At 56.8% G+C, this 44,304-nt stretch carries 40 protein-coding genes, 1 tRNA gene and 4 pseudogenes; 18 read left to right on the top strand and 27 right to left on the bottom strand.

What is annotated here, in order from left to right; genetic code table 11:
- Positions 1 to 306: 306 nt before the first annotated feature.
- The 8 genes from GOX53_RS23405 to GOX53_RS23370 all read right to left on the bottom strand — a co-directional run bounded on the left by GOX53_RS23405 (position 307) and on the right by GOX53_RS23370 (position 7,889).
- Positions 307 to 1,404 carry a M56 family metallopeptidase gene (locus tag GOX53_RS23405; protein ID WP_171180702.1) on the bottom strand — a complete coding sequence of 366 codons (1,098 nt, stop codon included), beginning with the start codon at positions 1,402 to 1,404 and terminating at the stop codon, positions 307 to 309.
- Positions 1,391 to 1,786, bottom strand: coding sequence for a BlaI/MecI/CopY family transcriptional regulator (locus tag GOX53_RS23400; RefSeq protein WP_171180700.1), 396 nt, complete (start codon positions 1,784 to 1,786; stop codon positions 1,391 to 1,393). The genes GOX53_RS23405 and GOX53_RS23400 overlap by 14 nt, the downstream gene beginning before the upstream one ends.
- Positions 1,787 to 1,853: 67 nt before the next feature.
- Complete coding sequence (locus GOX53_RS23395) at positions 1,854 to 2,123, bottom strand: DUF2160 domain-containing protein (protein WP_371810418.1); 270 nt, start codon at positions 2,121 to 2,123, stop codon at positions 1,854 to 1,856.
- A 143-nt stretch (positions 2,124 to 2,266) separates the two neighbouring features.
- Positions 2,267 to 3,064 carry a carbohydrate ABC transporter permease gene (locus tag GOX53_RS23390; RefSeq protein WP_171180696.1) on the bottom strand — a complete coding sequence of 266 codons (798 nt, stop codon included), beginning with the start codon at positions 3,062 to 3,064 and terminating at the stop codon, positions 2,267 to 2,269.
- Complete coding sequence (locus tag GOX53_RS23385) at positions 3,061 to 3,924, bottom strand: carbohydrate ABC transporter permease (protein WP_171180694.1); 864 nt, start codon at positions 3,922 to 3,924, stop codon at positions 3,061 to 3,063. Before GOX53_RS23385 ends, GOX53_RS23390 begins: the two co-directional genes overlap by 4 nt.
- Positions 3,921 to 4,997, bottom strand: a complete 1,077-nt coding sequence (locus GOX53_RS23380) for an ABC transporter ATP-binding protein (RefSeq protein WP_171180692.1) — start codon at positions 4,995 to 4,997, stop codon at positions 3,921 to 3,923. The genes GOX53_RS23385 and GOX53_RS23380 overlap by 4 nt, the downstream gene beginning before the upstream one ends.
- A gap of 1 nt (position 4,998) precedes the next feature.
- A complete protein-coding gene (locus GOX53_RS23375) occupies positions 4,999 to 6,057 on the bottom strand; it encodes an ABC transporter ATP-binding protein (protein WP_171180690.1) in 1,059 nt (352 codons plus the stop codon).
- 92 nt (positions 6,058 to 6,149) lie between these two features.
- A complete protein-coding gene (locus tag GOX53_RS23370; RefSeq protein ID WP_171180689.1) occupies positions 6,150 to 7,889 on the bottom strand; it encodes an ABC transporter substrate-binding protein in 1,740 nt (579 codons plus the stop codon).
- A 453-nt stretch (positions 7,890 to 8,342) separates the two neighbouring features.
- On the opposite strand from GOX53_RS23370, the gene GOX53_RS23365 reads away from it, so the two are divergent.
- The 7 genes from GOX53_RS23365 (at position 8,343) to GOX53_RS23340 (ending at position 15,297) form a co-directional block, all read left to right on the top strand.
- On the top strand, positions 8,343 to 8,861 hold the full coding sequence (locus GOX53_RS23365) for a hypothetical protein (RefSeq protein ID WP_171180687.1): 519 nt from the start codon (positions 8,343 to 8,345) through the stop codon (positions 8,859 to 8,861).
- A gap of 347 nt (positions 8,862 to 9,208) precedes the next feature.
- Positions 9,209 to 10,399, top strand: coding sequence for a site-specific integrase (locus tag GOX53_RS23360; RefSeq protein WP_171180685.1), 1,191 nt, complete (start codon positions 9,209 to 9,211; stop codon positions 10,397 to 10,399).
- The gene (locus GOX53_RS23355; RefSeq protein WP_171180683.1) at positions 10,392 to 11,033 is read left to right on the top strand and encodes a hypothetical protein; all 642 of its coding nucleotides are present in this window, start codon (positions 10,392 to 10,394) and stop codon (positions 11,031 to 11,033) included. The genes GOX53_RS23360 and GOX53_RS23355 overlap by 8 nt, the downstream gene beginning before the upstream one ends.
- Positions 11,034 to 11,077: 44 nt before the next feature.
- On the top strand, positions 11,078 to 11,254 hold the full coding sequence (locus GOX53_RS23350; protein ID WP_371810417.1) for a helix-turn-helix transcriptional regulator: 177 nt from the start codon (positions 11,078 to 11,080) through the stop codon (positions 11,252 to 11,254).
- Positions 11,255 to 11,370: 116 nt separating this feature from the next.
- Entirely contained in the window at positions 11,371 to 11,556 is a 186-nt protein-coding gene (locus GOX53_RS29590; protein ID WP_217351894.1) for a hypothetical protein, read from the top strand.
- A gap of 712 nt (positions 11,557 to 12,268) precedes the next feature.
- Positions 12,269 to 13,300 (top strand): serine protease, encoded by a 1,032-nt coding sequence (locus GOX53_RS23345; protein WP_171180679.1) that lies wholly within the window; start codon positions 12,269 to 12,271, stop codon positions 13,298 to 13,300.
- A 14-nt stretch (positions 13,301 to 13,314) separates the two neighbouring features.
- Positions 13,315 to 15,297, top strand: coding sequence for a protein-arginine deiminase family protein (locus GOX53_RS23340; RefSeq protein WP_171180677.1), 1,983 nt, complete (start codon positions 13,315 to 13,317; stop codon positions 15,295 to 15,297).
- Positions 15,298 to 15,435: 138 nt separating this feature from the next.
- Here the strand turns inward: GOX53_RS23340 and GOX53_RS23335 are convergent.
- The 8 genes and pseudogenes from GOX53_RS23335 to GOX53_RS23300 all read right to left on the bottom strand — a co-directional run.
- Positions 15,436 to 15,684: pseudogene (locus GOX53_RS23335) on the bottom strand (transposase domain-containing protein); the annotation flags it as partial.
- An 18-nt stretch (positions 15,685 to 15,702) separates the two neighbouring features.
- The gene (locus tag GOX53_RS23330; RefSeq protein ID WP_171180675.1) at positions 15,703 to 16,800 is read right to left on the bottom strand and encodes a M14 family metallopeptidase; all 1,098 of its coding nucleotides are present in this window, start codon (positions 16,798 to 16,800) and stop codon (positions 15,703 to 15,705) included.
- A 4-nt stretch (positions 16,801 to 16,804) separates the two neighbouring features.
- Positions 16,805 to 17,098: a hypothetical protein gene (locus GOX53_RS23325; RefSeq protein WP_171180673.1), complete on the bottom strand. Its 294-nt coding sequence runs from the start codon at positions 17,096 to 17,098 to the stop codon at positions 16,805 to 16,807.
- Between the two features lie 12 nt (positions 17,099 to 17,110).
- Positions 17,111 to 18,292 (bottom strand): serine protease, encoded by a 1,182-nt coding sequence (locus GOX53_RS23320; protein ID WP_171180671.1) that lies wholly within the window; start codon positions 18,290 to 18,292, stop codon positions 17,111 to 17,113.
- A gap of 88 nt (positions 18,293 to 18,380) precedes the next feature.
- Entirely contained in the window at positions 18,381 to 19,193 is an 813-nt protein-coding gene (locus GOX53_RS23315) for a serine protease (RefSeq protein WP_171180669.1), read from the bottom strand.
- A gap of 52 nt (positions 19,194 to 19,245) precedes the next feature.
- On the bottom strand, positions 19,246 to 20,787 hold the full coding sequence (locus GOX53_RS23310; RefSeq protein WP_171180668.1) for a S8 family serine peptidase: 1,542 nt from the start codon (positions 20,785 to 20,787) through the stop codon (positions 19,246 to 19,248).
- Between the two features lie 456 nt (positions 20,788 to 21,243).
- A complete protein-coding gene (locus GOX53_RS23305) occupies positions 21,244 to 21,852 on the bottom strand; it encodes a DJ-1/PfpI family protein (protein ID WP_171180666.1) in 609 nt (202 codons plus the stop codon).
- 264 nt (positions 21,853 to 22,116) lie between these two features.
- The gene (locus tag GOX53_RS23300) at positions 22,117 to 22,341 is read right to left on the bottom strand and encodes a hypothetical protein (protein WP_254446717.1); all 225 of its coding nucleotides are present in this window, start codon (positions 22,339 to 22,341) and stop codon (positions 22,117 to 22,119) included.
- A 336-nt stretch (positions 22,342 to 22,677) separates the two neighbouring features.
- On the opposite strand from GOX53_RS23300, the gene GOX53_RS23295 reads away from it, so the two are divergent.
- Both GOX53_RS23295 and GOX53_RS23290 read left to right on the top strand, forming a co-directional pair.
- Positions 22,678 to 23,394 (top strand): hypothetical protein, encoded by a 717-nt coding sequence (locus GOX53_RS23295; RefSeq protein WP_171180664.1) that lies wholly within the window; start codon positions 22,678 to 22,680, stop codon positions 23,392 to 23,394.
- A 16-nt stretch (positions 23,395 to 23,410) separates the two neighbouring features.
- Positions 23,411 to 23,770, top strand: coding sequence for a hypothetical protein (locus GOX53_RS23290; RefSeq protein WP_171180662.1), 360 nt, complete (start codon positions 23,411 to 23,413; stop codon positions 23,768 to 23,770).
- A gap of 570 nt (positions 23,771 to 24,340) precedes the next feature.
- Here GOX53_RS23290 and GOX53_RS23285 read toward each other — a convergent pair.
- Together GOX53_RS23285 and GOX53_RS23280 are read right to left on the bottom strand one after the other, a co-directional pair.
- Positions 24,341 to 24,586, bottom strand: a complete 246-nt coding sequence (locus GOX53_RS23285) for a hypothetical protein (protein ID WP_171180660.1) — start codon at positions 24,584 to 24,586, stop codon at positions 24,341 to 24,343.
- Positions 24,587 to 24,907: 321 nt separating this feature from the next.
- Positions 24,908 to 25,138 carry a helix-turn-helix transcriptional regulator gene (locus tag GOX53_RS23280; protein ID WP_171180658.1) on the bottom strand — a complete coding sequence of 77 codons (231 nt, stop codon included), beginning with the start codon at positions 25,136 to 25,138 and terminating at the stop codon, positions 24,908 to 24,910.
- A gap of 106 nt (positions 25,139 to 25,244) precedes the next feature.
- Here GOX53_RS23280 and GOX53_RS23275 point away from each other — a divergent pair, with 106 nt between their 5' ends.
- Both GOX53_RS23275 and GOX53_RS23270 read left to right on the top strand, forming a co-directional pair.
- Positions 25,245 to 25,736, top strand: a complete 492-nt coding sequence (locus GOX53_RS23275) for a hypothetical protein (protein WP_171180656.1) — start codon at positions 25,245 to 25,247, stop codon at positions 25,734 to 25,736.
- Positions 25,737 to 26,464: 728 nt separating this feature from the next.
- On the top strand, positions 26,465 to 27,079 hold the full coding sequence (locus tag GOX53_RS23270; protein WP_171180655.1) for an isochorismatase family protein: 615 nt from the start codon (positions 26,465 to 26,467) through the stop codon (positions 27,077 to 27,079).
- A gap of 645 nt (positions 27,080 to 27,724) precedes the next feature.
- Here GOX53_RS23270 and GOX53_RS23265 read toward each other — a convergent pair.
- Positions 27,725 to 27,800: transfer RNA gene (locus tag GOX53_RS23265), tRNA-Thr, on the bottom strand.
- Positions 27,801 to 28,320: 520 nt separating this feature from the next.
- Here GOX53_RS23265 and GOX53_RS23260 point away from each other — a divergent pair.
- A complete protein-coding gene (locus GOX53_RS23260; RefSeq protein WP_171180653.1) occupies positions 28,321 to 30,342 on the top strand; it encodes a Hint domain-containing protein in 2,022 nt (673 codons plus the stop codon).
- A gap of 150 nt (positions 30,343 to 30,492) precedes the next feature.
- Here GOX53_RS23260 and GOX53_RS23255 read toward each other — a convergent pair whose 3' ends face one another.
- From GOX53_RS23255 to GOX53_RS23220, 8 genes and pseudogenes are all read right to left on the bottom strand, one after another.
- Positions 30,493 to 31,599 (bottom strand): TIGR03032 family protein, encoded by a 1,107-nt coding sequence (locus GOX53_RS23255; RefSeq protein ID WP_171180652.1) that lies wholly within the window; start codon positions 31,597 to 31,599, stop codon positions 30,493 to 30,495.
- Between the two features lie 16 nt (positions 31,600 to 31,615).
- Entirely contained in the window at positions 31,616 to 32,113 is a 498-nt protein-coding gene (locus GOX53_RS23250) for an invasion associated locus B family protein (protein ID WP_171180651.1), read from the bottom strand.
- Positions 32,114 to 35,176 (bottom strand): autotransporter outer membrane beta-barrel domain-containing protein, encoded by a 3,063-nt coding sequence (locus GOX53_RS23245; RefSeq protein WP_171180650.1) that lies wholly within the window; start codon positions 35,174 to 35,176, stop codon positions 32,114 to 32,116.
- A 462-nt stretch (positions 35,177 to 35,638) separates the two neighbouring features.
- A pseudogene (locus tag GOX53_RS23240) lies at positions 35,639 to 35,800 on the bottom strand (FAD-linked oxidase C-terminal domain-containing protein); the annotation flags it as partial.
- Positions 35,788 to 36,117: pseudogene (locus GOX53_RS29910) on the bottom strand (DDE-type integrase/transposase/recombinase); the annotation flags it as partial. The pseudogenes GOX53_RS29910 and GOX53_RS23240, both read right to left, overlap by 13 nt.
- A gap of 15 nt (positions 36,118 to 36,132) precedes the next feature.
- Positions 36,133 to 36,408, bottom strand: coding sequence for a hypothetical protein (locus tag GOX53_RS23235; protein ID WP_254446715.1), 276 nt, complete (start codon positions 36,406 to 36,408; stop codon positions 36,133 to 36,135).
- Positions 36,405 to 37,155, bottom strand: a pseudogene (locus tag GOX53_RS23230) (IS6 family transposase). Before GOX53_RS23230 ends, GOX53_RS23235 begins: the two are co-directional and overlap by 4 nt.
- A 475-nt stretch (positions 37,156 to 37,630) precedes the next feature.
- Positions 37,631 to 38,554, bottom strand: a complete 924-nt coding sequence (locus GOX53_RS23220) for a LysR substrate-binding domain-containing protein (protein ID WP_171180648.1) — start codon at positions 38,552 to 38,554, stop codon at positions 37,631 to 37,633.
- A 96-nt stretch (positions 38,555 to 38,650) separates the two neighbouring features.
- Between GOX53_RS23220 and GOX53_RS23215 the strand changes: the two genes are divergently transcribed.
- The 6 genes from GOX53_RS23215 to GOX53_RS23190 all read left to right on the top strand — a co-directional run bounded on the left by GOX53_RS23215 (position 38,651) and on the right by GOX53_RS23190 (position 44,049).
- Positions 38,651 to 39,844 (top strand): Xaa-Pro peptidase family protein, encoded by a 1,194-nt coding sequence (locus GOX53_RS23215; RefSeq protein WP_171180647.1) that lies wholly within the window; start codon positions 38,651 to 38,653, stop codon positions 39,842 to 39,844.
- Positions 39,845 to 39,873: 29 nt separating this feature from the next.
- Complete coding sequence (locus tag GOX53_RS23210) at positions 39,874 to 40,857, top strand: TRAP transporter substrate-binding protein (protein WP_171180646.1); 984 nt, start codon at positions 39,874 to 39,876, stop codon at positions 40,855 to 40,857.
- A gap of 66 nt (positions 40,858 to 40,923) precedes the next feature.
- Positions 40,924 to 41,451, top strand: coding sequence for a TRAP transporter small permease (locus tag GOX53_RS23205; protein WP_171180644.1), 528 nt, complete (start codon positions 40,924 to 40,926; stop codon positions 41,449 to 41,451).
- A 3-nt stretch (positions 41,452 to 41,454) separates the two neighbouring features.
- Positions 41,455 to 42,762, top strand: a complete 1,308-nt coding sequence (locus GOX53_RS23200; RefSeq protein WP_171180642.1) for a TRAP transporter large permease — start codon at positions 41,455 to 41,457, stop codon at positions 42,760 to 42,762.
- A 4-nt stretch (positions 42,763 to 42,766) separates the two neighbouring features.
- Complete coding sequence (locus GOX53_RS23195; protein ID WP_171180640.1) at positions 42,767 to 43,198, top strand: universal stress protein; 432 nt, start codon at positions 42,767 to 42,769, stop codon at positions 43,196 to 43,198.
- Positions 43,199 to 43,236: 38 nt separating this feature from the next.
- Positions 43,237 to 44,049, top strand: coding sequence for a sulfite exporter TauE/SafE family protein (locus GOX53_RS23190; RefSeq protein ID WP_171180638.1), 813 nt, complete (start codon positions 43,237 to 43,239; stop codon positions 44,047 to 44,049).
- Positions 44,050 to 44,304 lie beyond the last annotated feature (255 nt).

Here is a 44,304-nt window from a genome sequence, read left to right as displayed (position 1 = left end):
GTCACAACCGTCTCTCCGGCCCGTCACCAGCAACCCTCAAGCGCCGGTGAAGGGCTATTTACGGAACACCTCAAATACCCGCAACCCCCATTTCACATAAAAAAACGAAATCACACAAAGAAAATGAACAAATGATATGATTTCAAACGCTTACAGGGCGTGATTATCTCGATAATGACCCGACGCACAACGCAAACCTTCAAACAAACGCAAAATCCAGCCGACTCACAGTAAGAAAATCCAGTTTCGCACAAGAACCCGGCACACCCGACCGCAGACTCAGCGATTGGTGAGGGTCAGAATCTCTCAGTTGCCTTGATTGATTTTAGCCAGCCGCTCCAGGTTCACCACCGCCGACAGCATGAGACGATCATGACTCCAGTCGTCCGTTTTGCGTATGGTGACCGACCCCGCCGACAGCACGGTGACAAAGGTCAGGGCAAGCGCCAAAAACAGCACAGGTGCGGAATGCTGCACCGCCGGCCCATCGGCCAGCGCCAGCACGCGCTGCCGCAACACGCGCTTGGCTTTGCTGCCATTGACCAGGGCCACGTTCAGAACACCCGGTTGACCAGCCGATGCAGTGCGCGAGCAATAATCCAGCAGGCAGGTCGTATAGTCCCTGACATCGAACACGTTCCGGGCCACCACCGACTGATCACAGCCCAGCTCACGGAGTCGGTCGAACTGGTATTTCAGAATCAGATAGGCCGGGTTCCAGAAAAACAGGGGGCGCATGAACTCAAGCGCCAGTTCCCACTCGATATCGCCTGCGCGCACATGCTGGAACTCATGTGCTATGGCAAAGCGCATGTCGCGCGGCTTATCCAACAGATGGCTGGGCAGGATGACGTGCCGGCGAAACAGGCCACGGACGGCAAAGGGAACCGAGATAGTGTCGGACAGGCGCACATCGACTGTTGCCGAACGCCGCCAAAGAAAGCTCGACCGCACCATGTTGCGAATGGCCAAGGCCGCCAGAACGGTACGCAGGGCAAGCAGCAATGCCATGGCGGCGAGCCCGGACACGACCAGGGTCAGCAAGGTACTCTCGCCCGACAGGATCACGTCGACCCAGCGCTGGCGTGTATTCAGCAGAACCTCGAACTGGATTGCGGGAATCGCAATGTCGCCCCGCAGATAGGCTGCGACGGCAATATCGCCAAACGTGACAGCGCGGCCCGGCCAGACCGCCTGAACCAAAGTCGCGGCTCCGATCGCCAACAACGGGCTGAGCATCACACAGACAAAGAGAACCTTGAGAGCGCGGAGCTGCGCGACATAGGCAAAACGCAGAGGCGTACGGGCAAGAACAACCCCGGCGGCAAGCCAGACCAGCGCCGACAAAGCCAAAATCACATTCAGTTCGAGATACGCATCGAGAACCGGTCTAACCGCTGTCATTTTGCAGTCTCCTCTCCACCAGTGCCCGAATTTCCTCGAGATCCGCTTCGGTCAATCCGGCATCATCGACAAGACGCGCCACCAAAATGGCGGGCGTGTCGTCGAAAAGTGTCCGGGACAGATTCTGAAGCGAACGCGCCTGATATTTGTTCTTTTCCAGAAGCGGCGTGTAAATGAGGGTCTTTCCCTCCTTGCGGCTTTCCACAAACCCTTTTTCATCCAGAATACGCAGGATCGTCGCCCCCGACGTATAGGCCAGGTTGCGCTCTGACGGCAGGCGGTCCAGAACGTCGCGCACCGACCCCTCGCCCAGCGCCCAGAGCTCGTTCATGAACTCCAGTTCGACTTCGGTCAGGAGGTTTCCCGTTTTTCTTTTTCGCATGGGTTTCGGTGTCGCCATTTTCTGAATGTGTCTGCTAGACAACCATCCTTTCGCCGTTCGGCAAAGCCTAAACTTTCCAGAATACGAAAATGCCCCAGCCAATCGACAGGAACAGGGGCGCCCAGACCGGCTGACCCACCAGGCCAAGCCAGGCCAGAAAGATGTAGGCCGAGCCCAACAGGGTGATGAACAACCTGTCGCCCAGAGTTGTGGTCAGGCCCAATACTCCGCGCCGCTCGATGCCGTCGCGAAATTTAGTGACCTCCAGGATGCCGATCAACGCGATTGCCGAGAAGATACCCACGAACACAGCCAGCGTTGCCGGGGTCCAGGCCATCCAGAAGTCGGGCCATAATGGATCGGTCCAGGAGAAGCCCTTTTCCTCTTGCTGGCCAACATTGCCCCATCCCGCCTGAGCCTGAGCAAAGGCCGTTGAAGGGAGCGCGGAAAGGATGAGCACAAGTTTACGCATATCGAACCTCACACACGTCCCATCGCGAAACCGCGCGCGATGTAGTTGCGGACAAACCAGATGACGATGGCGCCAGGGATGATGGTCAGTGTACCGGCTGCGGCCAGAAGGCCCAGCTCGTACCCCGCGCTGGATGCCGTGCGGGTCATTACGGCGGCGATGGGTTTGGCTTCGACCGCGGTCAGGGTTTTCGCCAGCAGCATTTCGACCCACGAGAACATGAAGCAGAAGAACGCGGCCACGCCGACGCCCGCTTTGATGTTGGGCAGGAAGATCTTCACGAAGAACCGTGGAAAGGAATACCCGTCCACATAGGCCGTTTCGTCCAGCTCCTTTGGTATGCTGCGCATGAACCCTTCCAAGATCCACACCGCCAGCGGGACGTTGAACAACGTGTGTGCCAACGCCACGGCCAGATAGGTGTCGAACAATTGCATTGAGGAGTAGAGCTGAAAGAACGGCAAAGCGAACACCGCAGCGGGGGCCATCCGGTTGGTCAGCAGCCAAAAGAACAGTTGCTTGTCACCGAGGAACCGGTAACGCGAGAAGGCGTAGGCCGCCGGTAGCGCAACGCAGACCGAAAGGACGGTGTTCATCGTCACGTAGATGATCGAGTTGATATAGCCCCAATACCAGGTCGGATCGGTGAAGATCGCAACGTAGTTGGCCAGCGTGAAGGTCTGCGGGAACAGAGAGAAGCCCGACAGAATCTCGTTCGTGGTTTTGAAACTCATCGCGACCAGCCAGTAGATCGGTAGCATTAGGAACGCGATATAGAGGATCGGGATGATGGACCGCTTTTTCATTGCGCGTCGTCCTTTGTCATCAGCGTGTAGAAGACCCATGAAACCAGCAGCGTGATGGCGAAATAGATCAGGCTCATCGCGGCCGCAGGGCCGAGGTCGAACTGTCCAAGCGCGATCTTCACAAGGTCGATCGAAAGCAGGGTGGTTGAGTTTCCGGGGCCGCCGCCGGTCAGAACGAAGGGCTCGGTATAGATGTTGAAACTGTCCATAAAGCGCAGAAGCACCGCAATGGTCAGAACCGTCTTCATCTTGGGCAACTGGATGTAGCGGAACACCGACCAGTTCGACGCACCGTCGATCTTGGCGGCCTGATAATAAGCGTCGGGGATCGAGACCAATCCGGCGTAGCACAGCAGCACGACCAGCGAGGTCCAGTGCCAGACATCCATGACGATGATGGTAATCCACGCCGAAATCGGCTGTTGAGTCATGTCATAGTTGACGCCCAGCACGTCATTCAGGAAATACCCCAGCAAGCCGACTTTGGGCAGCGTGAAGATGTTCCACATGGATCCCACCACGTTCCACGGGATCAGCATGGGCAAGGCCATCAGGACCAGGCAGACCGGCACCCACAGGCCCTTGCGCGGCATGGACAGGGCCACGATGATCCCCAGCGGCACCTCGATCAGCAGGATCAGAGCGGTGAACAGGAACTGCCGCCCCAGTGCGGCCTGGAACCGTTCAGACCGCAGAATCTGTTCGAACCAGCCCAGCCCTTCCCAGAAGAACTGGTTGTTGCCGAAGGTTTCCTGCACCGAGTAGTTGACCACCGTCATCATCGGCACTAGCGCGTTGAAGGCCACCAGTGCCAGAACCGGCAAGACAAAGAACCATGCCTTTTGGTTTTCGGTTCTCATTGCGCCCGCTCCTCGGTTGCGATCCAGCCGTCGCGGTAGACGCGGGATTGTTCTGGTTTGAATTGCAGGTGAACCTGCGTTCCGGGCTCGGGCACTTCGTCTTCCGTCACCGCTTTCAGCGCCGTGTTGCCGACCATGGCGCTGACGACATAATGCCGCCCGATATCGGATACCTTGGTCACATGCGCCGGGATGCCAGTATCGCCAAAGCCGACATATTCGGGACGGATGCCCAGATTCGTGTCGCCGCCGCTGCCGCTGATCGGCCCTTCGACGGTGACGTCGTGCCCTTCGAACACCGCGCGATCGCCGCGAACTTCGCAGGGCAGCACATTCATCCCCGGCGAGCCGATGAAGTGCCCCACGAATGTGTGTTGAGGACGTTCGAACAGCTCGACCGGCGTGCCGATCTGCACAACCTCACCATCCTGCATCACCACAACCTCGTCGGCAAAGGTCAGCGCCTCGGTCTGGTCATGGGTCACATAGATCATCGTGGCCTTCACCCGCTGATGAAGTTCCTTCAGCTTGGACCGCAGTTTCCATTTCAGATGCGGGTCGATCACGGTGAGAGGTTCGTCGAACATCACTGCATTTACGTCATCGCGCACCAGACCCCGGCCCATCGAGATCTTTTGCTTGTTGTCGGGGCTGAGGCCCGAGGCGCGCGTATGCAGCATCTCGGTCACATCCAGCATTTCGGCGATCTCATCCACACGACGTTTGATCGTCGCAGCATCGACGCCCCGGTTTTTCAAGGGGAAGGCCAGGTTTTCGCCCACGGTCATCGTGTCGTAGATCACCGGAAACTGGAACACCTGCGCGATGTTGCGTTGATCCGGGGGCAGGCTGGTGACGTCCTGATCGCCGAACAGAACCTGCCCCTCGGACGGGGTCAGCAGGCCGGAAATGATGTTGAGCAACGTGGATTTCCCGCAACCGGACGGCCCCAGCAGCGCATAGGCCCCACCATCGCGCCACGTCACGTCGATTTCCTTGAGCGCATAGTCCTGCGGACCCTGCGGCGCGGGCATATAGCTGTGTTTGAGGTTCGAAAGTCTGATCTGTGCCATCTTACACCACCCGCTTTCCGTCCTGGCCGAAATACCGGCAATGGGCCGGGTTCATGTAGAAACTATGATCCTCACCCACCTGATAGGGATGCACCCCGGTCGCCAGCGACACCCAGGCGTCATCACCATGCTGGAAATGCGCGCTGGAATCCGAACCCGAAAGCTCGGTCACGATCACCCGGCCTGTCAGTTCCACATCGGCCTCCGAGGTCCGAAACGGTGTCACGCGGTGCGGGCGCACGGCGACGGTGTATTCTCCATCGGGCAGATGTGTGGCATCAAAAACGGCCCAACTGCCTCCACCTGCCAGCTGCGCCTGCGCCGACGAGATGGTGATTTTCGCCAGATTGATCGGCGGGTCCGAAAACACCCGTGCCGCGGCGATGTTCTCGGGATTGCGGTAGATGTCTGCCGTGGGACCGAACTGGGTCACGCGGCCGTCCTCCATCAGCGCGGTATGGCCACCCAGCAGCAGCGCCTCTTCGGGTTCCGAGGTGGCGTAGACCACAACCGCACCGCGCCCTGCGAACAGATCGGGCAACTGCTCGCGCAGTTCCTCGCGCAGCTTGTAATCCAGGTTGGCCAGCGGTTCGTCGAGGAACACAGCACGGCTTTCCTTGGCAATGGCGCGCGCCAGCGCGGTACGCTGTTGCTGACCACCGGACAACTCATGCGGGCGGCGGCCAAGCATCGGGCGCAACTGCAACAGATCAGCGGCCTCTTCCACCCGGCCCTGAACCTCGCTTTCGACCATGCCCGCGACCCGAAGGGGTGAGGCGATGTTCTCGAAAACCGACATGTGCGGGTAGTTGACGAAAAATTGGTGCACCAGACTGATGTTGCGTTTCTGCGTGTTCAGCCGGGTCACGTCCTGCCCGTCCATCAGCACCCTGCCCTGCGCGATCGGGTCCAGCCCGGCCATCAGCTTGATCAACGAGGTCTTGCCGGATCCGGTTGCCCCCAACAGCACGTTGAAATGGCCGGCTTGCAGGGTGAGTGTGGTTGGTTTGATGTGGGTGACGTTGCCCACTTGTTTGACTGCGTCTTGAAGTTCGATCATGTCCGTGGGTCCGGTCCCGCAATGCCCGAAATGCAGGCGTCTTTCTTGGTTGGTGGGGGCCGCCTGATGCGGCGACCCCGGGTTTCATCGGCTTACTGGGACTGCCAGCGCGCAACCAGTTCGTCGTAGTTGACGGTCTGGCCCTGCGGCTTTTCGTTCTCCAGCTTGGCCTTTGGCGAACCCGCCTTCTCCAGCCAGACGGACGGATCCTGCGGTTCGTTCAGGCGCGGACCGCAGCCACCGTAGACACCGGCGCTTTCATCCGCGGCCTGCATACGGCCCATGGTAATGTCCATCTCTTCGGCCAGTCGGTCCATCGCCTCTTGTGGGGTGAAGGCGCCCGAGTTCACGTCACCGATCTGCTGCCACCAGATCTGGGCCAGCTTCGGATAGTCCGGCACGTTGATGCCCGTCGGCGACCATGCCACACGGTCGGGCGAGCGGTAGAACTCGACCAGACCACCCAGCTTGGGGGCGCGCTCGGTGAAACTCTCGTGGTTGACCGAGCTGTCGCGGATAAAGGTCAGACCCACGTGGGACTTCTTCACATCGACAGTCTTGGAAGTCACGAACTGGGCGTAGAGCCATGCGGCCTGAGCACGATCCGAGGGGGTCGATTTCAGGAAGGTCCACGACCCCACGTCCTGATAGCCAACCTTCTGGCCTTCTTCCCAGTAGGGGCCGTGCGGGCTGGGCGCCATCCGCCACAGCGGCGTGCCCTCGTCATCCACGGTGTTGTTGCCTTCGGACTTCGGCTTCACCATGTCGGCGGTGAAGGCGGTGTACCAGAAGATCTGCTGGGCCACGTTGCCCTGGCTGAGCGCCGGCAGCGACTGGTAGAAGTCGTAAGACGCCGCACCTGGAGGCGCATAGGCTCGCAGCCATTCATCCCATTTGCGGATCGCATAGACCGCAGCCGGACCGTTTGCAGCACCACCGCGCGACACCGAAGCGCCGACCGGGTTACAGGTGCCCGCTTCCATGCGGATGCCCCATTCATCGACCGGAACACCGTTGGGCTCGCCCACGTCACCAGCACCGGCCATCGACAGCCAGGCGTCGGTCATGCGCCAGCCCAGGTCAGGCGCGCGCTTGCCGTAATCCATGTGGCCATAGATCGCGACGCCGTCGACTTCCTTCACATCGTTGGTGAAGAACTCGGCAATGTCTTCGTAGGCAGACCAATTGACCGGAACGCCCAAATCATAGCCATACTTTTCCTTGAACGCAGCCTTGTTGGCTTCGTCATCGAACCAGTCCTTGCGGAACCAGTAGAGGTTCGCGAATTGCTGATCCGGCAGCTGATACAGCTTGCCGTCCGGGCCGGTAGTGAACTGAATGCCCATGAAGTCATCCAGATCCAGCGTTGGCGAGGTCGTGCCTGCCCAGTCGCCGCCCATCATGTCGGTCAGCGGGTAAGCCAACTGCAGACGCGAATGCGTGCCGATCAGGTCGCTGTCGTTGACATAGCCGTCATAGAGGTTCCGGCCCGTCTGAAGCTGAGTCTGAACGGCCTGAACCACTTCGCCCTCACCGAGGATCTGGTGGTTGACCTTGATGCCGGTGATTTCCTCAAACGCCTTAGTCAGGACCTCGGACTCGTAGGAGTGGGTCGGAATGCCTTCGGACAGGACGTTGATTTCCATGCCAGCATAGGGCTGTGCAGCCTCGATGAACCACTGCATCTCGGCCATCTGTTCGTCTTTCGACAGGGTCGATGGCTGGAATTCGTCGTCGATCCAACGTTGCGCCGCGGCTTCGTCGGCCCAAACGGGGCCGTGTCCCGCAATGACGGCAGCCGCCGCCACTGCGGAAAGCAGATGTTTCCGCATCTGTCTCCTCCCAAATTTGTTGTTCTTCCGGGTATTACCGGATGGCAGTCAGCATCGGCGAATTCTCGCTTTGATGTCAAACTAAATTTTTAGTAAATGGTTGAGGTAAGCATCTTACGCTGATTTTATGATTTGAAATCAACATGTTTTCAAAAAAACCCGATGACCGCATCCCACACGACTCCATGCTGCGAAGCCGGTTCGATGGCATCGGGAACAGCGCAATAAGTGGATCACCACGGTTCTCTTGTTCCTACACGAACGGAGACAGATGATGGCAATTATTGAAAGAAGGATGCCGTCTGATGTCCTTACTTCGGACGATTTTTGGCCGATGACCGGAAGGTATGGCATAATGACATCGGTGCCCGAATAACTGTTGCCGCAAGGCACCGGCTCAGCATTGAGGTCAGGAAAACGCAAATTCTCGCAGGCCAAATGGAGCGACCCACCATGACCGCCTTTTCCAGAATTTCCTTCGTTGCAGCACTCCTGACTGCCGCAATGCTACCCATGGTGACCAACGCGCAAGATGACCAAACCAAGGTGCTTCCGCTTGCCCAAATCTCCCTGCCTGCTGATGCCAATCTGCGCGTCCACATGCGCCTGGATCCACCCAAATGCGAACTCTCGGGCCACGTCGAATTTCGCGATATACGCGGGGATATTGTCAGACGTTCAAAAGATATCGAACTATCGGAGTTGCGCCAGTTTTCGGTCGTAGACTTTGTGTCAGAGGCTTATGATCAGCCTGAACCCGTGTTCGCCGAATTTGTCGTCGGCAGACTTGAGGTGGCCAGCGGCAAGTCATGCTCGTTCAGCGCATCCGTCCAGGTATTGGGGACTCGCGGTGCCGAGCCTCAAGCGGATATCGAGGACGTCGCCGTCGGACTGGCGACGGCGGTATGCTTCGGTTTATCCGCGGTCACCGGCGGCACGTCTACGGCGCAGTTCGGCGGTTGCGAATTTTAGGTCAAGTCGGACCTTGCCGACGAGACATTGACGTTTTCAACAAGCCGTTTGAAATCGCTCAAGGGAAGTCAGGTGTCTCGCGAAGACGGCGCAAGCTGTCGGCGACACTCACCCATTCCCAAAACTGCCAAACCGGTGGATTGGATTATGTGCCAATCCACCAACATGTTGTTTTTATACAGGATGAATGGTGCCGGTGATAGGCATCCAATCGCTATATCTTGGTAAGCCATCGCGTTCCACATTTTGCATCTCTTATTGAAATTACATAGTTTTATTGTTCCAAGACACTTCACTGTACCCCACCTGATACCATATGTTGAGGGTGGATAGAGAGGTGGATTGAAATGAGCCGCCAGCTGAACAAGCTCAGCGCAGCAACCTTGAGAGCAACCGGCTCCGGCAAGATTGCCGACGGCGGCGGCCTCTGGTTCCACAAGCGCGAGGATGGCGGCGCTCAATGGTTTCTGCGTGTGACCGTACATGGCCGCAGGCGCGAAATGGGTCTAGGGCGGTTCCCCGACGTATCGCTTCGTGAAGCACGCTTAGAGGCGGACAAGTGGCGTGCGGTTGTTCGACAGGGGTTGGACCCCATCAAAGAACGAGAGCGCATCAAGCGCGAAGAAGCCAGTAAGCTTCATATGCTGAAAGATGTGGCCCTTGATGCCTTCGAAAGCCGGAAAGCAGAACTGAAAGGCGATGGGAAAGCTGGTCGCTGGTACTCACCTTTGGAACTGCATGTACTGCCGAAACTCGGCAAGGTTCCAATCGCTGACATAGACCAGAAGGACATTCGGGATACGCTAACACCCATCTGGCATGAGAAAGCAGACACAGCGCGAAAAGCCATGAACCGGTTAAGTATCGTCTTTCGTCAAGCCGCTGCGCTGGGTCTCGATGTGGACCTTCAAGCGACTGACAAGGCCCGTGCGCTGTTGGGCAAACAACGCCACAAGCCGAAGAACATCCCGGCAATGCCTTGGCAGCACGTCCCGGAGTTCTATCGGTCGCTGGATGGCGGCACTTTGGCAGAGCTGGCATTGCGACTGCTGATCCTGACAGTTGTAAGGTCCTACCCTCTTCGAAATATAAATCTGGATCAGATTGACGATGACGTTTGGATAATTCCGGCACAATCAATGAAGGGCCGCCGGGACGCGACCAGCGACTTTCGTGTACCGTTGTCGAGTGAAGCGCTGACTGTCATTGACCAGGCGAAGCCATTTGCAAGAGACGGGTTTCTATTTCCAGGTGTTCGCAAGGGCGTGATATCCGATATGACCATGTCCGGCTTGATGAAACGCCGGGGCTTGATTGAGCGCCCGCATGGATTTCGGAGTTCATTCCGGGACTGGGTCGCTGAAACGCAGGGCGCGCCTCACGATGTAGCTGAAACCTGCTTAGGCCACATTGTAGGTGGGTCCGTCGAACGGGCTTACAAGCGAACCGATTTTTTGGAGCAGAGGCGGGTGCTGATGGAAGCGTGGGGTTCGAATTTAGTTGTTAAAATGACGAAGGCAATTGAAAGCAATGGCTAGGCCCAAACCACCAAAAATAGCGCCCGAGGACATACCGAATCGTCCAGAGGATGAAATCGACCTGTTCTTGAATAGGTTATTGTTTCGAATTCGGAACAATAACTTAGAGGTTGAGAATGGAAAGCTCAATGAAGCTTGGGTCGCGTTTGAAGTTCTCGGTGCTGTATTCCCACTTCTCGAAGCGGGGTTGTCTCATGATGATGCGAAACTGGCATACCCAACTGAGGATTGGAGACAGCAAACGGTCGAGGTTCCAACGGCGCTGATTAAGACTATCGTTGAGGGTTGGAATACTTACCGGGATTCCGCCACTTTGACACTTGGGCAAGGTTTTGGCTTTGAGGCGCTTAACCGGCAAGGCCAGAGTTCGATGAAGAGAATCTCGGAAAAAATCGACCACGACAGAAATTTGGCTGCTCAAGTTGAAATTCGATACCGCCAAATCGGTGACGAGCAGGCTAGCAGTCTGGAAGCGGTCTTAGCCGAAGTCGCAAAAGAATTTAGTGTTTCGCCCAAGACCGTCGAGAGAGCATATAAGCATCACCGCCGTCAGCTTGACGAGAACGTTCGGCTCTTGCAGGCCAATCGCACGATTGCCGACAAAACATCGAGAAGTGCTGAAGTGGATGAGTAACGTCTAGACGCCGAATGTTGTTCCATTCGTGACCATGGAGCAGCATGATGACTTATCTGAACTTAAACCAACTCTCCAGTAAACTTGGCGACCGCTCGAGGTCGTCAATATACCGGGACGTCGAGTCTGGCCGCTTACCCAAACCGGTAAAACTCGGATCTCGCCTTTACTGGAATGAAGCTGATGTAGACGCTGCAATCGAACAGCGCGCCGCAGCATAACGAAAAACCCGCGCCAATGGGGCACATTGGACACGGGCAATTCGTTTTTCAGTCACAGCACAGACTTTGCGAAATGTAGCGTGTTCAGCCCCTCAGCGCAAGACTGAGGACAGAGCATGGAATTGAAATCTCACGAAAAAGAAGGCTTTGAGGCCCTGACAGCGCTAATGGCGTCGGGGCCTGAGGCCATTCTCAATAACGACAACTCGCCACCGTGTGAATTGCTACGTAGCCATCCGATTTTGGCGCGCCACTGGCCCGACTTGGAGCTATTGGCACACGAACTCAACGCGGGGGGGTGAGGCATGATCGCGCAAGACCTGACCCACAACTTAGGCGGCGTTTGGCGCAATGGGCGGGGCTCCGCGCCTTGCCCATGCTGCCAGCCAGAGCGGCGCCGTGACCAGACTGCACTATCGGTTACGGAATCCGGCGGGCGCCTGCTGTTGCATTGCTTCAAGTCCAGCTGTGACTTTCGCGATATCGCTGCGGCGGCCAACGTACCGGCCAGCGCAACCCGCGTAGACCCGGTAGCCCAGCGAGAGGCGGATCAGAAGCGTGCCGAGTATGAGGCCCAGATGCTCAAGCAAGCCCGGGGCATCATGGCGGGTCGTGCGGCGTCAACGACGGCTGAGCGGACAAACCGCTCTTTCGCTGCATCTGCGCCAATGGCCGCTTGGTGTCAGCCATGTTGTGAGGCTGCGACACCCACAAATAGGTTCATTATGTTAATTATAGTCATACTACGAAAGCTGAAGGCGATTTGCGAGAGCCCGAATGGTACGCACAGAAAGTGTCGCGGATGGCGCACCCAAACCGAGGTCTTCAGAGATGAGATGATGAAACTGAAAAGCGGAAGACGTCGCAACGACGCTTGAGCCCTCAACCAAAAGCCGACTTAATTTTGTACAGTCAGCACCTTTTCGCCTCTGACTCCATTTCTAAGTGGCGCTTGACTTAGCGTAAGCCGCTATGGTTGCATTTTCAAATTAGTGAATCGTTTGGATTGCGTTTATGGAAGATCTCACAACCGTTCCGCTAGACGTATTAAGGTCAGTCTTGCAATCACGCGGACGATTAGGTCCCGAAAGTACATTTAGCCTACAATCCATCGAGCATGCAGGCGACGGTTATGTTTACCCTAACTTGGTACCTGGTGGCGGTTCAAAAAAGTCAAATGTTTTTGAAGGAATATCGAGCGGAAGGATCTTTGAAGAGATACAAGCCCGGCAAAAAGCACTGTACGGCGAGGATGATCGCCAAGAAATATATCAGTTGCAGGATGCGCGGGCGAAGGAAAATGCGCGATCCGTTGCAGCTTTAGTTCATGTCAATCATGTCTTTCCCAGCGGCTCAGATGCAGCCGAAGTCTCATCTAAGACGATGGCTGAGAAATTTCAGGAGGCGGGGACACCTCTTTGCGAGAGGGAACCCTTTCAGAACCAACCAGCACCCGCGCTTGGTACTGCATTCCTGATTTCGCGAACCTTACTTGCAACTGCAGGGCACAACTTGGACAGATCCAACTATCATACCCGAAGAGTGATTTTCGATTTTGTTTTGTCGAGTGGTGGTTCAACGAGAACCATGTTTGACAGTTCTGAGATATATGGAATTAAGAACTACATCGACGGGCAAGTTACATCAAATGGCGCAGACTGGGCAATTGTAGAATTAGATCGCCCAGTATTGGATCGTGACCCACTCAAGTTTCGCATGTCCGGCCGTGTGGAGAATGGGGCCGGTCTTTATGTCGTAGGTTGTCCGAGCGGGCTCCCAAAGAAGTTTGCTGGCAATGCGCAAGTTCGCGAAAACACTAAAAACGACTACTTTGTAGCAAACCTTGACACGTATGGAGGTAATTCGGGTTCTCCAGTGTTTAACGCAGGCTCACACGAAGTCGAGGGCATTCTAGTGAGGGGCCAGACTGATTTTGCTCCTTTGGGAGATTGCGTTGCCTCGCTTGTCTGTCCGCTTACTGGTTGTCGAGGTGAAGACTGCAATCGAATGGAGCCTATTGCAGAACACTTTTCAAAAATGAGTTAGCCTGGAGTAAGAACATGGACCAAGTAGCTTACCTTCGCCCTATTGCTGGAGACTTTACCCGCTTTTCGCTTAGCATTACCGACGGAACTTTATCTCTTGATGATGCCGGCGGATTGGAGATCTATGCGCGCAGAAGATCGGATAGCGGTATCTTTCCTGTCTCCGCTGGCGAATCCTTGCAGGTCGACGACATTTTCGCGACTGAGATGTACGTCCTCAATCCGAATGACAGCGGTGGTGTTGCCGAGACTAGGTTCACACATGCCACCTCGGCGGGTTCCGAAGAGTTTAGCCTCACCACAGTTGTAGCAAAGGTCCAAGTCGACTGCGATGCTGACAGAGATGGTAATGTTGGCGACAACGAGGAAGGCAAAGCAAATTGGGTTTGGGGGCCCGAAGGGCGCGGGGCAATCGTACTTGTAGACAATGATCGAGATCCGGCCGGCGGAGCCACAGGCGTGCTAGAAGAAAGAGAACCTCTGGTCATACGCGATACCGGTTTGGAAAGTTTGCCCGATGGGGTTTCGTTGCGGCTGAGGTCCGCACCTGAAGGGGCAATGAAGTTCTCCATTTTTCGCGAAGCCGGTTCGGCTTCCCAAAAGATCATGGGAAAAGACCCTCGTGAGTCGATTCAGTACACCATTGCTGAAACTGCGGACCTGGCTCTGTCAGGTGAGACACTGCTAGTAGCCGCTCATGAATACCCTGGCCCATTTTTCGAGGGTTTGTTAATCATCAATCTCGAGCTGGTACATGCATTCAATGGTGGCGAAAGAGTTTTGGCATCTGATCGCGTCATGTATCGAGTTGCGCCGTGGGTAATGACGCCAAACACACAAGCTGCAGAGCACATTTACACCTGTAAGATTACAAATGGTCCGGACAACAACACGCTCTTCCTAGAGGGCTTACAAAAAGCAACGGCTGCGGAAGGCTTACCATTAGAGATCATTCCGGAGTCGATCAGTCGAGGAGATCGTTGGATTCAAGATGAGATAGAAATTGGTTACAGCCGCAGTCATCGGGGAACTTTACCAGTAGTATTTGATAGTCCTCGCGACCGTGGACTTGACGAGTTTCCCGAGATCAGGCTGCTAGGAACCGACTTTGGTCATTTTGTAATCGGCGGTGGCGTTCCAAACTCCTTAGACTCATTTGGAAACCTTGAAGTGTCTCCTCCCGTCGTTGTTGATGGACAGTCTTATCCATTAGGTCGAGTAGTCGTCGGCGGCAGAAGGAGCGGCGACTATCAGCACTCTTCACGGCAAATGATGGCGGAAATCCGTCAGTTTCTTTATGCTCAAAAGGTCCAGTTCCCATTCGAGATATACACCGATTGGCTTTCTGTAGCACATGTCGACGAAATAGTCTGCTTTGTTCCAAGTAGCAGTGGACAAGGTTTCAAGGTGCTTGTGGCAGACACCGATAGAGTCAAAGAGATCTTGGAAGAATTGTCAGATAAGGGTCATGGATCTGTACTGCTGTTCGAAGGAAAGACTCGACTGGATGGCAGTAGCGCTGAGATTACGGTCGATGACCTTCTTGGAGATACTACGTTCTGGGAAGGAAATGCTGTTTATCAAGACTATATGCGGGCAAACATTGAGATATTAAAGTCTGAACTAGCGGTAACCGATGCCGACATTGTAAGGGTGCCGACTTGTTTCCAAGTTAGTTATGTAAACGGCCAGCTTGAACGAACGCTTGCGTTCTTCCCCGATATGGTAAATCACGTTGTACACAATGACCTGAGTATTGTGCCTAAACCGTACGGCCCGATCGTTGATGGGAAATGCGCGTTCGAAAAGGCCTTTGAGGACTCTCTTCCCGATCGAAGAGTTGTTTTCATCGATGATTGGTATTCATATCATGAGCTGTCAGGTGAGGTACATTGTGGAACCAACGCGAAACGAAAACCCTTCGGGGTCTCGCGCTGGTGGAACGTACTTCCCGAAGGAGGCTTCGACATCAAGACGACCGGATTTCTTGACGATTGACATCAGGCGACGGTTGAACTGTGTTGTCGGAGTTCACCAGCATTGTGTCGGACAAGTGGCCCCTATCGGTTCGTTGAGTAGGTATTGGCAAAAGCCAGTTCCAAAATCTTTTGTGAGATTTTCTGGCCGTTAGCAACTTCACAAGTAACAAAAGTTGGAGCTGGGCCACTCGCCCGCTGCAGGCGTCCAGTTCCAGGGCAGCAAATCATCAAGCCGGTTCATCCTGTGATCTTGGATGCGGCTGAGGACGTCCGTCAGGTATGCTTGTGGGTCCAATCCGTTCATTTTGGCGGTTTCGATGAGGGTCATGGCGCGGGCGAGTGTTTCGCCGCCGGTGTCTGACCCTGCGAATAACCAATTGCGGCGCCCAACGCCGATGGGACGCATAAGCTCAATGCAACCAGATCAGACTGAGGTCGCTTCCTGAACAAGATCAGAAGCCTCAGCACGGTCCTTGGCAAATCCAACCAAAGCCGCGGCCACTTCACGCATGACCTCCGATCCTTCGTCATAGTTTGGCTGGAATTCATGCCCGCACTCCATCGTGAAGCCAAGGACTTTGCTTTTTGTCGGATCGGTATGATGGCGGCTGAGTGCATAATCGTCGCTGGCCCCGGAGGTGGCGTATAGCGAGTAGGCTTGGCCGACGGCGTATCGGTCGCCTCGAACCTTCTCGATCTCGCGTGCCATCAAGGTTGAAAGCCGCTCAAGCTCAACCGCGTCATCCGCTTCAATGAACTCGCCATAAGTGTCGCCCGGAAGGCCCCGCGCCCCGTCATGGTCTGCGTTCAAGAAGTTGAGACCCGGCTCAGCCGATTGATTCTCGTCCAGACCCCAGCCATGAAAAACCGCAGGGATCGCGCTATGGATGTCCAAATACCATTGTGTCTGTGCAAAGTGATCCAATAGCCAGACGATGTTGCGCGTCTCCGGCTCTGACGCGGGCGACGGACCGACGTAGATTTGTGGATCGCAAGGGTTGTCAGACGCGCTGACGGAGTTTGGCGCAAACTTCGTGCGAAAGTCCCAGGCGACATCGAAGTTGCGGTTCAGGTCCACGCCGCGGCAAACCCCACCGCCCGCAAGCGGGTTGACTGAACGGTTCTTGCGCCACAAGGGTTCGGTCGTTTGGCTATAGGCACGACCGTCCGGGTTGGCACAAGGCAAGAAAACTAGCTGCAAGTTGCGGAAGATGGTCTCGATATCGTCGGTGGTGAAGCTTGCTCCGCCATACCGCAGCCCGGTGCCGGTCTTACGCGCCTCCAGCAGATCAGCGGCGCAGTAGAGGACCGCATCTGGCGGGATCCATTCGCGCGCATGGACGCCGCCAATGAAAATCGCAGTTGGTCTTTCGTCGCCGCGCGTGTTCCCGATGCTCAATCCGACAATCTCGCGGTTTTCGACGCTGCGTTCAGGAAGACGGATCAAGTCGCAAAAGTCAGGGTAAGTCTGCGCCAAGGCTTCGACACCGGTCGCCAGCTCATCGACATTCAAATACGTCATCGTCCTACTCCTTGATCCCGAACCCGCTGGGGACTGCGTTGATGAACCGGTTGCCCGCTTTAAAAAGACTAAGACGCGTGTCCGCAGAGGGCAGCGCACCCAGGTCTTCCACAGTGATACCTCCGAAACGCCACGCCATAATGCGGGGCATTTCACTGTCCTCAGAAAGCACTACCGTCTCGTAGCGCCCTTCCCGCAGCACCGCAGCGGGACGGCACCCCAAATCCACCTCGAACTCTTCGAGAAACGCGCGCAGTTCTGGAATCGAGGATCCACTTACCTTCAATCTATGTGTCATATGCTTTTCCAATCACTTGATAGTTATCGTCTCGTCAATCCAGTCGCGCACGGCTGAAATACGAGAAAAAATGTTGTGCTTGTTTGGTCGGCCACACCCATGTCCCCAGGACGATAGACCGATTAGGATCGGCTCTCTGCTATTTTCGTTTACCGCGGTAGCGCCACCGCCCGAAGAGACGTGACAGGGGGCAAAACCTTCTGGACTATGATCGGCGCAAACCATCGCTTCCGTGACACTTCCGTCATAGCTTTCAGATTTGTTGCACTCTTGATTGGACACCAAAGGCAACGACAATTTTTGCATGACGCTGGGGACAGATCCACCTTCCGTCAAAGCGGTCCATCCGGTGAACGTGATTGGTGACTGCGCGGATACGGTCCAGTCAGAAGGTGCTAAGCTTATTGGCTTAGCATTCGACAATGGCTGTTGAAGGCGCAAAAGCGCAACATCGTAGTCAAACGTCGCTGTGTCATTCTTCGGGTGGACAATGACATCATCTACCTTGGATACTTGACCACTTCTAATCGTATCAATTGCTCCTGCTATTACCCTTATCTTGCTTCCATCTAGATTAGGAGAGAAGTTATTAACGCAATGTGCGGCCGTTATCACCCAATTCTCAGCGATGAGGACTCCGTTGCAGTACGGAACACGTTCACCATTCTGAGCCAATGCTACGGCCCAAGGAGCTTCCAATATACTTTGAACCGGCCGCAAGCCTTGATCAATCGGCTGTACTCCCAATAATCTTGGAACGATGACTTTGTCAGGGTTCTCTCTTTGCTCGTTGGCGATCTTACTCAATTCATCTGTGTTCAATGATGTCAGCACCCCTGCTTGAGCGAGAAAGAGTAGCGTCGTCGCACGGTCCAACGGCTCGGGCCGGTTGGAAAGCTCCCGGTCAAGTATCTCATATTGAAAGGCGCGCTCCGCGGCCTCGGCTGAAATCTGAGCGTCTGTTTCCTTGCGTCCGACATCAAAGATAAAACCGGCACTCAGCGTGATCACCGTAGCAAGCGCTGCATAGATCGGGCCGCGAAAGGCTTTCCTTCGCTCGACGTCCAGCTGCCCCATTGCCAGTTCGTGCGCCCGTTTGGCGTTCTCTTCTTCCAAGAGCCCCTTGGCGAACGCCTCTCGAATGGACTCTGGTATGTCTTTGTTCTTCAGCAGTTTCTCTTGGCTCTCGTCCATCACTTTTGCCTCCGTGATGCAAGCCGTTGCAAGGGCCGATGCCCCGCCGCCTTGGCAGGGCACCGCAATCCCTTGATCGCGGAGTGCATCAATTGGACAGCGTTTCGTCGACCCAATCGCTGATTTCGGTTGCGCGGGTATAGACGCCGTATTTCAATCGGCGGGCGCAGCCGTGGCCCCAACTCACAACTCCCACAAGCGTGATCACGCCGCCCACATCGCCCACCACGGGGCCACCGCTATCGCCTTGGCAGGCGTCTCGCCCACCATCACGAAAGCCCGCGCAGAACATCGCTTGGGTAATGGCTCCATCATAGCTTTCCGGCTGGTTGCAGGTCGGCGTGTCCACAACGGGCACATCAACCATCAACAGAGTATCGGAACCGGGTCCTCCTTCCGACGTTGCGCCCCAACCGCTGACCCGTACATTCACGCCCGTCGCAAGGTCGCCGTCCGTCGCGATCACCGGAACGATGTCGCCCATAGTGGCCGCAGTCTCCAACCGCAGCAGTGACGCGTCAAAGTCCAGATTGCTGCCAGCCCAGTCAGGGTGGTTGATGATCTCGACAACGCCGATCTGCTCGCCGCCGCTGGCGTATTCCAGCGTTCCCAAGACAACATCGACCTTGCCTGGATCATTGCCGACAAAGAAGTTGTCAACGCAATGCGCTGCTGTAAGTACCCATTCCGGTGCGATTAACGAGCCACCACAGAACTGAGAGCGCGTGCCGTCGTCGACCAAGGCCACTTGATACGGCGTCACGTCGATGCTCGGCACCGGGGTGCCGCCAACGATAAGCGGGCTGGCGCCGGGCCCGGCTCCGTCCTCGGCCCAGCCCGACCCTGCGCATGCAAGGCCCAGCGCCGCGGCAATCGTGGAACATTTTGAAATAAACTTCATAACTTTACTCCCTTGGTGTGCGCCTTGGGGCTCCTCCCCTCGGCTAAAATCCTTAAGCTGTGCGGCTCAGGCCTGCAGTCTCCAGCGCTGCAATAAGCGCATCTGCGTTTTCACCCATCTCCAATGCCAGGTTGACCGCGGCGCCGGCATCCACACAGCCATAGCCAAATTTTGGCGAGTGCCCGTTTTCGTAATCGCTGTCTTGGCCGATCTGCCGCGCAGTGACGCGTAGTACATCGCGGACCTCCACGGCGCGAAGATCGGGGTTTGCATCCAACACCAGCGCCACCACGCCCGAGACAAGCGGGCAGGAGGCAGAGGTGCCACTTGGCCCGTTCACGACGTAGTCCCCCGGCGCATAGCCTAGGCTGTGTACGATGCCATTTGCATCCGTGAACGTGCCTCCGGCATCCGAGGACGTGATGTTTCGCGCCCCAAGACCACCGCCGGACGGGGCACATAGCGCAATCTCGCGACCGCGGTCGGAGCTTCGCCAAAACGTGTCCTTGCTGGTCGACCCAGAAATCGCCATGACATCGGGGTGGGTCGCGTAGCCGTTCAGTGTTGAACCATCAGTTGCGTTGATATCATGGCCCAAATTCCCTGCGGCGAAGACGATCACCGAACCTTTTCCGTCGCGTCCGTTGTTAGCACAATCCGAGATTGCAGCTTCGACTTCAGGAGGAAGCGGATAGACAAGAGGTGTTGCTTTCCAACTGCAGCTGACGACCCACGCCCCGTTTTCCTTCATATGGGTAAAGCAACGTACAACGCTGTTTGGGCTAAGATCCGCGGCCATTCGAACTGGCATAAGTCGCGCATTTGGCGCGATTCCAACAATGTCGCCACCATCGACGCGTCCAAGGGCAAGCCCGGTGCAAAACGTACCGTGCCAGTCACCGTCTTCTGGATGTACGGGGTCGAAGTGCGGCTGGACATTGCTTGAGTTGCTATTGACGTCCCAAGGCGCCACCGCTTTAGCGGACAAGTCCGGGTGGTTCAGGTCAAACCCATCATCAATCACTCCGATGATCGGTGCGTCACTACCAAATCCGCCCAATGCCTCCCATGCCTTAACCGCACGGATATCAGCCCCCGCTTTCAAACCGAAGGTCGAACCAGTGTTTCTTAAATGCCACTGCTGCACAAAAAGGTCGTCAAGAGGAGTAGACGCCAACAGTTCCCGATAAGTGACAAAGTCTGGAACCGCTGTCTCAACGATCTCCTCCTCTTGCAGCACAACTGACAGCTCTACGGGGTCTGGCAGGCCCTCTCGGGCTACCTTCACTCCACCGCCTAACGCATCCCTAAGTACCGTCAGGTTGTGCCGCTCAAGCACAGCGTTTATTTCCCGATCCGGCACGTGCGGATGAAACCGAAGATATAGCGGGCCTTCTGGTATGAAGGGCACCTCGTCATCTGACGTATGATAGGCTGGCACAGTTCGCTGGACCGCATTCTGGGCCTGCAGCCTCGGCTGCTCCTTGGCGATCGAAGTTTCCTCGCCGTTAATCTGCACAAGCTCAAACCTGCCAAGACGTCCGCGTCGTTGTCCTAGTGATTGCCGCTCAAGACCTGAAATGGCAAAGCCCATGGCGCGCGATTGGCCCGGAGCGGCGCTTACTCCCAAAAAGGTATCACTTCGGCGGAACCTATAGGATCTTTCTCTAAAGCCTATTGAGTATTCAGACATCTATTATCTCGAGCACAAATTTGGATATCAAAACACAGACAAACTCACGTATCGAAATCCATAAATCAATCTCGCCAATCGTAAGGCCAAAAATCATAGCTGGTCAAAGAAAAAACTCGGACAAAGCTTAACGGCGCGCCTCGGCACTAACTCAAGACCAGAGTAAACGGACGTTAGCTGCTCCGCATCCGAAGAGAAATTTGGGCTCATCGGTCATCTGACGATTTCGCTCAGACCTTCCCTACGCTGGCAAGGTCGGAAGTGCCGGACAGTGGCCGACTCAGCCGTGCTTGCCCCGAAGTCGGCTTTCGGAAAATCCGGCCAAAACGGTCGATACTGGTGAAAAACTCGGCCAAATTAGGCGAGGCCGTGGGTCTCCGCAAAAGGGTCCCAGTCTTTGTTCTGATGCCAATCGTATTCGCTCCACATCGCGACCATTTCGGCAGTCTCGCGGCCATGCATCAGCGCAATAGCTCCCAGAGCCATATCCATCCCGGCAGAGACGCCGGACGAGGTGATGAACTTGCCGTCTTCGACCCACCGGGCTTGCTTTATCCAATCTACCTTCGGGTATTGATCAGCGATCCTGGTGAATGCCGCCTTGTTCGTCGTTGCGCGTCGTCCATCCAAAACACCCGCGCCCGCGAGAAGCAGGCTGCCGGTGCAAACGCTCAAGACGTACTCCGCCGGTTCCGACACGGTTTTGATCCAGTCCAAAAGAGCCGTATTGCTCACTTCGCGGCGCGTTCCCATGCCTCCGGGAACAAACAGGACTTCAAAGTGATTGGCGTCTTGCATCGTTGCGTCCGGATTGGCGCGTACCTGCTGGTTGCTTTCGACGGGAACTGAAGTCTCAGCAACAAGTTGGAGGTCAAAGTCATCTTTGAGTAGCCCGAACATCTCAAGTGGCCCAAACAGGTCAAGCAACTCGAAACCTGGAAAGATAAGCGCCCCGACACGTCGCATGGCTTAGCCCCTTCGATCAGTTCAATTCGACCGCAACGTAGCGCTGCTCAGATGCTTGCTCCACCTGTAAATGGCTGATTCACTTGCCCTACCTAAGCAGCAAAAGTGGACATTTATCATTGCGGTAAAAGTACAGATTTGATTAGTCAGCTTAGCTAACCAATCACCTGCAATACACGGCCCTTCTGAGCCGAGACTTTACAGCCGATGTCTCAAGGTGCCGAAATCTGCTGTCTGGACACCGCGCACTACCCAGGGCGTTGCTTACTGGTCTTCTTTGTCAACCGGATTGAAAACAATGAAGAACTGATGCGCACAGTAAGCCGCTATTGCGCCGAACAGAACAGCCCAGAACGGGTTGCCATTCGCCAGCTCCACAATCGCCCATAAAACACATGCGGTAACAACAAGAGCCCGCCGCCAGACCGGTATGAAGAAAGCCGACTGGACGTTGAATACATCAAGCAACGAGCGACGATTCTTTGCCATTCTAGCCTCCTGTCTACCTGCTTACGGCTTGTGGTCTAACAGGGGAAGCCGGAGGACACGATCGTGCCCGCGCCTCGGACCTGATTTCCGCCAGCTTATGCAGAGGCGGCGATGAGAAGCACGAAAAACATGCTTTCGGGCGGGAGATAACGGGCAACCTTTCGGCTGATGATAACCATGGACACTCTCAACATTCTCACAAGGTGGGTGCTGGCGTTAAAGCCGCAATAGGGTAGTGCGCGCAAGCACTTTTTTGTTCACAAATGTTCCCTCATTTCTGTTGCTCAATATGGGGTAATATGATACCTTCCTGCATAACAAAATTAGGGGCAGAAAGTGGAAAGTGGGCAGGACAATAAGCAGGACGTCAAAGCGAAGGCAGAACGGCTTTCACCGGTCGATGAGCTTGGCCCGGATGAGCTTGAAGAACTGGCCGGGGATGCTGCGGCTCTGATCCACAGCGGCCACGTTCAATACTGGCGAGCCAATGACACCACGGCTGTATTCACACTGAGTGTTTTGGAGAACGTCTGGCAAATGCAGGTGTTCTTTGCGGGCGCAGTTGATGATGAAAACTGGTGCCCGGACGAAGAGTTGAAAACCGCTCTGAGCGCTTTCTGGGACTCTGAGAAACCCGAGTACATCACAACCGTTACACCCACCACATGGCCCAATCTATGGTTGATGCAAATGGTTGGGTTTCGGCAGATTGGCACGATGCCTCTACCTGATGGACCGGCAATAACATGCGGGTGGGTCGAAGCTGTGGCCGAGGTCAATGCCGCGAACAATGAAGCTGCACGCCTGTGTGCCATATCCGAGGCGGCAGGGCAGAACCCTTGCCCCGCTGACAAGGATTTTGAAGTACGGGTGATTGAACCTGCCTATGACCGTCTGACGGCCATCGAGGATGAAATCACCGACCTTGAAGCCCGTTGCGGCGAGGATCTGGCCGTGAAGGTCGCAGTTACCCACCGCGTGCGCGGCGTCTGGTGCGATGTCCAGATAGACGGCTTGGTTTCTGACGCAAACAAGCTGCTTGAGCGCGCCTGAGAAAGGAGACACTCCCATGAAGAACATGAACCGCCGCACTACCCTGACGGCCCTGTGTGCCGCCCCTGCGGCCTCTTTGCCCGCACTGGCTGCAACCACGACTGACCCCCACCGGGCTTGGCTGGAACAATGGCGCCACGCAAAGGTGATGTGGGAGAGCCAGCCCGAGGACACCCCGGAGGCCTATCAGTGGGAGGTTCGCTTTGATGAACTGGAAATGAAGCTCATGACCAACCGGGCAGAAACACCCGATGGCATCGCCGCTCAAATCGAGTTCGCCATCGAGAACAACGTCGTCGGACAGGAATACGCAGGCGGGAACTACGGCATTGACCGGGTTATGTTCGAGCGGATCGCGGAAACGCTGAGAGCGTGACACCACCCTGCAGTGTTAGCAGCACAGACCGGCCCCAATCGCAGGGCCGGTCTCTCCTGTTAATACAGGGATTTACAGGTGGGCCGAACGTGAATTTGGTTTTATGACAACGGCAGAAGGCTGGATTCGCCGTTTCCTAGTAGCACAGTGTCATTATGCCTGTCGGGCCATTACACACGAGGACGCACGAAGAAAGAAAGTCTCGACCGATTAGGCCATCGATGCCTTGAGGCCGCAGTGTTGTTTCCATGACAGGTATCGCCTCTATGAACATCGGCGACACTCCCGGTGTTCCGTTAGGGACGATAAGACAGACGTCGTATTGGGGGCATGAATGAGGTTGTCCGTTAGTTGATGGTGTTTGAATCATCACAGCGCCAGTTGGCGTCAGATCAAGTGGTGCAACAAGCCCGGGATCAACACAAGTTCCTGAAGCGCCAGTGTCAATCAAGAAGGTTCCAAGTACAGGGGTTGGCGGGGTCTTGCCTTGCCTCTTTAACGCATCCTGGTGAGGACCGCTGAGACCAACCATGACCTGCAAAAGGGGGCCTGTCGCCCCGAAACTCAACGTTATGCTTGGCATCCGATGGCGAAGTCGCGAGTAAAAAATGCAACATGTTCCGATGAAGCAATACGTTTTACCAAGAATACTCCATCATCGAACCTCTCATACCCCGCCTTGAGAGCATCTTGGTAGGCGTCAAAGAAATCAATGACTTCCGCATCTTTGATGAGAACGAACTTCCCATCGTGAGCAAGTAGCTCAGAGAGCTTTTCGTTGTACGTTTTAATTTCGACCTCAAGAGGCGTCGCCATGTCGAGCATCTCCCCCAAAAGCGCTAAGCGTAAGTATGAGCCGCATAAGCGCGTGTTCCTACAAATGATAGCACTATGTGTTAACAAGATGGCAATTTTTCCATTGATACAAAAAATATTGTGAAATACCTCTAGATGTTGCGTTGTAACGCGTGTGAGCCAGTATCTGTCTTGTTGGCGATTAATTGCCGAATACCCGTGTGAATCCTACATTCTTACCCGACCTTCCCCCCCAACATAGGGGGGTGGATCGTGTTTCCCTACCCCAAGTACTTCCGCGCCAAGGACATGGGAGAGGCACATCTCAGCAACTGGGCGCCCCTATTCCCTGCTTAACCTCACCCCCACACCCCCGCCGTTTTCAGGGATGAACTCTACACCGGCGTTCTCAAGCGCTGTGCATATGGCCGATACCGCCGCAGCGGACGCAGCAACGCGTCCGGCGCCTTCCGCCCTCTTAACGGTCGGAACCGATACCCCTGCCGCCTCTGCGACCTGAGCTTGTGTCCAGCCAATCAGGACGCGCGCCGCCTGAATCTGATTTCCTATCATACTGCCCTTGATCCTTTGGGATCATTCCCCACATTGATCCGATGGGATCATACCTCTTTGAACCGTAGAAACAAACAGCAACAAACTCTCAGCAGGATGAAACCTGATGAATTGCTATGCACATAACCGCCATTGGTCGGATCAGTTCCTACCCGAGATCAAACGCATCATCGGCACTCACATCCTTCGGGCCGCTCCTGATCCCCTCGACCACTTCCAAGCAACCGACCTCGTGATGCTGGACGCCAGGGACATGCGCATTGCAGCGAGAGTGAGGCGCTACGGCTATGCAGAGCGTTACCCCCATCAGTTCACCATCCGCGCCAAGGTGCCCTCTGGGGCCGAAACCGAGCTGTCCAAGATTGTGAACGGCAACGGTGACTGGCTGTTCTATGGCCACGCTGGACCGGATGGGCAATCGCTCAATAGTTGGCAACTCATTGACCTGAGAGCGTTTCGGGCTGCGTTGATCCGGCACGGCTCCAATGGCACGTTCATCCGCATGGGCGACAAGCAGAACCCGGACGGGACTTGCTTCAAGTGGTTCGACACCCGCTCATTCCCCCAATGCCCGCCTTTGGTGCTGGCTCGCGGGTAGCTAGCAAGCAAGTTTAACACTGTGTGAACGACGCGTTTTTGTTGAATTCAACTCTGTTCAGGTAAACTGTTTCCAAATCTATGATAATTCAAGAATACCGGTTGAAGGGTGGGAAACATGACAAACAGTGTAGGTATTGAACTTAGCATCGACCAAAACAAATGGGCTGAGTGGTCTATGCGCCCAAAGTCGGAAAAACCTAAACCGATCCACTTAGCTTCCGCATTGGTTTGCGTACTGTCCGCAATTGTGACGACGATGCCCACCGTCATTTGAACCCAGACGATAATGAGAAAGTTCCGCCGCACTCGTTCTCCTCGTCTGCGAGGTGATGAAGGTTGCTGGCCATGCGCCCCAAGCGTACACTTCTTTGGGATTAGTTACCTCATAGTACGCCATGCCTGACCAGTTTCATAAGGCAAGTGGCTCATTCGCCCATGCGACAATTGCAAAACGAGGTCGCGTATACGTTGGGAGTGTGGAGATTCACTCTTCTGACAATGGGGAAAGTCAATGCTACGGCCCGCAGGGAGCTACGACCCTTGACGCATTGAAGCGCTGGGTGGAAAGCGTTGGGGCAGTTCATGGATTTACACTTGCCGACGTAGTAATGGAATACGACGAATAGTAGAGCCTGCGTTCCGAATGTCTTGAGGTACGCGCGGACAGCCGGACTTCGGTAAATTTGCAGTTCTGTTCTGAATATGCTTCCGCTCAAGGAGACAGCAATGAGCGAAACAGATATCTATCGAAAACAGCGAATGGGTGGATTGATCGGAAAGGGGCGGCGAACGGCCCTGGTAATTGTCGACTTTGTAAACGGCTTCATTGATCCAAATATCTTCGGTGGTGGAAATACTCTTGAAGCTGCCGAAGCTACGGTTCCGGTGCTCAAGGCATTTCGCGAGCGACAACTGCCTGTTGTGTTTACTCGCATTGTATATGCCGATGACGGCTCTGACGCAGGCGTCTGGTGCGAGAAGGCTCCAAGGCTCCGTGAGCTAACTGAGTCTAACCCTGCAAGCCACGTTATCGACATCTTGAAACCGCTGGGTGGTGAAATCGTCATTCGCAAAACTCAGCCGTCAGCTTTCTTTGACACAGCCCTTGGCTCGCTTCTGCGAAGCAAAAACGTCGATGCGCTCGCGGTTGTGGGAGCGACTACGAGCGGATGTGTTCGCGCAACCGTGGTCGATGCAATTAGCGCGAATTTCCGACCCACCGTGATCGCCGATTGCGTTGGGGACCGCGCTACGGGTCCGCACGAGGCAAATCTTTTCGATATGCATCAGAAATACGCGAACCTGATTAAATCTGACGAGCTAGACAGCATCTTCGCGTAGCGACCGTTGGTTGGCGCCGACACTCCCATGCCTGACGCCCTTCGGAAGATTGCTGGCAGCGCCTGCGAAAAAGCCAGCCGTGGCCAGAACATGCTGCATGACCGATGCAAGGCACAGTTCTTATGGCTCGAAGCGGGACTAAGGAGGGGCTGCCATGATCGTTGCGTGCAGGCCTCAATCCATTGCCCTGAGAGAAGATGAGGCCAGCGTCTAAATTCCGCTGGCCCCAAGAGGGTCTGTCGAGTGAGTGACCGTGATGTACCCGGTTTGCCGTGTCGCACAGTCGGGTGAAATTGGGGCGCCCATACTGAAGCAGTAGATTGCGCGAGTGTAGGAGAACTCGCGATTGTCGAACTCCGCTAGGCGGTGCCGAGGCCGCCAGAATGCAAGCGCCCTCAGCCTTCACTCAAGGGGAGTTAGTACCCCTAAACAAGCGTGCTGTAGGTATTGGTTTTTCGGAGGTCAGCACGCAGCAGCTTCTCTAGAGAGATGACCTTGCGGGGGTTTGTCGCGAGCCATACAAATCTGTAATCTTCTCGACCCATTAGTGCGGTAGTATGGCGCGCATAAGGTGGTCACAAGGGTGGATTGTATTACTCGGAAATTCCACAATTCATTGTTTTTATTATATTATTGTAAGAAGAATGGTGCCGGTGATAGGACTCGAACCTACGACCCCATCATTACGAATGACGTGCTCTACCAGCTGAGCTACACCGGCATTCTTCTGTTTTCGCGGCCTGACTACGACCGCAATCGACGCTTTTCGCTTTTCCCAACTCAGTGGCTTCAAACGTCAATCGTTGACGGAGCTGTTCGCCCCGGCGCGACTACCGAACCAGCAGAGCCTATGCGGCGACGCCGAGCGATCAGATAGCCGTTTGGCATTCAGTGCGCAAGACGGAATCAGGGCGGGTCTCTTCATCAGCATCAAGTATTATGCGTCGCCTTGGCCTATTGGTTCTGCCCGTGCTTGCGCTTTCTGTGGGCATGTGCGGCGCAAAGATCCGGTGCCGTCTCATCACGTTCAAGCCTCATACGGTGATAATCGCACCGCCTTACGCCGGGTAAAGCCTTGCGAAGTATGGTTTTTTAGCCTCAATCATATTCCTGCCAAATTTCTTGTATCGAAGTTCGGGCAGAGTCATAAGCCCTTAACCAGGGTGGGTGTAGACCGAACGGAAGTCGGTCCTAAAGGTGTTAACAAGTGGCGCGAATGTTCGCGTGAAGGTAAGTAGAACGTGGCAATTCTGGACAATGCAATCTGGCTCACAGGGGCCGGAGGAACCGCTGAGAGCGGAAGTACGGTCGTAACCGATGGCGACGAAAGCGTTACCGTCAACGGGACCTTTACGGGCAACTGGGATGCGAGCCAGGGCGGCAACAACATCTCGGAATTCGGTGCATTTTCGGTCACCAGTCCAATCACCGCCAGCTACGACTTCTCTCAACCTGTCGAAAACCTGACCTTCACCATCAACCATGTGAACGATGATGGTGGGTCGACATATGATGACAGCTGGACGATCGAGGCCTTCGATGAGAATGGCGATCCGATCTCTCCCACAGATATCATCGCGGGATTGACCGGCGTCGACGATGAATCCGTCACCGTCGTTGACGGAAAGGTTGTGATCGAGGCCGAGGGAACCAACGCAAACGACATCACCGTCAACATACCGGGACAGGTATCGCAGGTTGGTCTGACCTTTGGCCCCGGTCCGAACGGCAGCCTGAGCGGCGGGTCGGGCATCAGCGACCTGTCCTTCGATATTCCTCCTCCGGACGCGGACAGTGACGGGGTTGCTGACAATGAGGATCTGGATTCCGACAATGACGGCGTTCTGAACGTCGACGAAGGCTATAGCGTCACTCCCAGCACCATCACGATTGATTTTGATGGCGACGAATGGGCCGTCGATGACAACACGCGCTGGGAGCTTCTCGATCCCGACGGGAACGTGGTTGCAAGCGACGAGGATATTGATAGCGGGTCCAAGACCATTACCATCAGAGTGTCCGATCCAGGCGAATACACGTTTGTCGTCCGGGATAATTTTGGTGACGGGTTGGGCGGAAATGACCCCGCCGGCTATACCGTGACGGTGGACGGGACGGTTGTCGTGGGGCCGACCACCAACCCCGATTTCGGAACGTCCACGTCCCATACGTTTGACGTCACACCCACTGTCACCACCATTGACACCGATGGCGACGGCATCGCTGACCACCTCGATCTGGACAGCGACAATGACGGGATCACCGACAATGTCGAGGCCCAGCCCACATCCGGCTATGTTGCGCCCACCGGCACCGACAGTGATGGGGACGGTCTGGATGATGCCTATGAGGGTGCTGGCGACGAAGGCCTGACGTCCGTCGATACCGATGGCGATGGCACTGCCGACGTTGTCGATACCGACTCGGACAACGATGGGATCGACGATGTAGATGAGGCCGGTCACGGCGTCACGCAGGGGGCTATCGATGCATCGGGTGACGCGGATGGGGACGGTATCGCGGATGCGGTCGATGACGTCTCGGGCTGGGATTTCAACGACACAGACGTCACCGATACGGGTGAGTTCACTCTTGATGACACCGACAACGACGTTGCCTCGGACGGGTCTGATGCCAATCCTCCGACCAGCGACCTCAATTACCGGGACTCGGTGCCGTGCTACACTCCGGGCACCTTGATCATGACCGACCGTGGCGAGGTTCCGGTCGAGGACATCCGCCCTGGGGACATGGTGCTTACGGCGGACAACGGATTGCAGCCGGTGAAATGGGTCGGACAGCGGACCGTATCCGAGATCGAGCTGGCCCGGTTTCCCAATCTGCGCCCTGTCATCATTCGCAAGAACGCCTTTGGCAATAAACGTAGGATGCGGGTCTCGCCGCAACACGGGTTGATCGCGGGCGATCATGCATCGGATCACCTTATTCGCGCCAAACATGCCGCTGAGATTTTTGGAGGGAAGTTTGCGCGTGTGGATACCTCCCGTGAAAGTGTCACTTACATCCACATCATGTTTGATCGGCATGAGTTGATCTATGCCGAGGGCGCGATCTCGGAATCCTTCTACCCCGGGCCGATGGCGCTCCGCTCGCTTGAGGATCCGGCTCTGGATGAGCTGCTTTGCCTGTTCCCCGAGTTGAGGTCGGTCGCGTTTGAGAAAGGCTGCCCATCGGAACAATACGGCTCGCCTGCAAGAGAGTACCTGTTGCGAAGGCAGGCAAGGCGACTGCGTGCAGCGTGACACGGAGAAACTGGCCGCCGATTGACCAACGTTAATCGCATATAGTCCGCAAGACGCGGAACAGCTTGAGAGGTGCAGGGCACTCTTTGAGTTGCCAGCTTTGCGGCGGAAAGAACTGTCTCAGACGCGGAGGACGGGCCACCAGCAGGCCTACTGCCCTTCATACGTTATGAGCGATTTGATGTGGTCGGTCACAAAGCTCAGCGACATGCCGCATGCAACCTTTGGCAAGACGGCAATGTCGTATAGCTCCTGAACGGTGCCATCTATCCGGAACCAGGCGACGACCTCTTTTTTCTGCAAGTTGATGATCTGCAGCCCGCACCAGGCTTCGCTATCGGTCTCGGTGAGTTTGGCGTCCAGCGGCAGCCCTTCGAACCGTTCGTAGCGGGGCTTTGACAGCCCCACCAGGGCAAAGCCCTCGTGAAACGCCAGTCCACGTGCAAAACCCGGACAAAAGGCAATTTCCTCGAATGTTCCAACGCCGGTGCCGGCATCGCGCACGATGCGGCCCAACCGACCTGAACCGGACTCCAGCACATAAAGCTCGCCCCGATGCACCCGCGGCGAGTGCGGCATCGACAGGCCCTCGCAGACGATCTGATCGGTTCGAACATCGATCACCAGACCACCGCCCCGGCGGCGGTCTCTCCACCCGTCGATCGTGTCAGATTTACTGACGGCGGTGACATAGGCGGGCTGGCCGCCTTCCAGCGCCAGACCGTTCAGATGACACCGGTCTTCATCGGCGATTTTGGAGATGAACGAAGGCGTCCAGACCGGTTCAAAGCTGTGCTTGTCGGATATCGTCGCGAGGCAGTTAAACCTCGTGTTTACAAATACGATCCGGTCGTCATCGGTAACGGCCACGTCATGCGCATCCAGCACACCGGTCGTGTAGCTTTTGCGCGGCACGTAGCAGGCGTCAAACAACCTCTCTATACGCTGATCCGGGCGCAGGACGTTTTCGAACCGATGGATCTGAAACAGGGTGGCGAGCGTGATCGACCCGTCCTTGACGTCGATTCCCATCGCCTTTTCAAAAACCTGCTCGTTGATCATGATCCCGCCTTCGGGATTGCGTCCAAGCATGTAAAACCGGCCAGACTGATACGAGCTCAGGCAGATCGACAGATCATGCGTCGCCAGAAATGCCATCAGGGTCGGAGAGACCGAATACACAACCTGCGCATCCTCGGCAGGATCATTCGGTGCGGGCTGGGCAGAACCATCAGACTGTGGGGTGCCGTCCGTCATGCCATGCCTCGTCCGCTCAAAGGGCGTCGAAGGCGGCTGTGAAACCGGTCAGCGACACCGGAACGTCCAGTGTCTTGCCCCCGTCCAGCGTATAGAGCGAGACCTGTATCGTGCCGCTTTGCTTCATCTCTTCGACGATAGCCGGGCCAACGGTGATCGGAATCACACAGCCGAAATTCTGGCATGTCCGCATCGGCAGGTTCCAGCGTGGCCCGCCATCGATGGACAGCGAAATCCCCTTGGTGATGTCGAGGCCGAAGGGAACCACAACCACACCTGCCGCGCCGCCCTCTGGCCCGCGCTGCAACTCCATCCGCAACAACAAGCCGGGCTGGTTTTGCAGGTTCAGGCTCTGGCTCATTGCACATTGCCGCTGGCCCTCTGCCTCGGCGCAATTCACGGTCCAATTCTCAAACCGGGTTGAGGTGGTTTTGTCCGACTGCGCAAAAACCGGCCCCGACGCAACGATCAGGGGGAAGACAACGGACAGGAGTGCACTGAGTTTGCGGGTCATTCAGAACCGTATTTGCAGGCCCAGCGTGGCCTCCAGCGCATAGCTATCCCCGACATTCTCAAGACCTGTAAGATAGTTCAGTGATCCGGACACTTCGTATTTGTCATTCAGCAGCATACGGGCACCAAATCCCAGTTCAATACCGGTATCGTCAACACGCTCGTTGAAGTCGAACCCACCAACCGTCACCCGGGTCTCGGGGTCGAACTCTTGATACAGGTTGATCAGGCCGAAATACGTCCCGGTCCCGCTGTTTGTCGAAAACCATTTGTTTGCCGACACACCCAGCCGCGCCGTCAGGCTGTCCGCGTCATCGAATGTGACCTGATTGCCGGAGCTACCGGTGAATTCGTCAACGCTCAACGTGCTGTAAGCCAGTTGGGCCTGTGGGATCAGAACCAGCCCCGGTTTGACCTCGATTGGGCGACCAACTTCGACCGACGCCGAGATTTCGTCTGACTCGATGTCGTTCTGCGACAAGCCGGTCGACGGGTCGCTGGCGTCGCTCGAATTGCGCGCGTATTGAAGTTGGGTGTCCACATAAAACCCGCGGGTGTCCAGCCAGGTGGCGCTCAGATTGAGGCCCAGAGAGTCCGTGTCGACGTTGCCGCTGGCCGTGCCGGTCGTAACCGTGCTCGACGCGTCCCCATAGAAAACGCTCAGCCCGCCATAGAGCGTGCCGTTGGCGGCGTCGGACAGAATGGTATCCGCACCCACGGAGATCCTGTAGGCATCCGTGTCGATGCCAGTGATCCCGGCATCCGAAGACACCGGCACTATGTCGCTTCGTGTTCCGCTGATTTCAAACCATAGCGGGCTGTCCGGGTAAGACAGCACATTGCCGCTGGTTCCGAATTGCCGTGTCAGGCGTGTGACCGTTTCTTCGGCCGGAGCGACTGGCACACGCGCCCTTGTCCGGCTTTGGAAGCCTTGCAGGCGGTTCAGCGACATCAGCACTGTCGGCAACGCTTCGTAAGATGCGACCCCGGCCCCGGCCAGGATCGGGTTTCCGGCGCTATCCAGACTGGACAGGGCATGGGTTCCGGTGGTCGTCTGCACAAGGCGGTATCCAAATGGGCCAGCGGTCACGATCTGTTCGCCGTTGCCGTTCACGGTGTCGCCGTCCAGGGTGAAACTGCCCGTCGAGGTTCCGTTTACCTGAATGATTTCGATCCCGTTGATCGTCTGGGCCCCGGCCCCGCCGACATTGTTGATCGAAACCAGCGTGGTGCCCGATGCGTCCCCGGACACGACCAGCATGTCGGCGGCGGAACTGTCGTCCCCCAGCGACACGTCAAGCAGGACGGAGCCACCGCCCGTGAAATCCCCGTCGATGGTGACGATATCACCTGCCGCCCCGTTCTGTGTCGAGAGTGCCCCGCCGTTGCTGACGTTGCCCGTCAGGGTCGTTGCCCCTGAATTCAACTGAAGGATGCCGCCCGCCTGAGTGAATATCCCGGTCCCGGAACTGCCATCACCGACGGCCAGCGTGTTGTCGCTGAGGGTCAGAACTCCACCGCTGACGACCTCGAAGCGCTCGAAATTGGTCACGCTCGCCCCGTTGATCGCGCCGCTTGAGGCAAAGCGCAGAGTATCCACGAACCCATCGCCGCTCGAACTGTCATCGCCGCCGTCAAAACTGGTCACGCCGCTGAAATCGCCCCCGGCAAAGTTCAGAAGATCGCTGCCATCCCCCAGTTGGATGGCCCCGCTTACCACGGCCCCGGTGTTCACGGTGACCGTTGCATCATCGGCATCGTTTGTGATGGCCACGCCTGACGTCGAACTGACGTCGCTCCCCGCGTTCAGAGTGATCAGGGTGGTCGCGCCAGTATTGCCTTGCGTCGCGATCCCGGCGCCCGTCCCGCCGCGAACAGCGCCGGATGTGGTCACGGAGAGCACGCCTGACCCATAGTTCCGCGCGTCGATCCCATCCTCCGCACCGGCGACATCGCCGGTGGTAACCGTCAGATCTGTGCCGTCATTTAGTGCGATGATCCCGTCTGAGGTGCCTCCGGAAACCGCGCCGGTCGTTGTGACCGACAGGGCGCCAGTTCCCCTGTTTCGGGCCAGTATTCCGATCTGACCTCCGGACACATCGGTGGCGGAAACGCTCAGATCCGTACCGTAGTTGCGTGCGAACAGTCCAAATCGGTTGGTAGAGGTAACGGCCCCGGTGGCCGTAACGGACAGCGATCCGCTGCCGGAATTCTGGGCGTTGATGGCATCCTGATCGGTGCTGGTGACCGTGGCCGCCGTGATCGTCAGATCGGTGCCGGAATTGCGCGCGAAGATCCCGCTGCCCGCCGTCCCGGCAGCAGTCCCCGTCGTTGTGATCGTCAATGCGCCAGAGCCAAGGTTTTCCGCAAAAACACCCTGGTCGCCCCCACTGACATCCACCGCCGAGATTGTCAGATCGGTGCCGGCCGCCGTGTTGCGGGCGTAGATCCCGTCCGTGGAAGTGCCTGACACCGTTCCCGTCGAAGAAATCGACAGAGCGCCCGTGCCTTCGTTTTGGGCAAAAATCCCGTTTACGCCTCCGCTGACCGCAGCGGTGGTGATCGTCATGCCCGTGCCGTGGTTAAAGGCAATGATCCCGTCAGAGCTGCCGCCCGAAACCGCGCCGGTCGTTGTTAAAGTCAGCGCGCCGCTTCCCCTGTTTCGGGTCAGAATACCGATCTGTCCCCCGGACACGTCCGCGGCAGAGATGTTCAGATCCGTCCCGTAGTTGCGCGCGAACAGACCAAATCGGTTGGTAGACGTGACAGCCCCCGTCGCGGTGACGGACATGGACCCGGTTCCGGTGTTCTGGGCGTTGATGGCATCCTGATCGGTGCTGCTGACCGAAGCCGCCGAAATCGTCAGCTCCGTGCCGGAGTTGCGCGCAAAAATCCCCGCGCCGGTCCCGCCCGAGACGTCCCCCGTTGTAGTGATCGTCAAAGCACCGGCGCTGTTGTTCGTGGCAGAGATGCCCCTGTCAGCACCCGAAATCGTCGCGGCGTTGCCGTCCGTGAATGCCAGACCGCTCGAGGCCTCAAGGGTGAAGGCGCTGCCCGCTGACACGGTGTGACCAAACCCTGCCTGCGTCGTGACCGCCAGCGGCGTGGCCCCAGTCGAAATCGAGACGGTTGCATCCCCCGGCGAGGCTGCGCCCGAACACTCATACGTTCCCGGACCTGTGGCGGTGCAACTTCCACCATAAGCGCTGCGCCCGTAACCGGCCGCAACGGTGATCGCCAGCGAAGAGGAGAGTAAAAGGTGGGCCTTACAACGAAAGGCTGACTCGGATTTTGATCTGGGCACAGTGATAACAACAAGAAAATGATCGTACCCCTTCTTGATATAGTTAATGACAAATTTTTCCTAGTCGCATCTAGGACGAACCCCAGTAATTGTTGCCGAATGACGCTACTGCAGAGCGGCGGCTCAGTCGTTTTGCGGGATGGCGGCCACTAGGGCGCACGACTGCCGCACAACAGTCCAACCGATATGCTTGGCGGGATAAACCAATCCCGGACCGCAAAATCAGAGTGAGCCGTCTGACAAGACCGCTCCGGGGTTCATGATGCCACTCGAATCCAAAGCAGCCTTGGTCGCCACCGTGGCAGAGAGCTTTGCCGGATCTGCGTAACGCTCGAAATCGTCCGTTTTCGCCTGACCAATCGAAAGTTCTGCCGAGAACGTGCCTTCGTTGTCGCTGCTTTGTTTCTGCGCTTCGAGAGCATGAAATCCAGCGTCTTGTCGTATTTGTCGACCGCGTGGCAAAGAGACACCACTCGCCCTTCACTTTGACGTGCGTTTCGTCCATCCGCCAGAAAAGGTCGCGGCTCTGCTTCCGACGGCATGCCTTGCTGGCAACCAGCGGAGCATATTCGGCAATCCAACGGTTGAGCGTAACAATATCAACTCGCACGCCCCGCTCCGCCAGGATTTCTTCCCAACCCCGGCTCAACACTGGACATCTTGGATGGAAGAACATCGCCCAGGATCGCTTCTAGCGGCAGATGTGCGCCTTTCTTTTAATGCAGATTTGCCAGATCCGGGTGCTTGTAAGCCTCGGGATACTTCATGAGTTTGAACGGGCCCAGAGGGATAACACCGTTCCAGCTTCGGCCAAAGTATCCTTGCCGACAGTGATCCAGTGAGTTGCTGTCTGCCACACCCGGCATAGCATAAACACGGCAAAGCCAGCGCCAGAGATGCGGATAGTCGAGGATCTTGCCACCATTCAGCTTGGTACGGCATTGCCAAGTTGATTGCCCGCGGTTGAAAAGAGCCGTGGACGGCGCGGTCAAGCGGTCAACTCTAGGGCATAGTCATTCAAAAAATCGTGCGCATCCGATCGGGCGTGGTGGTAGGAGATGGCGGAGAGGCGATAGCGGCCGGGTCGGAACATGGTGTTGATCGGGTCGTAAGCGGATGGGAACCTTTGCGCCTGTCTCGGAGATTTGAAGCGGCCCATCAGCTTCTCGCGTTTTCGGGTCGGCCGGTGCGATCCTTCAGCCCCATTGTTCAACCCCTGTGCGCCCGGTGGTCGGCGTCCGGACATAGTTCTCTGATCGGCTTGACGTAGCTGCGCAGCTTGTCCACTGCCCGACAGTGCATTGCGTAGCAATGTCACGACAGGGGGTGACGATGACACGCGGTTCGCCGAACCGGCCGATCAGTCGCTTCAGAAAACGCCTGGCGGCTTTCGCATTGCGTTACCTCTGCACCGGGATGTCGAGCACGTTGCCATTGGCATCAACCGCTCGCAAGAGCCAATACCTTTCACTGCCCATCGAGATGACAGCCTCGTCCAGGTGCCACTTGTCTGCAACCGCAGACCGGTCGCACCTGATGCAATCGGCGAAATGGCGGCCAAAACGGTTGATCCATTGCCTGACACTTTCCCGACTGACTGTCACGCCACGCTCATCGAGCAGATCCTCAACGTCAGCCGTGCTGAGCGCGAACCGGTGATACGCCCAAACCGCGTAGACGATGATTTCACGAGGAAAACGGAAGCCCTTCAGGCGTGGCATGGTCATCGGTCTCTTCATCCGCGTCGGTTAGCCTAGGCATTGGCGGGGAACAACCTGGCAATGCCGGTCATGCTCGGTCAGAGCAGCAATCAGGGCTGACCGGCGCGGTCTTCGATCTTCATGTGCTCAAGCTCGGCGTTACGAGGGTAGAACGAGCCGGCTAGTGGGTTGAACTGAAGCCGCGCATCGCGCGGCTTGAGGCGTGAAGCATCAGGATCGAAACCTCACCCAGATGGCCGTTTAGATGCAGTTCGGCCACTTGCTGAACCAAGCCACCCACAAACGGCCGCATCAAATGCGTTGCCTCAGATTTCCAGCATCCGCATCGCGGTCTGACTGGCGAGCCAATGGGTTGACGCCGCAATGCTTAAATGGCCGGTGATGTCGGACCGGGTGGTAAACTCCATGTCACTTCCTTTCCGCTGGCAGCAGATATTAGGCCCAGAAGATAATGAGAAATAATAACAATAGTACAGTCCAATCTTAACTTTTATTATGACTCACATTCGGCCACAAACCGGAACGCCCTCTCTTGTGCGGCGAGTGCGTCGGCGACCAGTTGCCGTTGCATGGCCTGGACCAACCGCGAATGCGATCTGTGCCGGGGCGCCATGATCACAATGTTGAACGCGATATTTTGTCCTATTGGCCGAACACAGACGGTGTCGGACGGGCGTTCCAGCGCCGTCATGACGTCAACGATGGCGACCCCGGCCCCGTTCATCGCCAGTTCCAGCGCCGTCTGAGTTGTAAACACCTCCAACCTGCGTTTCTGGGCCGAGATTAGCTGCGCCAGAGGCTGCGGCAAAGCAAGATGCAGCGGGTCAAAATTGGACGGCGCGATAAGGTCGTGACCCGCCAGATCTTCGATCTCGATACGCTTCCGGGCGCCCAGGGGATGTCCGCGCGGACATACGCAGACCAGCGGCAATTGTAAGAGCGGTGTCTGAATAACGCCAAGTTCATCCTTGCGAAACAGGCCCAAACCAAGATCGGAGCGTCCGGCGGCAACCGATCTGGCAATCCAGTCGGTGCTGCGCGCCACCAGCGAGAGCGACACATCCGGCCGGTCACGCAGAAAATCGGCCACGGTGCGCGGTAGCCAACCCTGGGACAACAGCGGCATGGTGGCCACACTCAGCATTCCCCGCCGGCTTTCACGCAGGTCTTCGGCAAACCGATCCAGTTGATCGAGACCGCGGTAGAGCATTTCGACCTGCTCAAACAGCGCCATCGCCTCATCCGTAGGATGCAGCCGGTTTCCACTCCGGCGGAAGAGAGTGAAACCCACGTTATCTTCGAGCAGGCGCATCTGTTTGCTGATGGCGGGCTGGCTGACATGCAGACGTTTGGCGGTTTCGGTCACCGACCCGGTCAGCATAACCAGACGGAATATCTCGACTTGTCGTGCGTTCATAACTTTTTCTCAGTTTGGTCGAACAAGAAGTTATTTGAGATTATACCTAAAGAGTCGCAAGCTGCCAGGCAACTCCGATGATACGCGAAAACTCTCATGCATGAGCTTGCCCAGGAATTGTCCGTACCGGCCCAGACATCCGGCCACTGGCCCGATGAACTGGCGTTTGAAGCGGCTGAACTCACCGGACGGCTGGCCATGGTCCAGGCGAACCTGTCGGAACAGGGTCTGCGTGGAGCCCTTTTGTTCGATCCTGAAAATATGTTTTGGCTGACCGGCTTTCAGACCATTGGGTACTTTACCTTCCAATGCATGTTCGTCCCCGCAAAGGGGCTGCCCACAGTCATCACCCGGGTGGTCAATCGCGACATGGCATTGGCGCTGCCAACCATCGGCTGCGTCGAGGCGGTGTTCGACACGCAGGATCATGTTGAAGTTCTGTGTGCGTTTCTGAGCCGGTTCGGATCGGACCGGGTCGGGCTGGAAACCAGTTCGCGCTATCTGAATGTGCGCGACTATCGCCGCCTGCTGGAAATGTCCTCCGTCACTTTCAGCGATTGGGACGGGGTCATCGAACGTCAGCGCCGGGTCAAGGCACCGGCGCAGATCGCCCGGATGCGGCAAGCCGCGCGGGCCGTTGAGGCAGGCATGGATGCGGCCCTGAAGACCATCGCGCCCGGGCGCAGGGACAACGACGTTGCGGCGGCTCTGTATCAGGGGTCGATCGCGGCGGGCAGCGAATATATCGGACACCCGCCCATGGTGGTCAGCGGCAAGCGCTCTGCGCTGTGTTTTGCCTTGTGGAAACGCAAGGTTATCGAGCGCGGCGATGTTGTGCTGCTGGAGGGTGCGGGCTGCATCGACCGCTATCACGTGATGATGGCGCGTTCGGCGGTTGTCGGCAAACCCACCGATGAACAAAAGGCCACCGCCGAGGCCCTGACGGGCATTCTCGAAACCGCCATCGAGACCATCAAGCCCGGTGAAACGGCCGGGGCAATCGACCACCGCTGCCGTGCTGGAATCGAGAAACTGGGGTTGGGTAAATACTTCAAAAGCCGCGTCGCCTATGGAATCGGCATCGGCTTTCCGCCCAACTGGGCCGAGGGGCATATCTACGCCATCCGCCCCGATGATCCGATGGTGATCGAAGAGAACATGACCTTTCACATCATTCCGACCATGTTCCGCGAGGATTTTGGCATGGCCATAAGCGACAGCGTCCGCGTCACGGCAACCGGCTGTGAGGTGTTGACGCAGTATCCCCGCGATCTGGTGATCGTGGACTGAGCAAACATGAAGACCAGAGGGAGACCAACATGTTTCGAACCATCCTGAAAACCGGTGCCGCCGCCCTTGCGGTTTCCTCGGCCGCGACCTTGGCACATGCGGGCGAAAAATGGGACATGCCCGCCGCCTATTCGGGCAAGAATTTCATCTCGCAGGCCTATATCGCCTTTGCCGAGGACGTCACCGCTCAGTCCGGCGGCGCGCTGGAGATCGTCGTGCACCCGGCTGGCTCGCTTTACAAAGGGTCCGAGATCCTGCGAGCTGTTCGCTCCGGACAGGTCCCGATTGGCGGGCGCTACATGGGCGCCCACGCCAAGGAAGACCCGATTTTCGGTCTGGACACGGTCCCGTTTGTCGCCACCAACTTCGATGAGGCATGGGGGCTTTATCAGGCGTCGAGACCCGCAATCGAAGCGGCGTTGGAAGAGCGTGGCATGAAACTCCTGTTTATGCCGGTTTGGCCGCCGCAGGGGCTTTTTTCGTCCAATCCCATCACTTCGATGGAAGATATGGAGGGCTCCAAGTTCCGCGCTGCGGATGCCAACACATCGCGGCTGGCGGTGCTGATGGGGGCCACACCTACTAAGACCGAGGCAACTGAGATCAGCCAGGCCTTCTCGACCGGTGTCGCTGACAGCATGATGGGCTCAGGCGCGATCGGTGTGTTCCAGAAGATGTGGGATTATGTGGATCATTTCTACACCGTGAACGCATGGATGCCGAAAAGCGCTGTAATCGTCAATCTGGACGCCTGGAACGGTCTGGACGAAGCCACGCAGAAAGTGGTCATGGATGCCGCCGCCAAGGCCGAAGCCGATGTCTGGGCAGCCGTCGCCGATGTGACGGAAGGCTACAACAAGACCATGGCGGAAAACGGCATGACCGTGGCCGAACCCTCGGCCCAGCTTGCGGCGTCGTTCCAGGAAATCGGCATCACCATGGCTCAAGAATGGGCGGACAATGCCGGTGAAGCCGGGGCGGCAGCGCTCAAGGCTTATCAAGCGGCGAAATAGCAACCCATTCACGAAACCAACTGGCGGGGCGGTATGGATCGCCCTGCTCAAAAGGTCGGAGGTTTCATGCAGGAACTGATCGGACAAGTCATCGCAATTATCAGCCGCGCCTGCGGCGCCCTGGCCGCTTTGGCGATCCTCATTCTGACCGGGCTGGTGATCACCAGTGTTGTAAGCCGCGCGCTTGGAATCTACGTCCCGGGCCTCACCGACTATGCGGCCTACTGCCTGGCCTGTGCCGGAGCCATGGGTATGGCTTACACCTTTGGGCAGCACGGCCATATCCGGGTTGAGATGATCGTCGATCACCTACCCTCGGGCCCACGATACTTGGTCGAGGTTTTGATCCTGGCCATTTCCGCGGCGATGACTTGTTATCTGGCTTACTACCTTGTTCGCATGACCCACACCTCGTGGCTCTACGAAGACCGCAGTGATGGCTCGGACGAGGTTCTTGTCTGGATTCCGCAGGCGCCGTTTGCCTTTGGATTCTGCCTGTTTGCCGTCGTTCTGGTGCTGGCACTGGTCCGGGCGGTGATCAGGCGCGACCTGCAGGGCCTTGCGGCCGAGCACAAATCCGAAAGCTGGGAATGAACCATGGCCGAGACAACGCTTGCAGTTTTGATGATTGTCGCCCTTCTGGGTCTGTTGGCCTTGGGTGTCTGGATCGGGTTGGCCCTGATGGGAGTCGGGTTCATTGCAATGGCGCTGTATACCTCGCGTCCGGTTGGCGATGCCCTGGCCACCACTGTCTGGAGCCACTCTGCGCTGTGGGGGCTTGCTTCGCTGCCGCTGTTCATCTGGATGGGGGAAATTCTGTTCCGATCCCGGCTCTCGCAGGGGCTATTCAACGGGCTGTCGCCGCTGATGCGGCATCTGCCGGGTGGCCTGATCCACGTGAATATCGTGGGTTGCGCCACGTTTGCCGCCATCTCGGGCTCTTCCGCCGCGACGCTGGCGACCATCGGCAAGATCACCGTGCCCGAACTTAAAAAACGCGGCTATCCCGACAAAATGGCCTATGGAACACTGGCAGGCGCCTCGACCCTTGGGCTACTGATCCCGCCTTCGATCATCATGATTGTTTACGGCGTGACGGCACAGGAATCGATAACGCGCCTGTTCATGGCGGGGATTTTCCCCGGGCTGATGCTTGCCGTCCTGTTCATGGGTTACATCATCGTCTGGGGGTTGCTGAATTCCGAAGGCCGCGCCATGCGCGAAACTCGTGCCTCGTGGACTGAACGTGGGCAGGGCATACTCAAACTGGCGCCCGTCGTCGGGCTAATTTTGATTGTGATCGGTTCGATCTACGCGGGCATCGCCTCGCCAACCGAGGCGGCGGTGCTGGGCGTATTGGGGGCGCTGCTGCTCTCCACCCTTGAGCGGTCCCTGAGCTGGCAAAGCTTTGTCGACGGGTTGATGGGAGCGACCAAGACCACCGCGATGATCATGTTGCTGGTGGCCGGGTCGGCCTTTCTGACTCTGGCAATGGGGTTCACCGGACTGCCGCGCGCGCTGGCCGAGTGGATCGGCGGCATGGGGCTGAGCCCCTGGATGCTGATCGCCGCGCTCACTGTGTTCTATGTGGTGCTTGGGTTCTTCCTTGACGGGATTTCCTCGATCGTGTTGACGATGGCGGTTGTCGAACCTTTGGTGCGCGGCGCAGGTATCGACATGATCTGGTTTGGCATCTTCGTGGTACTGGTCGCCGAGATGGCCATGATCACACCGCCAGTGGGCTTCAATCTCTTTCTGGTACAGAGCATGACCGGCCGCGATCTGGGCTTTATCGCGCGCTCGGCCCTGCCAATGTTCCTGCTGATGGTGGTGGGCGTGGTCTTACTGACGTTGTTCCCGCAGCTTGCACTATGGCTGCCCGAATACCTTACATCGAAAGGGTAGTGCGATGCCCCGCCAGATTTTGATCGCCATAGACATACTGGACGAGGACTGCTGGCAGCAGCTTTTGCCGGAAGTGCGAGGGCTGGCCACGCCGGGCATACGGGTGCATCTGATGCATGTGGTGCCGGAACAAAAGGCCCTCAGTCCCCTCGCACAGTTTATTCCCGAGGGGTTTGAAGACGCCCATCGGGCAGAAAGCCACAAGACGCTGGAGTCCCTGGCTGCTGATCTTCCCGAGGGTACGGACGTGCATTTCCACCTCCGCAGCGGAAATGTGTATGTCAAGGTACTGGACGCGGCTCGCGAAATGGGCGCCGACCTCATCGTCGTCGGCTCACAGAGCCGCGATTTGCGTGACTATCTGATTGGTCCCAAGGCAGCCCGCATCGTGCGTCATGCTGATTGCTCCGTCCTTGTTGTGCGCGACAAAGGGTGACCTGTGTTCCTGTACCAAATCTATCCTGATCGACCTGAATGACTGAGTTGCTCATCCTTGCCGCAGGTCTCGGTCTGGCCGGTGTATTGTCGGGGTTCCTGGCCGGGCTGTTCGGCATCGGTGGAGGGGCGATCCTGGTTCCGATCCTGATCACCGTTTTCCCCTATCTTGGTATAAACCCGGACGTCGTTGCCCATATGGCGGTGGGAACTTCGCTAGCTATCATCATTCCCACGGCTGTGCGGTCTTATCGCTCACACCGCAGCAAGGGTGCCGGGAATGCGGATTTGTTGCGGGCATGGGTTTTCTGGGTCCCGTTCGGCGTTGTGATTGCGTCGCTGATTGTCGGCGGCGTGTCCGGCGACGTACTGCGTGCCGTTTTCGCTGCCATCGCACTGATCATCGCGATCAAGATGCTGTTCAATCGGGCAAGCTGGACGCTGGCCGACCACCTGCCGCCAAGGCCAGTCACCAACGGCGTAGGTTTTGGCATCGGGTTTCTGTCCACGTTCATGGGGATCGGAGGAGGCAATCTCAACAACCTGTTCATGACCAGCTTCGGTCAGCCGATCCATCAGGCGGTAGCGACCTCGGCGGGTCTGGGAGTGCTGATCGCGATCCCGGCGACATTGGGTTACGCATATGCTGGCTGGGGGCTGGCTACACTGCCACCCTGGACGTTGGGCTATGTTCACCTGTTGGGTGCCGCGCTGGTCACACCATTTTCGATGCTGGCGGCACCCTATGGCGCACGTTTCGCGCACAACTTGTCACCCCGCAGGCTGGAGATTACATTTGGTATCTTTCTTCTGGTCGTCATCGTCAGAATGATGACTGATGTCATCGCCTGATCAAATGAAGCCATTTGTGTTGGTGACCGCTCGGTTTTCATCGTTAAAGGAAGTCGCAAACAGTCCTTGTACGTTGCAATGTCTGCCATAACAGGACCCACCTTCATTAGAAGAAAACGCAGTGTTTGTTCTAAAGGCTCACTCCCGTCCGGCCCAATACTGCCATTCACAACCGCTTTGGTCGCCGCAGCGCAGTTCCTTAGGGTCAGGATGCATTGATTTTCGCTGCTCTGCGTGATTCACGGCTCGGAAAAC

The sequence above is a fragment of the Ruegeria sp. HKCCD8929 genome (assembly GCF_013031405.1).
GTDB lineage: Bacteria > Pseudomonadota > Alphaproteobacteria > Rhodobacterales > Rhodobacteraceae > Ruegeria.
The sequence above is the reverse complement of the archived record's forward strand: the minus strand, read 5'-3'. Positions and strand labels throughout refer to the sequence as shown.

Excerpts from the sequence above, each read along its gene's own strand:
- GOX53_RS23405 (WP_171180702.1), bottom strand. The coding sequence starts at position 1,404 with ATGACAGCGGTTAGACCGGTTCTCGATGCGTATCTCGAACTGAATGTG.
- GOX53_RS23400 (WP_171180700.1), bottom strand. The coding sequence starts at position 1,786 with ATGCGAAAAAGAAAAACGGGAAACCTCCTGACCGAAGTCGAACTGGAG.
- GOX53_RS23395 (WP_371810418.1), bottom strand. The coding sequence starts at position 2,123 with ATGGCCTGGACCCCGGCAACGCTGGCTGTGTTCGTGGGTATCTTCTCG.
- GOX53_RS23390 (WP_171180696.1), bottom strand. The coding sequence starts at position 3,064 with ATGAAAAAGCGGTCCATCATCCCGATCCTCTATATCGCGTTCCTAATG.
- GOX53_RS23385 (WP_171180694.1), bottom strand. The coding sequence starts at position 3,924 with ATGAGAACCGAAAACCAAAAGGCATGGTTCTTTGTCTTGCCGGTTCTG.
- GOX53_RS23380 (WP_171180692.1), bottom strand. The coding sequence starts at position 4,997 with ATGGCACAGATCAGACTTTCGAACCTCAAACACAGCTATATGCCCGCG.
- GOX53_RS23375 (WP_171180690.1), bottom strand. The coding sequence starts at position 6,057 with ATGATCGAACTTCAAGACGCAGTCAAACAAGTGGGCAACGTCACCCAC.
- GOX53_RS23370 (WP_171180689.1), bottom strand. The coding sequence starts at position 7,889 with ATGCGGAAACATCTGCTTTCCGCAGTGGCGGCGGCTGCCGTCATTGCG.
- GOX53_RS23365 (WP_171180687.1), top strand. The coding sequence starts at position 8,343 with ATGACCGCCTTTTCCAGAATTTCCTTCGTTGCAGCACTCCTGACTGCC.
- GOX53_RS23360 (WP_171180685.1), top strand. The coding sequence starts at position 9,209 with ATGAGCCGCCAGCTGAACAAGCTCAGCGCAGCAACCTTGAGAGCAACC.
- GOX53_RS23355 (WP_171180683.1), top strand. The coding sequence starts at position 10,392 with ATGGCTAGGCCCAAACCACCAAAAATAGCGCCCGAGGACATACCGAAT.
- GOX53_RS23350 (WP_371810417.1), top strand. The coding sequence starts at position 11,078 with ATGATGACTTATCTGAACTTAAACCAACTCTCCAGTAAACTTGGCGAC.
- GOX53_RS29590 (WP_217351894.1), top strand. The coding sequence starts at position 11,371 with ATGGAATTGAAATCTCACGAAAAAGAAGGCTTTGAGGCCCTGACAGCG.
- GOX53_RS23345 (WP_171180679.1), top strand. The coding sequence starts at position 12,269 with ATGGAAGATCTCACAACCGTTCCGCTAGACGTATTAAGGTCAGTCTTG.
- GOX53_RS23340 (WP_171180677.1), top strand. The coding sequence starts at position 13,315 with ATGGACCAAGTAGCTTACCTTCGCCCTATTGCTGGAGACTTTACCCGC.
- GOX53_RS23330 (WP_171180675.1), bottom strand. The coding sequence starts at position 16,800 with ATGACGTATTTGAATGTCGATGAGCTGGCGACCGGTGTCGAAGCCTTG.
- GOX53_RS23325 (WP_171180673.1), bottom strand. The coding sequence starts at position 17,098 with ATGACACATAGATTGAAGGTAAGTGGATCCTCGATTCCAGAACTGCGC.
- GOX53_RS23320 (WP_171180671.1), bottom strand. The coding sequence starts at position 18,292 with ATGGACGAGAGCCAAGAGAAACTGCTGAAGAACAAAGACATACCAGAG.
- GOX53_RS23315 (WP_171180669.1), bottom strand. The coding sequence starts at position 19,193 with ATGAAGTTTATTTCAAAATGTTCCACGATTGCCGCGGCGCTGGGCCTT.
- GOX53_RS23310 (WP_171180668.1), bottom strand. The coding sequence starts at position 20,787 with ATGGGCTTTGCCATTTCAGGTCTTGAGCGGCAATCACTAGGACAACGA.
- GOX53_RS23305 (WP_171180666.1), bottom strand. The coding sequence starts at position 21,852 with ATGCGACGTGTCGGGGCGCTTATCTTTCCAGGTTTCGAGTTGCTTGAC.
- GOX53_RS23300 (WP_254446717.1), bottom strand. The coding sequence starts at position 22,341 with ATGGCAAAGAATCGTCGCTCGTTGCTTGATGTATTCAACGTCCAGTCG.
- GOX53_RS23290 (WP_171180662.1), top strand. The coding sequence starts at position 23,411 with ATGAAGAACATGAACCGCCGCACTACCCTGACGGCCCTGTGTGCCGCC.
- GOX53_RS23285 (WP_171180660.1), bottom strand. The coding sequence starts at position 24,586 with ATGGCGACGCCTCTTGAGGTCGAAATTAAAACGTACAACGAAAAGCTC.
- GOX53_RS23280 (WP_171180658.1), bottom strand. The coding sequence starts at position 25,138 with ATGATAGGAAATCAGATTCAGGCGGCGCGCGTCCTGATTGGCTGGACA.
- GOX53_RS23275 (WP_171180656.1), top strand. The coding sequence starts at position 25,245 with ATGAATTGCTATGCACATAACCGCCATTGGTCGGATCAGTTCCTACCC.
- GOX53_RS23270 (WP_171180655.1), top strand. The coding sequence starts at position 26,465 with ATGAGCGAAACAGATATCTATCGAAAACAGCGAATGGGTGGATTGATC.
- GOX53_RS23255 (WP_171180652.1), bottom strand. The coding sequence starts at position 31,599 with ATGACGGACGGCACCCCACAGTCTGATGGTTCTGCCCAGCCCGCACCG.
- GOX53_RS23250 (WP_171180651.1), bottom strand. The coding sequence starts at position 32,113 with ATGACCCGCAAACTCAGTGCACTCCTGTCCGTTGTCTTCCCCCTGATC.
- GOX53_RS23220 (WP_171180648.1), bottom strand. The coding sequence starts at position 38,554 with ATGAACGCACGACAAGTCGAGATATTCCGTCTGGTTATGCTGACCGGG.
- GOX53_RS23215 (WP_171180647.1), top strand. The coding sequence starts at position 38,651 with ATGCATGAGCTTGCCCAGGAATTGTCCGTACCGGCCCAGACATCCGGC.
- GOX53_RS23210 (WP_171180646.1), top strand. The coding sequence starts at position 39,874 with ATGTTTCGAACCATCCTGAAAACCGGTGCCGCCGCCCTTGCGGTTTCC.
- GOX53_RS23205 (WP_171180644.1), top strand. The coding sequence starts at position 40,924 with ATGCAGGAACTGATCGGACAAGTCATCGCAATTATCAGCCGCGCCTGC.
- GOX53_RS23200 (WP_171180642.1), top strand. The coding sequence starts at position 41,455 with ATGGCCGAGACAACGCTTGCAGTTTTGATGATTGTCGCCCTTCTGGGT.
- GOX53_RS23195 (WP_171180640.1), top strand. The coding sequence starts at position 42,767 with ATGCCCCGCCAGATTTTGATCGCCATAGACATACTGGACGAGGACTGC.
- GOX53_RS23190 (WP_171180638.1), top strand. The coding sequence starts at position 43,237 with ATGACTGAGTTGCTCATCCTTGCCGCAGGTCTCGGTCTGGCCGGTGTA.